The 56,439-nt window shown below is 60.6% G+C and carries 51 protein-coding genes and 1 tRNA gene (1 of these 52 only partly in view); 25 read left to right on the top strand and 27 right to left on the bottom strand.

The features are described from left to right. Positions 1-118: the 3' end of a CatB-related O-acetyltransferase gene (locus tag J5M56_RS19525; protein ID WP_207937571.1), read on the top strand. Its footprint begins 566 nt before the window's first position; only the last 118 of its 684 coding nucleotides appear in the window; the start codon falls outside the window, past its left edge; it ends in the stop codon at positions 116-118. Between the two features lie 68 nt (positions 119-186). On the opposite strand, the gene J5M56_RS19520 is transcribed toward J5M56_RS19525, so the two are convergent. The 5 genes from J5M56_RS19520 to rpsU form a co-directional block, all read right to left on the bottom strand. After that, positions 187-263: transfer RNA gene (locus J5M56_RS19520), tRNA-Ile, on the bottom strand. Between the two features lie 16 nt (positions 264-279). After that, a complete protein-coding gene (locus J5M56_RS19515) occupies positions 280-4,023 on the bottom strand; it encodes a bifunctional diguanylate cyclase/phosphodiesterase (protein WP_186478631.1) in 3,744 nt (1,247 codons plus the stop codon). Positions 4,024-4,141: 118 nt separating this feature from the next. Further along, positions 4,142-5,989, bottom strand: a complete 1,848-nt coding sequence (gene rpoD, locus J5M56_RS19510; protein ID WP_060477455.1) for an RNA polymerase sigma factor RpoD — start codon at positions 5,987-5,989, stop codon at positions 4,142-4,144. Between the two features lie 67 nt (positions 5,990-6,056). Further along, positions 6,057-8,039 carry a DNA primase gene (gene dnaG, locus J5M56_RS19505; RefSeq protein WP_060477456.1) on the bottom strand — a complete coding sequence of 661 codons (1,983 nt, stop codon included), beginning with the start codon at positions 8,037-8,039 and terminating at the stop codon, positions 6,057-6,059. A 283-nt stretch (positions 8,040-8,322) separates the two neighbouring features. Next, complete coding sequence (gene rpsU, locus J5M56_RS19500; RefSeq protein ID WP_003255575.1) at positions 8,323-8,538, bottom strand: 30S ribosomal protein S21; 216 nt, start codon at positions 8,536-8,538, stop codon at positions 8,323-8,325. 204 nt (positions 8,539-8,742) lie between these two features. Between rpsU and tsaD the strand changes: the two genes are divergently transcribed. Further along, a complete protein-coding gene (gene tsaD / locus J5M56_RS19495) occupies positions 8,743-9,768 on the top strand; it encodes a tRNA (adenosine(37)-N6)-threonylcarbamoyltransferase complex transferase subunit TsaD (RefSeq protein ID WP_060477457.1) in 1,026 nt (341 codons plus the stop codon). A gap of 15 nt (positions 9,769-9,783) precedes the next feature. Here tsaD and plsY read toward each other — a convergent pair whose 3' ends face one another. Then, entirely contained in the window at positions 9,784-10,353 is a 570-nt protein-coding gene (gene plsY / locus J5M56_RS19490) for a glycerol-3-phosphate 1-O-acyltransferase PlsY (protein WP_186478633.1), read from the bottom strand. A gap of 74 nt (positions 10,354-10,427) precedes the next feature. On the opposite strand from plsY, the gene folB reads away from it, so the two are divergent. Continuing rightward, positions 10,428-10,784: a dihydroneopterin aldolase gene (gene folB / locus J5M56_RS19485; RefSeq protein WP_186478634.1), complete on the top strand. Its 357-nt coding sequence runs from the start codon at positions 10,428-10,430 to the stop codon at positions 10,782-10,784. Continuing rightward, on the top strand, positions 10,775-11,284 hold the full coding sequence (folK, locus tag J5M56_RS19480) for a 2-amino-4-hydroxy-6-hydroxymethyldihydropteridine diphosphokinase (protein WP_207937570.1): 510 nt from the start codon (positions 10,775-10,777) through the stop codon (positions 11,282-11,284). The genes folB and folK overlap by 10 nt, the downstream gene beginning before the upstream one ends. Positions 11,285-11,332: 48 nt before the next feature. On the opposite strand, the gene J5M56_RS19475 is transcribed toward folK, so the two are convergent. The 11 genes from J5M56_RS19475 to J5M56_RS19425 form a co-directional block, all read right to left on the bottom strand. Next, the gene (locus J5M56_RS19475) at positions 11,333-12,427 is read right to left on the bottom strand and encodes a multifunctional CCA tRNA nucleotidyl transferase/2'3'-cyclic phosphodiesterase/2'nucleotidase/phosphatase (RefSeq protein ID WP_207937569.1); all 1,095 of its coding nucleotides are present in this window, start codon (positions 12,425-12,427) and stop codon (positions 11,333-11,335) included. Positions 12,428-12,481: 54 nt separating this feature from the next. Then, a complete protein-coding gene (locus J5M56_RS19470; protein ID WP_060477462.1) occupies positions 12,482-14,050 on the bottom strand; it encodes a SpoVR family protein in 1,569 nt (522 codons plus the stop codon). After that, entirely contained in the window at positions 14,047-15,318 is a 1,272-nt protein-coding gene (locus tag J5M56_RS19465) for a YeaH/YhbH family protein (RefSeq protein WP_060477463.1), read from the bottom strand. Before J5M56_RS19465 ends, J5M56_RS19470 begins: the two co-directional genes overlap by 4 nt. Before the next feature lie 141 nt (positions 15,319-15,459). Then, positions 15,460-17,382: a PrkA family serine protein kinase gene (locus J5M56_RS19460; protein ID WP_060477464.1), complete on the bottom strand. Its 1,923-nt coding sequence runs from the start codon at positions 17,380-17,382 to the stop codon at positions 15,460-15,462. 283 nt (positions 17,383-17,665) lie between these two features. Continuing rightward, on the bottom strand, positions 17,666-17,995 hold the full coding sequence (gene glpE, locus J5M56_RS19455) for a thiosulfate sulfurtransferase GlpE (RefSeq protein ID WP_186478637.1): 330 nt from the start codon (positions 17,993-17,995) through the stop codon (positions 17,666-17,668). Then, complete coding sequence (locus J5M56_RS19450) at positions 17,992-18,876, bottom strand: symmetrical bis(5'-nucleosyl)-tetraphosphatase (protein ID WP_186478638.1); 885 nt, start codon at positions 18,874-18,876, stop codon at positions 17,992-17,994. The genes glpE and J5M56_RS19450 overlap by 4 nt, the downstream gene beginning before the upstream one ends. Further along, positions 18,876-19,256, bottom strand: a complete 381-nt coding sequence (gene apaG / locus J5M56_RS19445) for a Co2+/Mg2+ efflux protein ApaG (protein ID WP_060477467.1) — start codon at positions 19,254-19,256, stop codon at positions 18,876-18,878. The genes J5M56_RS19450 and apaG overlap by 1 nt, the downstream gene beginning before the upstream one ends. A gap of 134 nt (positions 19,257-19,390) precedes the next feature. Next, entirely contained in the window at positions 19,391-20,191 is an 801-nt protein-coding gene (gene rsmA, locus J5M56_RS19440) for a 16S rRNA (adenine(1518)-N(6)/adenine(1519)-N(6))-dimethyltransferase RsmA (protein WP_060477468.1), read from the bottom strand. Beyond that, positions 20,188-21,177 (bottom strand): 4-hydroxythreonine-4-phosphate dehydrogenase PdxA, encoded by a 990-nt coding sequence (gene pdxA, locus J5M56_RS19435; RefSeq protein WP_186478639.1) that lies wholly within the window; start codon positions 21,175-21,177, stop codon positions 20,188-20,190. Before pdxA ends, rsmA begins: the two co-directional genes overlap by 4 nt. Beyond that, positions 21,174-22,493, bottom strand: a complete 1,320-nt coding sequence (gene surA, locus J5M56_RS19430) for a peptidylprolyl isomerase SurA (protein WP_060477470.1) — start codon at positions 22,491-22,493, stop codon at positions 21,174-21,176. The genes pdxA and surA overlap by 4 nt, the downstream gene beginning before the upstream one ends. Continuing rightward, positions 22,474-25,278: an LPS-assembly protein LptD gene (locus J5M56_RS19425; RefSeq protein ID WP_207937568.1), complete on the bottom strand. Its 2,805-nt coding sequence runs from the start codon at positions 25,276-25,278 to the stop codon at positions 22,474-22,476. The genes surA and J5M56_RS19425 overlap by 20 nt, the downstream gene beginning before the upstream one ends. 130 nt (positions 25,279-25,408) lie before the next feature. Between J5M56_RS19425 and J5M56_RS19420 the strand changes: the two genes are divergently transcribed. Genes J5M56_RS19420 through J5M56_RS19410 form a run of 3 tightly spaced genes read left to right on the top strand, consistent with a single transcriptional unit; the run spans position 25,409 to position 27,862 of the window. After that, on the top strand, positions 25,409-26,428 hold the full coding sequence (locus J5M56_RS19420) for a phosphotransferase (RefSeq protein WP_207937567.1): 1,020 nt from the start codon (positions 25,409-25,411) through the stop codon (positions 26,426-26,428). Then, positions 26,425-27,096, top strand: a complete 672-nt coding sequence (murU, locus tag J5M56_RS19415) for an N-acetylmuramate alpha-1-phosphate uridylyltransferase MurU (protein WP_186478642.1) — start codon at positions 26,425-26,427, stop codon at positions 27,094-27,096. The genes J5M56_RS19420 and murU overlap by 4 nt, the downstream gene beginning before the upstream one ends. Before the next feature lies 1 nt (position 27,097). Then, on the top strand, positions 27,098-27,862 hold the full coding sequence (locus tag J5M56_RS19410) for a TerB family tellurite resistance protein (protein ID WP_186478643.1): 765 nt from the start codon (positions 27,098-27,100) through the stop codon (positions 27,860-27,862). Between the two features lie 27 nt (positions 27,863-27,889). Here J5M56_RS19410 and J5M56_RS19405 read toward each other — a convergent pair whose 3' ends face one another. Further along, positions 27,890-28,891 carry an alpha/beta hydrolase family protein gene (locus tag J5M56_RS19405; protein WP_186478644.1) on the bottom strand — a complete coding sequence of 334 codons (1,002 nt, stop codon included), beginning with the start codon at positions 28,889-28,891 and terminating at the stop codon, positions 27,890-27,892. A 95-nt stretch (positions 28,892-28,986) separates the two neighbouring features. Here J5M56_RS19405 and J5M56_RS19400 point away from each other — a divergent pair, with 95 nt between their 5' ends. The 9 genes from J5M56_RS19400 (at position 28,987) to trpE (ending at position 39,888) form a co-directional block, all read left to right on the top strand. Continuing rightward, positions 28,987-31,374 (top strand): sensor histidine kinase, encoded by a 2,388-nt coding sequence (locus tag J5M56_RS19400; RefSeq protein ID WP_207937566.1) that lies wholly within the window; start codon positions 28,987-28,989, stop codon positions 31,372-31,374. A gap of 10 nt (positions 31,375-31,384) precedes the next feature. Continuing rightward, positions 31,385-32,014, top strand: a complete 630-nt coding sequence (locus tag J5M56_RS19395; RefSeq protein ID WP_060477477.1) for a response regulator transcription factor — start codon at positions 31,385-31,387, stop codon at positions 32,012-32,014. Positions 32,015-32,306: 292 nt separating this feature from the next. Further along, entirely contained in the window at positions 32,307-33,431 is a 1,125-nt protein-coding gene (locus J5M56_RS19390; protein ID WP_060477478.1) for an ABC transporter ATP-binding protein, read from the top strand. Between the two features lie 40 nt (positions 33,432-33,471). Beyond that, a complete protein-coding gene (locus tag J5M56_RS19385) occupies positions 33,472-34,506 on the top strand; it encodes an ABC transporter substrate-binding protein (protein ID WP_207937565.1) in 1,035 nt (344 codons plus the stop codon). A gap of 60 nt (positions 34,507-34,566) precedes the next feature. Beyond that, positions 34,567-35,814, top strand: coding sequence for an ABC transporter permease (locus J5M56_RS19380; protein WP_186478648.1), 1,248 nt, complete (start codon positions 34,567-34,569; stop codon positions 35,812-35,814). An 11-nt stretch (positions 35,815-35,825) separates the two neighbouring features. Continuing rightward, the gene (locus J5M56_RS19375) at positions 35,826-36,653 is read left to right on the top strand and encodes an ABC transporter permease (protein WP_060477481.1); all 828 of its coding nucleotides are present in this window, start codon (positions 35,826-35,828) and stop codon (positions 36,651-36,653) included. A 193-nt stretch (positions 36,654-36,846) separates the two neighbouring features. Then, entirely contained in the window at positions 36,847-37,521 is a 675-nt protein-coding gene (rpe, locus tag J5M56_RS19370; RefSeq protein ID WP_207937564.1) for a ribulose-phosphate 3-epimerase, read from the top strand. After that, positions 37,518-38,336 carry a phosphoglycolate phosphatase gene (locus J5M56_RS19365; protein ID WP_207937563.1) on the top strand — a complete coding sequence of 273 codons (819 nt, stop codon included), beginning with the start codon at positions 37,518-37,520 and terminating at the stop codon, positions 38,334-38,336. The genes rpe and J5M56_RS19365 overlap by 4 nt, the downstream gene beginning before the upstream one ends. Positions 38,337-38,406: 70 nt before the next feature. Continuing rightward, positions 38,407-39,888 carry an anthranilate synthase component I gene (gene trpE / locus J5M56_RS19360; protein ID WP_207937562.1) on the top strand — a complete coding sequence of 494 codons (1,482 nt, stop codon included), beginning with the start codon at positions 38,407-38,409 and terminating at the stop codon, positions 39,886-39,888. A gap of 86 nt (positions 39,889-39,974) precedes the next feature. On the opposite strand, the gene estP is transcribed toward trpE, so the two are convergent. Further along, complete coding sequence (gene estP, locus J5M56_RS19355; protein ID WP_207937561.1) at positions 39,975-41,876, bottom strand: esterase EstP; 1,902 nt, start codon at positions 41,874-41,876, stop codon at positions 39,975-39,977. 374 nt (positions 41,877-42,250) lie between these two features. On the opposite strand from estP, the gene J5M56_RS19350 reads away from it, so the two are divergent. From J5M56_RS19350 to J5M56_RS19335, 4 genes are all read left to right on the top strand, one after another. Continuing rightward, positions 42,251-42,844 (top strand): aminodeoxychorismate/anthranilate synthase component II, encoded by a 594-nt coding sequence (locus tag J5M56_RS19350; RefSeq protein WP_060477485.1) that lies wholly within the window; start codon positions 42,251-42,253, stop codon positions 42,842-42,844. Positions 42,845-42,853: 9 nt separating this feature from the next. Continuing rightward, positions 42,854-43,903, top strand: coding sequence for an anthranilate phosphoribosyltransferase (trpD, locus tag J5M56_RS19345; protein WP_060477486.1), 1,050 nt, complete (start codon positions 42,854-42,856; stop codon positions 43,901-43,903). Beyond that, entirely contained in the window at positions 43,900-44,733 is an 834-nt protein-coding gene (trpC, locus tag J5M56_RS19340; RefSeq protein WP_186478652.1) for an indole-3-glycerol phosphate synthase TrpC, read from the top strand. The genes trpD and trpC overlap by 4 nt, the downstream gene beginning before the upstream one ends. A gap of 66 nt (positions 44,734-44,799) precedes the next feature. Further along, complete coding sequence (locus J5M56_RS19335) at positions 44,800-45,504, top strand: lipoate--protein ligase family protein (RefSeq protein WP_060477488.1); 705 nt, start codon at positions 44,800-44,802, stop codon at positions 45,502-45,504. Here the strand turns inward: J5M56_RS19335 and crp are convergent. Next, on the bottom strand, positions 45,501-46,145 hold the full coding sequence (gene crp, locus J5M56_RS19330; RefSeq protein WP_186478654.1) for a cAMP-activated global transcriptional regulator CRP: 645 nt from the start codon (positions 46,143-46,145) through the stop codon (positions 45,501-45,503). The two genes, J5M56_RS19335 and crp, sit on opposite strands and share 4 nt — an antisense overlap. A 191-nt stretch (positions 46,146-46,336) precedes the next feature. Between crp and J5M56_RS19325 the strand changes: the two genes are divergently transcribed. Next, positions 46,337-46,759: an OsmC family protein gene (locus tag J5M56_RS19325; RefSeq protein WP_016715792.1), complete on the top strand. Its 423-nt coding sequence runs from the start codon at positions 46,337-46,339 to the stop codon at positions 46,757-46,759. A 39-nt stretch (positions 46,760-46,798) separates the two neighbouring features. On the opposite strand, the gene J5M56_RS19320 is transcribed toward J5M56_RS19325, so the two are convergent. The 5 genes from J5M56_RS19320 to hemJ form a co-directional block, all read right to left on the bottom strand. Continuing rightward, complete coding sequence (locus J5M56_RS19320) at positions 46,799-47,839, bottom strand: DUF2157 domain-containing protein (RefSeq protein WP_207937560.1); 1,041 nt, start codon at positions 47,837-47,839, stop codon at positions 46,799-46,801. Between the two features lie 10 nt (positions 47,840-47,849). Continuing rightward, positions 47,850-48,497, bottom strand: coding sequence for a 2-polyprenyl-3-methyl-6-methoxy-1,4-benzoquinone monooxygenase (coq7, locus tag J5M56_RS19315; RefSeq protein ID WP_060477490.1), 648 nt, complete (start codon positions 48,495-48,497; stop codon positions 47,850-47,852). A 66-nt stretch (positions 48,498-48,563) separates the two neighbouring features. Next, positions 48,564-48,902, bottom strand: a complete 339-nt coding sequence (locus J5M56_RS19310) for a histidine triad nucleotide-binding protein (RefSeq protein WP_012316537.1) — start codon at positions 48,900-48,902, stop codon at positions 48,564-48,566. Between the two features lie 63 nt (positions 48,903-48,965). Continuing rightward, positions 48,966-49,748 (bottom strand): SDR family oxidoreductase, encoded by a 783-nt coding sequence (locus J5M56_RS19305; RefSeq protein ID WP_060477491.1) that lies wholly within the window; start codon positions 49,746-49,748, stop codon positions 48,966-48,968. A gap of 94 nt (positions 49,749-49,842) precedes the next feature. Beyond that, positions 49,843-50,268: a protoporphyrinogen oxidase HemJ gene (gene hemJ, locus J5M56_RS19300; protein ID WP_207937559.1), complete on the bottom strand. Its 426-nt coding sequence runs from the start codon at positions 50,266-50,268 to the stop codon at positions 49,843-49,845. Positions 50,269-50,410: 142 nt separating this feature from the next. Between hemJ and argC the strand changes: the two genes are divergently transcribed. Together argC and erpA are read left to right on the top strand one after the other, a co-directional pair. Next, the gene (gene argC / locus J5M56_RS19295; protein ID WP_207937558.1) at positions 50,411-51,445 is read left to right on the top strand and encodes an N-acetyl-gamma-glutamyl-phosphate reductase; all 1,035 of its coding nucleotides are present in this window, start codon (positions 50,411-50,413) and stop codon (positions 51,443-51,445) included. A gap of 145 nt (positions 51,446-51,590) precedes the next feature. After that, positions 51,591-51,941 (top strand): iron-sulfur cluster insertion protein ErpA, encoded by a 351-nt coding sequence (gene erpA / locus J5M56_RS19290; protein ID WP_015268740.1) that lies wholly within the window; start codon positions 51,591-51,593, stop codon positions 51,939-51,941. 55 nt (positions 51,942-51,996) lie between these two features. Here erpA and J5M56_RS19285 read toward each other — a convergent pair whose 3' ends face one another. Further along, positions 51,997-53,088 (bottom strand): anhydro-N-acetylmuramic acid kinase, encoded by a 1,092-nt coding sequence (locus J5M56_RS19285; protein ID WP_186478658.1) that lies wholly within the window; start codon positions 53,086-53,088, stop codon positions 51,997-51,999. 3 nt (positions 53,089-53,091) lie between these two features. Then, positions 53,092-54,510 carry a peptidoglycan DD-metalloendopeptidase family protein gene (locus tag J5M56_RS19280; RefSeq protein WP_186478659.1) on the bottom strand — a complete coding sequence of 473 codons (1,419 nt, stop codon included), beginning with the start codon at positions 54,508-54,510 and terminating at the stop codon, positions 53,092-53,094. A 215-nt stretch (positions 54,511-54,725) separates the two neighbouring features. On the opposite strand from J5M56_RS19280, the gene tyrS reads away from it, so the two are divergent. Next, positions 54,726-55,925, top strand: a complete 1,200-nt coding sequence (tyrS, locus tag J5M56_RS19275; RefSeq protein ID WP_060477496.1) for a tyrosine--tRNA ligase — start codon at positions 54,726-54,728, stop codon at positions 55,923-55,925. Positions 55,926-56,148: 223 nt separating this feature from the next. Beyond that, a partial coding sequence (locus J5M56_RS19270; RefSeq protein WP_207937557.1) for a hypothetical protein occupies positions 56,149-56,439 on the top strand: 291 nt, incomplete at its 3' end.

Genomic DNA, 56,439 nt, shown 5'->3' with positions numbered 1-56,439 from the left:
ACTGAAGGCGCTTCCCTTGGATGATCCGGATGCATGCCTCGAAGCGCTGGAGAGCATTCCAAAGGTAGGTTATCGGAAAATCCAGATTACGCGGCGAGGGTGCCAAGAGCTGGTTTGAATCTTGGGCTGTTCGGGTGCTGCCCCCTGAAAAACCAAAAAGCCGCGCAGAGCGCGGCTTTTTGTATTTGGTGGGCCCACACGGACTCGAACCGTGGACCAAAGGATTATGAGTCCTCTGCTCTAACCAACTGAGCTATAGGCCCTCAGTAAGTGCCGGGATTATAACGAGGGTTTCGATACCGTGCCATCCGAAAGATCGCTTAGTGCTATACGAAGAAAGCTCGCTGCGAATTCATCAGGTGGCAATGGCAGGCTAACGATGTATCCCTGAATCTGCTCGCAGCCTTCAGCGGCAAGGAAACGCTGCTGTGCCTGGTTCTCTACCCCTTCGGCGATTATCGTCAGCTGCATGCTGCGCCCCAGGGCGATGATGGCGCGGGCGATTGCGGCGTCGTGGGGGTCATCCGGCAAGCCACGGATGAACGATTTGTCGATTTTCAGGATGTCCAGCGGCAGGCGCTTGAGGTAGCTGAGCGATGAATAGCCGGTGCCGAAGTCATCGATCGCCAGCTGCACGCCCAATTGCTTGAGTTGATGCAGCACGGCCAGGGCTTCTTCGGCCTGGCTCATGATGAAGTTTTCGGTGATTTCCAGCTGCAGGTCGCCTGCCGTCAGTTGATACACCTTCAGCAGGTGCTCGATACGTTTGGCAAGGTTGGGTTGGCGCAGTTGTGCCCCCGCGAGGTTGATCGACAGGGGGCCAAAGGCCCTGTAGGTCTTCTTCCAACTGTGCATCTGCTGGCACGCCTGCTCCAGCACCCAGTCCCCTAGCTGCAAGATGGTCCCGTTCTCTTCGGCCAGGTGAATGAAGTGCTCAGGCGGTACTTCGCCAAAGGTCGGGTGGCTCCAGCGGATCAACGCTTCGGCGCCCACCAGCGTCTGGGTCTTGAGGCTCAGCTTGGGCTGGAAGCTCAGGCTCATCTCGTTACGCTCGATGGCGCGGCGCAGTTCATGCTCCATGGCGATGCGTTCGCTGGCCTGCACGGTCAGGTCGCAGGTGTAGGCTTCCACACGGTTGCGGCCTTTGGCTTTGGAGCGATACATGGCGGCGTCGGCGTTGCGGATCAAGGTCGCGACGTCGGTGCCGTCCTGCGGATAGAGGCTGGTGCCGATACTGGCGCTGGTGAAAAACTCGTGCTCGCCCGCCTGGAACGGGGCGACGAAGCACGCTAGCAATTTGTTGGCGATAGCCTGGGCATCGGTGGGTTTGTGAAGCCCCGGCAGCAGGATGATGAACTCGTCGCCACCCAGGCGGGCCACGGTGTCGACGTCGCGCACCTGCTCCTTGAGGCGTTGCGCGATGCCTTTTAGCAATAGATCGCCGACCGGGTGGCCGAGGCTGTCGTTGATGTGTTTGAAACGGTCAAGGTCCAAGAACAGCACTGCGCCCTGGCGGTTGGACACTTGTGCGCAGGTCAACGCAGCTTGCAGGCGGTTTTCGAACAGCGCGCGGTTGGGCAGGCCGGTGAGCGGGTCGTGGTGGGCCTGGTAGTCGAGCTTGGCCTGGGCGTGCTTGATGCTGGAAATGTCGGCAAATACCGCGACGAAGTGTGTGATGACATGCTCACTGTTGCGTACGGCGCTGATCGTCAGCCAGCTGGGGTACAGCTCGCCATTTTTGCGCTTGTTGTAGATCTCGCCTTGCCAGTGGCCTTCAGCGGTGAGCTGGTGCCACATGGCGATGTAGAACGCGCTGTCATGCTGGCCTGAGGCAAGCAGGCGCGGGGTCTGGCCAAGGGCTTCGATCTCGCTGTAGCCGGTGATTTCACTGAAGGCGCGGTTGACCGCGCTGATGCGTTGGTCGGTGTCGGTGATCAATACACCTTCGGCAGTGTTTTCGAACACGGTTGCAGCCAGCTGCAGTTTTTCCTGCATCAGGTGGCGCTCGGTGATGTCACGGGCGATGGTCAGCATGCAGTCCACACCACCGATTGGCAGCGGCCTTGCCGATAGCTCGCAAAGGCGGATTTGCCCATCGCTGCGGCGGATGTGGCAACTGAAGTCACGCACGAAGCCATCTCGGCCCAGCTGGCCGATCAAACGCTTGCGCTCATTGAGGTCGACCCAGATCCCGAGATCGAACGAAGTCTGGTCGATCGGTGTGTTGAACTCGTAACCGGTCAGGCGGCAAAAACCTTCGTTGACTTCCAGCAGCAAGCCATCGCTTTGACGCGACAGCAGCAGCCCGTCCGGCGAGGCGTGGAAAGCCTTGGCGAACTTCTCTTCGGAGGTTTGCAGTTGTTGCTGGGTTTGTTTGAGCTGGCTGATATCGCGCACTGCCACCACCAGCGCCAGGCTGCCGTCCAGCTCGAAGGTTTCGGCTGAAGTAAGCCCCGTGAACAACTCGCCGTCGTTGCGCCGGAAGGTCATTTCCACATTGCGGATGCCCCCTTGATGCAGGCGCTCCAGCAGCTTCGGGCCCATACCTTCCTTTGCCCACAAATTGAGCTCGGTGGCGGTGCGGCCGATCACCTGACCCGGGCTTAAGCCAATTTGTTCTTCGAAGGCTTCATTGACTTCCAGCAGCACGCCGTCGCTGTGCCGTGCGATCAACAGGATGTCCGGGCATTGCTCGAACACCGAGGCGAACTTCTGTTGCGACAGCCGCAAAGCATCTTCGGTACGTTTGGTTTCACTGATGTCGATCATCAGGCCACGCATGAGCGGGCGGGGGCCGTGCTCGATCATGCTGACGATGTTGCGCACCCATAGCGGCTGGCCATCGGCGCGCATAACCCGGTAATCAAGGCTATGGTCCCGCCCCGCGGCGGTTTCGCTTTCGCACAAGGCCTGGGCCCAGAGCGCATCGTCAGGGTGCAGAATGCTGCGCCAGAAGCCAGGCTTGAGCCAGTCATGCAGCGGGTAGCCCAGCAGATCTTCGGCGTGGGGTGAAACATAGCTGTAAGTGAAGTCGTTGGCGTCGGCCTCCCAGGCGATGGCCGACAGGCTTTCGATCAGGCCGCGGTAATGATATTCGCTGCTGCGCAGCTCCTGCTCCAGCGCTATGCGCCGGGAAATTTCCGAGCTGAGGCGGCGATTGATGCGAATGACCGCCGCCAGAATGGCAATCAGCAACAACACGGCGGGCAGGCCGTAGAGCAGCGTGTCCTGCCAGAAGCTGCGTTGGTCCACGACGTTGCCCACCCAGCGTTGCTGGATCTCACTGACCTCATCGCTGGACATGTCGGCTATCACTTTGTCGAGGATGCCAATCAGTGCCTGCTGGTCGCGGGGGGCGGCCATTGCCAGCTGGTAACGATAAGGCGTGTCGCCGCTGACATACAGCCCTTCCAGTTTGAGTTGGCGCAGGCTCCAGATGCTCGAGGCGAGATCGCCGACCACGGCGTCGACCGCATCGGTGGCCAAGGCCTGCAGAGCAGAACTCACATTGGGCAAGGCCACCAGGTTAAGGTCTGGGTGATGGGTACGCAGCAGTTCGTGAGGGGCGTAGTTCTCCACAACCGCCACCTTCAGCCCGTACAAGTCTTTGAGCGTGCGTGGCTGCGGGCCTTTCTCGTGGGCCAGGATAACGATGGGGAAGTCGAGGTAGGGGCGGGTGAAAGCCAGGTAACCTTGGCGTTCGGGCGTTGACATGATCCCCGGCAATAGATCGATCCGGCCATCGCGTGCCTGCTGCAGCACCTCGGTCCAGCTAGTGGGTTCGACCGGTTTGAGTGATACCCCAAGACGGTCCTGGATCAAAGCGATGTAGTCGGCGGCCAATCCCTGGTACCGGCCCTCCTGGTCACGAAATTCGAACGGTGGCCAAGAGGCGTCGACGCCCAGCCTCAACTGCGGGTGGGCAGTGAGCCAGGTTTTTTCATCGTCTGTCAGGGTCAGGGCGCCGGCCGCTGTGTTCCACAGCATCAGGAACGACAACAGAATGGCCGGCATCGGCAGCATAGGGGCCTCGCATTCAGGTGGTCTGAAGTCGAGTGTAGCCGGGCATTACGCCTGCCGAGCAACTGAACACAACTATTTGTCGGATAAGAAAAACCCCGGCCTGGGCCGGGGTTCGTCATCACTCGTCGAGGAAGGAGCGCAAGTGCTCGCTGCGAGTCGGGTGGCGCAACTTGCGCAACGCCTTCGCTTCGATCTGACGGATCCGTTCACGGGTCACGTCGAACTGCTTGCCCACCTCTTCGAGGGTGTGGTCAGTGTTCATATCGATACCGAAACGCATGCGCAGCACCTTGGCTTCCCGTGCGGTCAGCCCCGAGAGCACGTCACGGGTCGCTTCCTTGAGGCTTTCGACCGTGGCTACGTCGATTGGGGACTGCATGGTCGAGTCCTCGATGAAGTCGCCCAGGTGCGAATCTTCGTCATCACCGATCGGGGTTTCCATGGAGATCGGCTCTTTGGCGATCTTCAATACCTTACGGATCTTGTCCTCAGGCATTTCCATGCGCTCACCAAGCTCTTCCGGGGTCGGTTCACGGCCCATTTCCTGCAACATCTGGCGGGAAATACGGTTGAGCTTGTTGATCGTCTCGATCATGTGCACCGGAATACGGATGGTGCGCGCCTGGTCGGCGATCGAGCGGGTGATTGCCTGACGGATCCACCACGTGGCGTAGGTCGAGAACTTGTAGCCGCGACGGTATTCGAACTTGTCCACCGCCTTCATCAGGCCGATGTTGCCTTCCTGAATCAGGTCCAGGAACTGCAAGCCACGGTTGGTGTACTTCTTGGCGATGGAGATCACCAGACGCAGGTTCGCCTCGACCATTTCCTTCTTGGCGCGGCGGGCCTTGGCCTCACCGATGGACATGCGACGGTTGATTTCCTTGATTTCGGCAACGGTCAGACCGGTTTCGTTCTCAAGGTCGATCAGCTTCTGCTGGCAGGCGACGATCGCGGCGTCCTTTTCACCCAGGGCGGCAGCCCATTTGGTGCTGCGTTTGGCCAGGTCACCGGACCAGGTCTGGTCGGTTTCGTTGCCTGGGAACAGGCGCAGGAAGTCGGCACGCGGCATACGGGCGTCACGCACACACAGCTGCATGATCGCGCGCTCCTGCTGACGCAGACGGCTCAAGGCATCGCGCACACGCTCGACCAGAACGTCGAACTGCTTAGGCACGAGCTTGATCGGCATGAACAGGTCAGCAAGGGCCTGCAGCGCTTCGATGCTTTCCTTGGCGCTACGGTCGTGCTTTTTCAGGACCTTGGACGTGACCTGAAGCTGGTCGGCAACGGCGCCGAAGCGCTGGGCCGCGATGACAGGGTCAGGACCGCTTTCGGTCTCTTCCTCGTCGTCGCCGTCACTTTCTTCCTCTTCGTCTTCCGATTCTTCCTTGGCGGCAGGCGCCTTGGCACCAGGGACTGGCACCTCGTCGGTCGGCGCGGCGATGTTGTCATCAGGGTCGATATAACCGCTGAGAACGTCTGACAGGCGGCCACCTTCGGCGGTGACGCGGTCGTATTCGCCGAGGATGTAGTCGACAGTGCCCGGGAAATGAGCGATGGCGCCCATGACTTCACGGATGCCTTCCTCGATCCGCTTGGCGATTTCGATTTCGCCTTCGCGGGTCAGCAGCTCGACGGTACCCATTTCACGCATGTACATGCGCACAGGGTCGGTCGTGCGGCCGATATCGGTTTCAACTGCCGCCAACGCAGCAGCGGCTTCTTCGGCCGCTGCTTCGTCGGTGTCGGCTTCCGCCAACAGAAGGGCATCCGCATCCGGAGCACTCTCGAATACGTTGATCCCCATGTCGTTGATCATGCGGATGATGTCTTCCACCTGTTCAGGATCTGAAATATCCTCAGGCAGGTGGTCGTTGACCTCCGCGTAAGTCAGGTAGCCCTGCTCACGACCGCGGGTGATCAACTCTTTGATACGAGACTGCTGTTGCGCTTTTCCGGACATAACACCCTATCCACTGAAGGTCTTGGCGGGCAAAAAACAAGCCGAGGATTATACCCGAGCATGGGCCTCACGCGCCAGATGAGGTCGGCGTTTGTGCGGGAACATTCCGGCTCAGCAAGGCGAGAAGCTGGGATTTTTCCTCGCTGGTCAATTCGCTTTGACGTGATTTCCTGAGCAGTTGTTCCAGGCTGCGCTCGCGTTGGCGGGCGGACAAGCTAGTTATGGTGTCGAAAAACTGTTGTTCAAGGTTGTCAGCCACGATCAACCATTCCTTTTCTGCCAGCGCGCGCAGCAGGCGGCCTTGTTCTGTGCCGTGCCAGCGTGCGATCAGCTGCATTGAGCTTAGCCCAGGATTTTTCTGAGCAGCTTCGATCAATGCTACCAATAGCTGGCTGTACAAATGTTCTTCGTCGGCGAAATGGCTGGCGTCCTCGACCTTGCCGGCCAGCAGCGGGTGGTGCAGCAAGGTGCGAAGGGCCGCCAGGGTCGGCGGTTCGACTGGCGCCGGTACCCGTGGCGGGGCTTCGTCGCGCCGTTGCCAGGGCTTGCCGCCTTTGCGGTTCTTGTCCCAGGGCTTATCGCTCCATGGCTTTTTGCCCCCGCCTTTGTTTGGCTTCCACTCCGGTTCCTGATGAACGGCAGCGTAGTCGGGCAGTGGCATGTCGCCGTAGTCGGGTGTGTAGCTGGCCATGGCATCGTAGTCATAGCCTGGGTCGTAATCGGGCACCGGGCTGGCCGCTGGGGCATGCTGTGCCAGTTGCTCGACCTGCTGCGGGTCGAGGCCGGTGATTTCTTTGAGGCGGTTGCGCATGAGCTGGCGCAGGTTGGCTCCGGGGATCTTTTCGATCAACGGTGCAGCCAAGGTGGCCATGTGTGCCTTGCCTTCCAACGAACGTGGATCGGCTTCGTTGCTCAGTTGCTCGAAAAAGTAATCGGCCAGTGGTTGTGCGTGCTGGTTGATCCGCGCCATGAATGCGTCGGTGCCTTCGGCGCGCACCAGGCTGTCTGGGTCTTCGCCTTCGGGCAGGAACAGAAATCGCGCCCGGCGCCCGTCCTGCAGGGCGGAAAGGGTGGACTCCAGTGCGCGCCAAGCGGCCTTGCGCCCGGCCTGGTCGCCATCGAAGCAGAACAGCACGCTGGGTACTACTCGGAACAGGCGCTTGAGGTGTTCTTCGCTAGTGGCGGTGCCCAGGGTGGCGACAGCATTGCGCAAGCCTTGCTGGGCCAGTGCGATGACGTCCATGTAGCCTTCGACGACGATGATTTCGTCGAGGTTGCGGTTGTGTTTGCGAGCCTCATACAGCCCGTACAGTTCCTGGCCTTTGTGGAATACCGGGGTTTCCGGTGAGTTGAGGTACTTGGGCTTGTCGTCACCCAATACCCGGCCCCCAAAGGCGATGATGCGCCCGCGACTGTCACGGATGGGGAACATTACCCGGTCGCGGAAGCGGTCGTAGCGTTTGCCGCTTTCGGCGTTCTCGATCAGCAGGCCGGCGTCAATCATGACTTTTTGCTGCAGGCTATCGGCGCCCAGGTGCTTGAGCAGGTTGTCCCAGCCCGGTGGTGCGAAACCCAGGCCGAAGTCCCTGGCGATTTCACCGGACAGCCCGCGGCCTTTGAGGTAATCCACTGCTGCCTTGCGGCTTGGGTGGCTGCGCAGGGCCTGGCGGTAGAACTCCGAGGCTGCATCCAGCAGCGGGTACAGCGGCGAGTCGGTTGGCTGGCGCGGTTTGTTGTCGCGACGGCCTTGCTCCCTGGGTACTTCCATGCCAGCAGCACGGGCCAGTTCCTCGACGGCCTGGGGGAAGTCCAGGTTGTCGTGGTCCATGACGAAGCCAAGGGCGTTGCCACCAGCCCCGCAGCCGAAACAGTAATAGAACTGCTTGTCGGGGCTGACCGTGAAGGATGGGGTTTTTTCCTTGTGGAACGGGCAGCAGGCAGAGTAGTTCTTGCCGGTTTTTTTCAGCTGAACGCGTGAACTCACCACGTCGACGATGTCGAGGCGGTTGATCAGGTCGTCGATGAAGCTTTGGGGAATCAGCCCGGCCATGGCAGTCTCGTCATCTGGAACTGGCAAGTCTAAACGCTAACGGGGGCGAGCGATGCTAGGAGAAGTACGAGGGGGTGTGTGCTCGTCGCCAGCCCAGGTTGCCGAGGGCTCGTCAGTCAGGACGTGCACGCCTGGCCGAAGCCAGCTCTGACGCTTTGAAACCTTTTGCCCGCTGCGTGTTGCGGCAGGCTCCTCGAGCTAGCTGCTCAAGGCCAAGCAAACCGCTGCCATCAGCCCGGCGGTGAGCCGGGCAAGGCAGAAGCTCTAGCGTAGAACGCCTGTATTAGTACAGACGAACGGCGCGGCGCTGTTCGCGCTGAACTTTCTTGGCGTGACGCTTAACAGCAGCAGCTGCTTTGCGCTTACGCTCGGCGGTCGGCTTCTCGTAAAACTCGCGGCTACGAACTTCAGCCAGTACACCGGCTTTTTCGCAGGAGCGCTTGAAACGACGCAGAGCTACGTCGAAGGGTTCGTTCTCTTTAACTTTGACGGCTGGCATCCAGGGCTACCTTAATTCATTACCGGGGTAGACGTGCTCCTGGCAAAACAAAGGTGTGCTGGAGAACGTCGGTTTTCAAGGGTTGCGGATGTTAACCCTTAGTACGCCGGAATGCAAAGCCTCTGATCGAAAACCGCTGGTCGGCACCCGGCACGGGGACTATCATGCGCGGCTTCGAATTCAGCCCCTACAAGGGACGAGCCCATGCTAGTACTGGGATTAGAAACATCCTGCGACGAAACCGGCGTCGCATTATACGACAGCGAGCGCGGTTTGTTAGCCGACGCGCTGTTCAGTCAGATCGACCTGCACCGCGTATTTGGTGGCGTGGTACCCGAGCTTGCCTCGCGTGACCATGTCAAACGCATGCTACCGCTCATCCGCCAGGTGCTGGAGGAGGCCGGTTGCGTTGCAACAGATATCGACGCGATCGCCTACACCGCAGGCCCTGGCCTGGTCGGCGCGCTGCTGGTCGGCGCATCGTGCGCCCAGGCCCTGGCCTTCGCCTGGGATATCCCGGCGATTGGCGTGCATCATATGGAAGGCCATTTACTGGCACCGATGCTGGAGCAGAACCCGCCCCAGTTTCCGTTCGTCGCTTTGCTGGTTTCCGGGGGCCATACCCAGTTGGTGCGGGTAGATGGCATCGGCCAGTACGCCTTGTTGGGCGAGAGCCTGGACGATGCTGCTGGTGAAGCCTTCGACAAGACCGCCAAGCTGATCGGCCTCAACTACCCAGGCGGCCCGGAGATCGCCCGCCTGGCACAGCAGGGTGTGCCGGGGCGCTTTGTGTTCCCGCGGCCAATGACCGACCGACCGGGCCTTGAGTTCAGCTTCAGCGGCCTCAAGACCTTCGCTCTGAATACTTGGCAGCAGTGCAAGAGCGCTGGTGACGACAGCGAGCAAACTCGTTGCGACGTATCCCTGGCATTCCAGCAGGCGGTGGTGGAGACTCTGACCATCAAGTGCAAGCGCGCACTTAAGCAAACTGGCCTCAAGCGCCTGGTGATCGCAGGCGGTGTGAGTGCCAACAAAGCATTGCGTGCCTCGCTGGAAGAGATGCTGGCAGGTCTGAAGGGCAATGTTTACTACGCGCGACCGCAGTTCTGTACCGATAACGGCGCGATGATTGCCTACGCCGGTTGTCAGCGCCTGCTCGCCGGCCAGCAGCAGGACCTGGCGATCAGCGTGCAAGCGCGCTGGCCGATGGAGCAGTTGCCACCTTTGTGAATGCCTACGGGGGCGTCAGAAATGCCTTTCGCGCCCGGCAAACAAGTCGCGCAAATTGCTGCGGTGGCGCCAGACGATCATCACTGTCAGAACGGCGATCGGCAGGAGTGCCTCTGGTTCGCGCCAAGCCAGCAATGGCAGGGTCAGCGGGGTAGCAACCAGAGCCGCCAGGGAGCTTGTGCGGGTGAGGTAGAAGGTCAGAAGCCAAGCGCCGACGGCAAGTAACGCCGCTGGAAAATACAGTGCCGTGAGCATGCCGGCCGCGGTGGCGACACCTTTACCTCCGCGAAACCGAAAATACAGTGGGAACAGGTGACCGAGCACTGCGCAAACGCCGATCCATGCCTGCTCCTGCAGGCCAAGGCCGGCAGCGCGGGCGAGCAGAACCGGTAACAAGCCCTTGCACAGGTCGCCCAGCAGGGTCAGGATCGCCATTTTACGGCCCGCCAGGCGTAGCATGTTGGTGGCGCCAGCATTGCCCGATCCGCTGGAACGCGGGTCCGGGCTGCCTGAAAGGCGGCTTAGGAGGATGGCGAAGGACAGCGAGCCAAGCAGGTAGGCGAGCAGCGCCAGTAACCAAAACATGCTAACTATTCCGGGCGAGGACGCCCTGATTCTAACGGCGCCCGTCGCCCTTGTCGTGCTGTGGAGAGAAGTGCTTGGACAGAGTGTTCATCGAAGGCCTGGAAGTCGATACCGTCATTGGTGCCTATGACTGGGAACGGGATATCCGCCAGTGCCTGCGCCTGGACCTTAGTTTCGCCTGGGACAACCGCCCTGCGGCAGCCGGTGATGACCTGAACCTGGCGCTGGACTACGCCAGTGTTTCGGCGCGTGTGCAGGCGTTCGCCGAGCAGGCGCGCTTCGAGCTGGTGGAAACCTTCGCCGAACGGCTGGTGGCGACGCTGATGGAAGAATTCAACATTCCCTGGGTGCGACTGAAGCTGACCAAGCCGGGCGCCGTTCCAGCGGCCCGCGGCGGTGTTGGCGTGGAGATCGAGCGCGGATGTCTCTGAGCACGGTTTACCTGGGCCTTGGCAGCAATACCGATCGCTACCAGCACTTGTGCGCGGGGCTCGATGCATTGGCCGCCATTCTCAGTGATCTGCGTTGTTCACCAGCCTTCGAGAGCCAGGCGGTAGGCATCAAGAGTGGGCCGTTCATCAACTTCGTCGTCACCGGCAAGACCGATCTGCCGCTGCTGGAGCTGGACCGCCGGCTCAAGTTCATCGAGGCGGACAACGGCCGCTATGCGCCAGAGCGCAAGGGCTTGCCCCTGGATATCGATGTGCTCATGTACGACGACCTGCACGGCACATTCGACGGGCTGGTGTTGCCGAGGGCGGAGATTCTGAAAAACGCTTTTGTGCTGTGGCCATTGTCGCTGTTGGCACCGGACTTGGTGCACCCTGGGGCAGGGAAGTGCATGTCGCAGTTATGGCAGGAAGCGCAGATCGACCAAGTGCTGGCGCCTGTCGCCTTCGAGTGGCGTGGGTTGCAGCTGACCGCATTGTAAGTATGTGCCGGCCTCTTCGCGCCTTTAGCGGAGAAGAGGCCGGCAGGTTCAGTCGCCTTTGTATGCCTCTAGCGCTGTAAGCCGTGCATCCTTGAGCGCCTCGCCCAAGCCTTGGCCGGTTAGCCCCGATCGCATCAGGGCCTGTGCATCAACCGTCCGGGCTGCCGTCGCTGCCCCGCGTAAGTAAGCAGCCTGTGGATAACCTACCGATACGGCCATCTGGCACGCTGCAAGAAAATCCTCGAACCGCTGCGGCCGCCGATAGACGTCGAATTTTTGCAGCATTTCCAGCAGTTTTGCCGGCGCCAGTTGCAATGCGTCGTCGGCCAATGGTGCCCATTCAGCCACCAGCAGAGCCAGTTCCTGACACTCGCGCGGCACCTTGAAGCGCTGATTGAGCGCTTTGATGGCAGCCGGCTCCAGGGCTCGCAGCAAGCAGGCCCATCGCACCGCCAGTGGCTGCTGGTGCTGAGCCGCTCGCTGCAGCGCCATTGTTGTATCCGCGCCATACTCAAGCTCGGGCATCAGCTCCCTCAGGGCCCCGCAACTGTGTAATACCTGAATGAAGACTTGAGGCTGGCTTTCCATCAGCGCCCGCTCTATTTCTTTCCAGCTACGCTCGGCTGTCAGCGCCTGCAACTCGCCCGACTCGGCGATCTGGCGCATCAGCGCCAATGTCTCATCGGCAACTTGAAAACCCAAGGGCGCGTAGCGGGCGGCAAAGCGGGCAACCCGAAGCACGCGCAAGGGGTCTTCGGCGAACGCAGCAGAAACGTGCCGCAAGATGCGTTGCTCAAGGTCTGCCTGGCCGTGATACGGGTCGTAGACTGTGCCGTGCTCATCCTCGGCCATCGCGTTGATGGTCAGGTCGCGGCGGATCAGATCTTGTTCCAGTGTTACGTCAGGGCTTGCGTGAAAGGTGAACCCGCCATAGCCGCGCCCGCTTTTGCGTTCGGTGCGTGCCAGTGCGTATTCCTCTCCCGTGGTTGGATGCAGGAAAACCGGAAAGTCAGCACCCACCGGGCGATAGCCCTTGGCGTGCATTTCTTCTGCCGTAGCGCCTACCACCAGCCAGTCGATATCGCTGACCGGGCGCCCGAGCAAGCGGTCGCGTACTGCTCCGCCGACTTTGTAGATGTGCATGTGCAGCCTCCATAACTGCCAACAGGATACCCCGTTGGCAGTTATGGCGGTGCATCAGAGGTGGTGAACCACGGCAAGGTCCATGCGCCCATAGTCACCGCTATCGGCGTGCTCACCTCGCGGCGGCATGTGGTGAGTCTTGATCACTTTGTCACCCTGGACTGTCTCCAGGTGGATATCAAAGCCCCACAGCCGGTGCAGATGCTTGAGCACTTCCTCGGTCGAGTCGCCCAGAGGTTTACGGTTGTGCTGCTGGTGACGCAGCGTGAGCGAGCGGTCGCCACGACGGTCGATGCTCCAGATCTGCACGTTGGGTTCGCGGTTGCCAAGGTTGTATTGGGCGGCCAACTGCTCACGGATGATGCGGTAGCCTGCTTCGTCATGGATGGCAGGCACCAGTAGGTCATCACGCTGATCGTCGTCGAGGATGCTGAACAGCTTCAAATCGCGCATCACCTTGGGTGACAGGTACTGCAGGATGAAGCTCTCGTCCTTGAAACTGCTCATGGCGAACTTAAGGGTTGAAAGCCAGTCACTGCCGGCAATGTCGGGGAACCAGTGGCGATCCTCGTCGGTTGGGTTTTCGCACATGCGGCGAATGTCAGTGTACATGGCAAAGCCCAGCGCATAGGGGTTGATGCCGCTGTAGTACGGGCTGTCGAAGCCAGGCTGGAACACCACACTGGTATGCGACTGCAGAAACTCCATCATGAAGCCTTCGGTGATGAGGCCTTCGTCATACAGGTCGTTCATCAGCGTGTAATGCCAGAAAGTTGCCCAGCCTTCGTTCATGACTTGCGTCTGGCGCTGGGGGTAGAAGTACTGAGCGATCTTGCGCACGATGCGCACCACTTCGCGCTGCCAGGGTTCGAGCAGTGGGGCGTTCTTCTCGATGAAGTAGAGAATGTTTTCCTGGGGCTCGGAGGGGAAGCGCGCATCGTCGCGCTCGCCGCCCTTTTCCGCGCTTTTGGGGATCGTGCGCCACAGGTCATTGATCTGCCGCTGCAGGTGTTCTTCACGGTCTTTCTGGCGCCGGCGCTCCTCTTCGGCAGAGATGGGATAGGGGCGTTTATAGCGGTCCACGCCATAGTTCATTAGCGCGTGGCAGGAGTCGATGAGGTCTTCCACAGCATCGATGCCGTGACGTTCTTCGCATTGGGCGATGTACTGCTTGGCGAACACCAGGTAGTCGATGATCGATGTGGCATCCGTCCAGGTGCGGAACAGGTAGTTGCCTTTGAAGAAGCTGTTGTGCCCATAGCAGGCGTGGGCGATTACCAGTGCCTGCATGCACATGGTGTTTTCTTCCATCAAGTACGCGATGCACGGGTCGGAATTGATCACGATCTCGTACGCCAGGCCCATTTGCCCGCGGCTATAGGACTTTTCTGTACTGAGGAATTGCTTGCCGTAGGACCAATGGTGATAACCCAGAGGCATGCCGACGGAAGCATAGGCATCCATCATCTGCTCTGCGGTGATCACCTCGATTTGGTTGGGATAGGTGTCCAGGGCGTATCTAGCGGCCAGCCGGCTGATTTCACGGTCGTAGGTCTGGATCAGCTCGAACGTCCATTCGGAGCCGGTGGAAATGGGTTGGCGTCTCTGTGCTCTGGCGGTCATGTGGCTAACCTGCGCTGAAAGAGTTCACGGAAGACCGGATAGATATCACCGGCCGATACCAACTGCTGCTGGGCGAAGGTGTCTGGGAAGGCCTCACCGATTCGCTCGTACTCGTACCACAACGCCTGGTGCTCACGCGGGGTGATCTCGACGTAAGTGTAGTACTGCACATGCGGCATGATCTGCTTGGTCAGGATTTCACGACAGATCGGCGAGTCGTCGTTCCAGTTGTCACCGTCGGAGGCCTGAGCGGCGTAGATGTTCCAGTCGGCGGCTGGGTACCGTTCGGCCATGATCTCCTGCATCATTTTCAGCGCACTGGAAACGATGGTGCCGCCGGTTTCGCGGGAGTAGAAAAATTCTTCCTCGTCGACTTCACGCGCGCTTGTGTGATGGCGAATGAACACTACTTCGATGCGGTCATAGTTTCGCTTCAGGAACAGATACAGCAGTATGAAAAAGCGCTTGGCGATGTCTTTGGTGGCCTGGGTCATCGAACCAGATACGTCCATCAGGCAGAACATCACCGCCTTGGAACTGGGGTTGGGCTGTTTGACCAGCAGGTTGTACTTGAGGTCGAACGTATCGAGGAAGGGCAGGCGGTTGATGCGTGCCTTGAGCCGTTCGATCTCCTGTTCGACTTCCTGGATGTCGGTGAAATTGTCGGGTTCCTCGACTTTTAGCCGGTCTAGCTCCTTCTGTGCTTCTCGCAGCAACCCACGGCTGCTGCCTGTCAGGGCGATACGTCGGGCATGTGCCGAGCGCAGAGTGCGCACGATGTTGATACGCGAAGGATTGCCTTCGTTAGCGATACCGGCACGCACGGTCTTGTAGGTGTCGGCACCGGTCAAGTGGCGTTTGACCAGGTTGGGCAGTTCCAAGTCCTCGAACATGAATTCGAGGAATTCTTCCTGAGTAATCTGGAAAACGAAGTCATCCATGCCCTCGCCGGAATTGCCGGCCTTGCCGCGGCCGCCACCACCCCCACCGCCTTGGGGCCTCGGAATATGTTCGCCAGCGGTGAATTCCTTATTGCCTGGATGGACGATGGTCTGCTTGCCACCACGGCCGTGGTGCAGCACCGGTTCATCGATGTCGCGTCCAGGAATGCTGATCTGCTCACCGTGCTCCATGTCCATGATGGAACGGCGGCTTACGGCCTCTTCAACGGCCTTCTTGATGTGTTCACGGTACCGCCGCAGGAAGCGCTGGCGGTTGACCGTACTCTTGTTCTTGCCGTTCAGGCGTCGGTCGATAACGTAGCTCATGGTCCCTCCGGTAGCTGGGAGCAGCTGCAAGCCACAAGCTTCAGGCTGCAGGAAAGTGCAGCCACCGCTGCTGCAAGCTAGAGCGCCGGGCTTGCGCTCGGCGCTGGTTAGCTTGCTGCATGCGGCTTGTAGCTTGCCGCTTTATTGCGATTTTCTGACCCGCAGGTACCATTCCGACAGCAGGCGCACCTGCTTGTCGGTGTAGCCACGCTCCACCATCCGCGTGACGAAGTCGTTGTGTTTCTGTTGGTCCTCCTTGCTGGCCTTGGCATTGAAGCTGATGACCGGCAGCAGGTCTTCGGTGTTGGAGAACATTTTCTTCTCGATCACCACCCGCAGCTTCTCGTAGCTGAGCCAGCTGGGGTTCTTGCCATTGTTGTTGGCGCGGGCACGCAGTACGAAGTTGACGATTTCGTTGCGGAAGTCCTTCGGATTGCTGATGCCTGCGGGTTTTTCGATCTTTTCCAGCTCTTCGTTCAGGGCAATGCGGTTGAGAATTTCGCCGGTTTCCGGGTCGCGGTATTCCTGGTCCTGAATCCAGAAGTCGGCATACAGCACATAGCGATCGAAGATGTTCTGCCCGTATTCGCTGTAGGACTCCAGATAAGCGGTCTGGATTTCCTTGCCGATGAACTCGATGTAGCGCGGTGCCAGGTATTCCTTCAGGTAGCGCAGGTAGCGCTCACGCACCTCGGCCGGGAACTGTTCCTGCTCGATCTGCTGCTCCAGCACATACAGCAGGTGAACAGGGTTGGCCGCAACTTCGTGTGGGTCGAAGTTGAACACTTTGGAGAGGATCTTGAAGGCGAAGCGGGTAGACAGACCGTTCATGCCTTCATCGACGCCTGCTGCGTCACGGTACTCCTGGATCGACTTGGCTTTAGGGTCGGTGTCCTTGAGATTCTCGCCGTCGTATACCCGCATCTTCGAGTAGATGTTGGAGTTCTCAGGCTCCTTGAGCCGCGACAGTACGGTGAACTGAGCGAGCATCTTGAGGGTGTCCGGCGCGCAATGGGCCTTGGAAAGCGAGCTGTTGATCAAGAGCTTGTCGTAGATCTTGATCTCGTCGCTAACCCGCAGGCAGTACGGCACCTTGACGATGTAGATCCGGTCGATGAACGCTTCGTTGTTCTTGTTGTTGCGGAAAGTGTGCCACTCCGATTCGTTCGAGTGAGCGAGCAGTATCCCGGTATAGGGGATCGCGCCAAGGCCTTCGGTACTGTTGTAGTTACCTTCCTGGGTCGCGGTCAGCAACGGGTGCAGCACCTTGATCGGTGCCTTGAACATCTCGACGAATTCCATAAGGCCCTGGTTGGCCCGGCACAGGGCGCCCGAGTAGCTATAGGCGTCCGCGTCGTTCTGCGGGAATTCCTCGAGCTTGCGGATATCCACCTTGCCCACCAGCGCGGAGATGTCCTGGTTGTTCTCGTCGCCTGGCTCGGTCTTGGCGATGGCGATCTGATTGAGGATGGAGGGGTATAGCTTGACCACCTTGAATTTGGTGATGTCGCCGCCGAATTCCTGCAGGCGTTTGGTAGCCCACGGCGACATGATGGTATTGAGGTAGCGACGGGAGATCCCGTATTCCTCCTCAAGGATGGCCCCGTCTTCGGTAGGGTTGAACAGGCCCAGGGGCGATTCGAATACTGGCGAGCCCTTGATCGCGTAGAAGGGCACCTTTTCCATCAGTTGCTTGAGCTTTTCGGCCAGCGACGACTTACCGCCGCCTACCGGGCCCAGCAGATAGAGGATCTGCTTCTTCTCTTCCAGGCCTTGGGCGGCGTGGCGGAAGTAGGACACGATCTGATCGATGCACTCTTCCATGCCATGGAAGTCGGCGAAGGCCGGGTAACGGCGAATCACCTTATTGGAGAAGATTCGCGACAGCCTAGAGTTGGTAGAGGTGTCGATCAGCTCTGGCTCACCGATGGCCAGCAACAGCCGTTCGGCCGCCGATGCGTAGGCACTGCGATCCTCTTTGCACAGCTCGAGGTACTCCTGCAGCGAGAGTTCTTCCTGGCGCGTGGACTCGAAACGTTGTTGGAAGTGGCTAAAAATACTCATGACGTCACCTCGCTCGATACGTTGAGACGACGCCGGATCAGTCAGCTGATGCTGGCATGCAACCGGGTTCGCCGGTTGCTGTGTACCCCCCAGAACACCCTGAAACGCTACCGATGACCCGCACGCCGGTGTACCGGCTCTCCCCTTTTTTGGATGGCCTGCGCTTAAGGATAGTTGGTTATGCGCAAGGTCAAGGGCGCGAGATCGAGAAGTTGCGTACGACCGTTCGTCAGGTGGGCTGCTAGCCCACGTGCGGCGCGGGCTGCAGTGAAAATGAAAAAATTTATTCGGCAGCGCCCTGGGCGGTTTCGGCGGGGTAGGTGGTACGCCATAGCTCGAAGCCGCCGTCGACGCTGTAGACCTCGGAGAAGCCCTGGCCGACCAGATAGGCGGCAGCGCTCTGACTGGAGTTGCCGTGGTAGCAAACCACCAGCGTCGGGGCGTCGAGGTCGGCATTGCGGATGAAGTCTGCAACCGAATGGTTATCCAGGTGCCGGGCACCTGTGATATGGCCGGCGGCGAAGGCTTGCGGGTCGCGAATGTCGACGACGACCGCACCTTGCGCGCGCAAGGCCAGGGCCTGCTCGGGAGGGATGCGTTTGAATTCGCTCATGGGTACGGCTCTCTTGGGGGTTGATCGTTCAGTGTAGTGGGCGGCGCCGACTGGCGGGCGTTGCCGTCGTCAGTGCAGTCGCAGCGGTGGTATTGCCCAGTGTCGACATTGTATAGGGTCATGGCGCCGCCCCATACGCAGCCAGTGTCCAGAGCAATGATGCCAGGCTCGTCGACCTGGCCCTGCAGCGCAGCCCAGTGGCCGAAAATGATCTTCACATGACGCGAGCGGCGCTCTTTGTGCGCGAACCATGGCTTGTAGCCTTTGGGCGCAGTGGCCAAACCTTCTTTGCTTTTGAGGTCCAGCTTGCCGCCGGCAGTGCAGAAGCGCATACGGGTAAGGTAATTGGTGATCACCCGCAGCCGCTCCACGCCGGCCAGGCTCTTGCTCCACTTGCTGGGCTCGTTGCCATACATGCCATCCAGATACAGCGGCAGGCGGTTGTCGTCGCGCAGCACCTGCTCGACTTCATGGGCCCGTTCCAGGGCCTGGCCCAGTGTCCACTGTGGTGGTATGCCGGCATGGACCAGGGCGATACCCCGCGGCTCGTCGTAATGCAGCAGTTTCTGCTGGCGCAGCCAGTCGAACAGCCGGTCGGCATCTGGCGCTTCGATGATCTCGCGCAAGGTGTCGTTTTTCTTCAAGCGCTCGACATTGCGCCAAGCGGCCAGCAGGTGCAGGTCATGGTTGCCCAGCACGCACACCAGTGACTGACGGATCGAGTAAAGATAGCGCAGGGTTTCGAGCGACTCGGGGCCGCGGTTCACCAAGTCGCCGACCAGCCACAGACGATCTACCGCCGGATTGAAGTCGACCCGTGCAAGCAGGCACTTGAGCGGCTCCAGGCAACCTTGCAGGTCGCCCACGGCATACGTGGCCATCAGTGCAGCGCCCCAGGAACGGCTAGGCGGAAGGGCGCGATGGGCGCTTCGAAGCGTTTACCGTCCGCGGCGAACATTTCGTAGCTGCCCTGCATGGTACCAACGCGCGTGCTGATCACTGCGCCGCTGCTGTAGGTATGGCTCTGGCCGGGTTCGATGGTCGGCTGCTGGCCAACGACACCGGCGCCGCGTACCTCCTCGACTTCACCGTCACCGTTGGTGATCAGCCAATGCCGTGACAGCAGCTTGGCTTTGACCGAGCCGTTGTTCTGCACGGTAATGGTGTAGGCGAAGGCAAAGCGACTGCTTTCGGGGTCGGATTGATCTTTCAGGTAACGGGTCACGACGCTGACGTCGATTTGATAGCGAGGGTCGGACATGCAAAGGCCTTGGGGAACTGACGCAATAATGCAGTCTAGGCCATTGATAGGGGGGAGGGCCAGCGGTGCTGGGCTTTGACAACTGGGGCCGACGTCCTTGCGAGCTTGCCTGGCAAAGACGTCGGTGCAGGCGGTTAGCCTTGTTGGGCTGCCAGCTGGTCGGCCAGGCGCACGAATGCTGCCAGGTCAAGCTGCTCGGGGCGCAGGCTGCCGTCCACGCCCGCAGCCTCGATGGCTGCACTGTCGAGCAGGCCTTTGAGGGTATTGCGCAGGGTCTTGCGGCGCTGGTTGAACGCTTCGCGCACTACCTGCTCCAGTAGGCGTGCATCCTTGGCCGGGTGTGGCAGCACTTCGTGCGGGACCAGGCGCACGATCGCCGAGTCCACCTTCGGCGGTGGATTGAAAGCACCGGGGCCAACATTGAACAAGTGTTCCACGCGGCAGTGGTACTGCACCATGATCGACAAGCGGCCCCAATCGCCACCGCCAGGGCCGGCAGCCATGCGCTCGACCACTTCTTTTTGCAACATGAAGTGCATGTCGCGGATGAGCCCGGCATGGCTGAGCAAGTGGAAGATCAGTGGGGTTGAGATGTTGTAGGGCAGGTTCCCGACCACCTTCAGGCTGCGCGACGGAACGCCCAGCTGGTTGAAGTCGAATTTCAGGGCGTCGCCCTGATGCAAGCGGAAGTTGTCACGGCCGGCGAACTTGTGTTGCAGGATAGGTACCAGGTCCTTGTCCAGCTCCACCACGTCCAGCTGCGCGCCACTGCCGAGCAGGCCTTCGGTCAGAGCACCCTGGCCCGGGCCGATTTCCAGCAGGTGTTCGCCAGCCTTGGCGTTGATGGCCCGCAGAATGCGGTCGATGATACCCGCGTCGTGCAGGAAGTTTTGCCCGAAGCGCTTGCGCGCCCGGTGTTGGTATTGCTCGTTCATGGTCGGTTCTCGGCCATCTGGTAGGCGGTTTCCAGGGCGACTCGCAGGCTGCCGGTGTCGACCTTGCCGCTTCCGGCCAGGTCCAGGGCGGTGCCGTGGTCCACCGACGTGCGGATGATCGGCAGGCCCAGGGTCACGTTGACGGCAGCACCAAAGCCTTTGTACTTGAGTACGGGCAGGCCCTGGTCATGGTACATCGCCAGCACCGCGTCGCAGTGCTCCAGATATTTGGGGGTAAACAGGGTATCGGCCGGCAGCGGGCCGCGCAGGTCCATGCCTTCGGTACGCAAGCGGGCCAGTGTTGGCTCGATGATGTCGATTTCTTCGCGGCCAAGATGGCCGCCTTCCCCAGCATGCGGGTTGAGGCCGCAAACCAGGATGCGTGGGTTGGCGATGCCGAACTTGTCACGCATGTCGGCGTGCAGGATACGGGTGACCCGCTCCACACGCTCGGCGGTAATGGCATCGGCGATATCGCGCAGCGGCAGGTGAGTGGTCACCAAGGCAACGCGCAAACCGCGAGTTGCCAGCATCATCACAACCTGAGCGGTGTGCGTCAGGTCGGCGAGGAATTCGGTGTGGCCCGAAAAGGGGATACCGCTTTCGTTGATGATGCCTTTGTGCACCGGTGCGGTGATCATTCCGGCGAATTGCCCGTCGAGGCACGCTTGGCCGGCACGGGTCAGTGTTTCCAGTACGAATGACGCGTTGGCGCCGTTCAGCTGACCTGGCACCACCTTGGCGGCCAAAGGGGTGTCCCACACATAGAGGCTGCCTGCAGGTGCGGGCTGCTCGGGCCATTGGCCCGGCATTACCGGTAGCAGGCTGACAGCCAGCCCCAGCTGCGCGGCCCGCTCGGCGAGCAGGTCACGGCTGGTGATGGCAATCAGGGGGTGGGGCTGGGCCTCGGCGGCGAGCAGCAGGCACAGGTCAGGGCCTATGCCGGCTGGTTCACCGGGAGTGACGGCGAAGCGCAGAGGCTTCACTGTGCAGCCTGGTCGGCGCCAGGCAGTTTGATTTCAACGTAGGCTTCATCGCGGATCTGGCGCAGCCAAGTCTGCAGCTCTTCGTCGTACTTGCGGTTGCGCAACACATTCATGGCTTGCTGCTCGCGTGCCTGTTCAGTGCTGTCGGTAGCGCGGCGGCCCAGCACTTCCAGGACATGCCAGCCGTACTGGGTCTTGAACGGTTTGGTCACTACGCCTTGCTGGGCGTTGGCCATCTGCTCGCGGAACTCCGGTACCAGGCTGTTCGGGTCTACCCAGTTGAGGTCGCCGCCGTTGAGCGCCGAACCTGGGTCTTCCGAGAAGCTCTTGGCCAGTTCGGCGAAGTCTTCGCCGTTCTGGATGCGCTCGTACAGACGCTCGGCCAGTTGCTTGGTAGCCGCTTCGCTGCGAATTTCACTCGGCTTGATCAGGATGTGGCGCACATGCACTTCGTCACGCAGCACGTTCTCGCCACCGCCACGCTTCTCTTCCAGCTTCAGCAGGATGAAACCGTTAGGAATACGGATAGGCTGGGTAATGTCGCCCACAGCCATGCTGCTGAGCATCTTGGCGAAGTCCGGTGGCAACTGCGCAGCTTTGCGCCAGCCCATTTCTCCGCCTTCCAAGGCGTTTTCGCTGGCCGAGTTGGCAATAGCGAGCTGGCCGAAGTCAGCACCCTGGCGCAGTTGCTGGTACAGGTCACCCACTTTGCGTGCGGCTTTCTGGATGTCGTCAGAGTTGGCGGCTTCCGGGGTCGGGATGAGGATGTTGGCCAGGCGATACTCTTCCGACATCTGCATCTTGCCCATGTCTGAATTGAGGAAGTTCTTCACTTCCTGCTCGGAAACCTGGATACGCTCGGCAACGCGGCGCTGGCGCACGCGGCTGATGATCATCTCGCGCTTGACCTGCTCACGGGCGTCGTCGAACGACAGACCGTCATGGGCCAGGGCGGCGCGGAACTGCTCCAGGGACATGCCATTGCGCTGGGCGATGGTGGCGATGGCCTGGTTCAGTTCTTCGTCGGTGATGCGGATGCCGGAGCGTTCGCCGATCTGCAATTGCAGGTTCTCGACGATCAGGCGTTCCAGTACCTGCTGCTGCAGCGCGCCGGACGGCGGCACGCCGCCGCCGCGCTTGGCGATGGTCTGCTGCACCTCGTGGACGCGCTGGTCCAGTTGGCTTTGCATAACCACGTCGTTGTCGACGATGGCCACCACGCGGTCCAGAGGTTGTACCGCGGCATGTACCGCGCCACTCAGCAATGCAGCGCCCAGCAACACTGGGCGCAGTCGATCAATAAGCTTGGTCTTCACGTGTACGGTAACCTTGAATGCCTTGGTCGAGGAACGATTCGACTTTATTGCCTACTACACCACCGAGGCCTTTCAGCACGATCTGCAGGAAGATGCCGTGGTCACCCTTTTCATTTTGCGGGGTAGCCTGGCTGAAGTCGTCGTAGTCGATCCAGTAACGGTTGATCAGGCGCAGCTTCCAGCAGCAGTTGTCGTACTCGAAACCACCCATGGCTTCCAGGGTGCGGTTGCGGTTGTAGTCATGCTGCCAGCGGGCGATGACGCTCCATTGCGGCACGATCGGCCAGATGACCGAGAAGTCGTGCTGCTGGATCTTGTAGTAGTCCTTGATGTAGTTCGGATCGCCTGGGGTGCCGTAGTCGCCGCCGTCCACTTTCCAGGTACCGGTGGTGGAGTCATAGGCGATGGTGTCGTTGCGGTAGCGATAACCGACGTTAACCACCTTGTTCGGGTTGTCCTCAGGCTGGTAATGGAACATCGCGCTGCCCGAGCGGGTGCTGTGGCTATCCGGGTCCCAGTTGAAGTCCGAATTGAAGCGCCAGTCGCGGTTGAAGTAGTAGTTGTACACCAGGGCGTACGGCGATACATCGGATTGAGCGCCCTTACGGTTGCGATAGTCGATGCCTGGCAGCTGGACCTTGCGGTCCTTGAAGTAGTAAGCCTGGCCGATGCTGAAGTTCTGACGCTCGAAGCCGTTGTCTTCGATCCAGCGGGTGGTCACGCCCAGCGACAATTTGTTCTCGTCACCGATGCGATCGGTGCCGGAGAAGCGGTTATCGCGGAACAGCGAGTCGTAGCTGAATAGCGTTTCGCTGGTGTCGAACAGCGGGATGTCCTTCTGGTCCTTGTATGGGACGTAGAGGTAGAACAGACGCGGTTCGAGTGTCTGGCGATAGTTGGTGCCAAACAGCGAAGTGTTGCGGTCAAAGTACAGGCCACTGTCGATAGAGGCGATCGGAATGTCACGGCTCACGCTGCTGTTATAGCTGCCATACGCAGAGTCCGCTGATTGAGCAATCGCTTGTGCTTTGCCCTGGCTGTCCAGGTCAAGGTCATACTGGGTGTAAGCGTATTTCAGCTTTGGCGTGAAATAGCCGTAGCTCGCTTGCATCGGCAGGCTGATCGAAGGAGCCACATTCAGGCGAGTACCGTTGGCCCGTGCAATGCCAGTGATGTTCTGGTCCAGCCGACGTCCATCGGTGCCAGCGGTGATGTCCAGGTTGCCGTCCTTGTCGTACACCGTGCCATTTTTCAAATCGCGGTCGAAGCGAACGGCCTCGGTCTCGTAGCCCAGGTTCAAGCCGCCTGGGTGGAACGGTAGTGCGCCGTCAAAAGTAATCTGCGGCAGCTTGTCGTACGGAGTGATCTGCGACAAGGTCGCCATTTCGTACGCTTGCGCATTTAGGCGAGCAGTGTAAGTGTCGCCACGCCAGGTCAGGGCACCTTGCTGGTTGACCACATCGCGGCTCTTGACGCCAATCTGATCGGTTTCAAGATCCTGGAAGTAGAACGGGTCGCTGATGTCGGTGTAGTCGACTTCAGTCATCAGGCGCTCGTCCAGGCCACCTTTGTGCTGCCAGTTGATCATCCAGCGGTCTTTCTTGTAGTCCGTCTGTAGCTTGCGGTCGTCGCTCTCATCACTGAGGAACGCCCCACCGAACTGGCCTTCGCTGGACTTGGTCAGGTAGCGGAACTCGCCTTCCATCAGCAAGCCGCGCTTGGTCATGTAGCGCGGGTACAACGTGGCGTCATAGTTCGGCGCCAGGTTGAAGTAGTACGGCGTGACCAGCATGAAGCCGGTGTCGCTGGTGCTGCTGAACGATGGCGGCAGGAAGCCGGACTGACGACGGTCGTCGATCGGGAAGTAGATGTACGGTGTGTAGAGCACCGGAAAATCTTTGACCCGCAGGGTGACGTTGGTCGCAGTACCGAAACCGGTCGCCGGGTTCAGGGTGATGTTGTTGCCTTTGAGCTGCCAGGCGTTGCTGCCTGGTTCGCACGTGGTGTACGTACCGTCCTTGAGGCGGATGATGGCGTTTTCGCCACGCTTGGCGTACAGGGCATTGCCGCGGATGTGCGACTTGTGCATCACGTATTCGGCGTTGTCGACCTGGGCTTCACCGGTGTCGAGCTGGATCTGTGCCTGGTCACCGACGACCAGCGAGCCATTGTCGCGAATCTTGACGTTGCCCTTGAGCTCGCCACGGTTCTCGGCCTGGTACAGGTTGGCCTCGTCGGCTTCTGCCTGCATGCTGCCCTGGCGCATGACCACGTCGCCAGCGAGGGTAGCGATTTGCTGCTCCTGCTGGTACTTGGACACCTTGGCGTTGATGTAGGTTGGCGACTCGTCCTTGGGCGTGGTGTCAGCCATGCCGGGGCGAATGGGCTCGATGTATGCACCGCCGCAGTACGGGCCGGTTTCGGCCAGCTGGGCTGCAGTGAGCTTATCGCGGGGTACCCAGTCGAGGTGGCTGTAGTCTTCGCTGCGCGACTTCAGACCACGGCCCTTGGCCTCGGTGACCAGCATCGGCTTGTCGGCGCTCTGGGCTTCGACCGGCTCGGCTTCAGTACCGGCCGTAAGCGCGGCACCGTCATGCACCGGACGCGGAGGCAGATTGCTGACTGGGGTCTTGGGCTTGCAGTCCCAACCACCGGAGGCGGACACTTGGCAGTCGAACTGCTCGGCTGCCACCACATAAGAGGTGGCCAGAGGTTGCATGGCCAGCAGACCGCCGGTTACCAGCAACGGAAACTTTCTACGAAACGCGGGGGATTTCAATGCCATCTTATTAGTCCGGGCTTCCTGCGTGCCATCTGCCCGCGTGTGGGGCCGCACGCCTCTCGATGGTCTGAAAAAGATGCTGGATAATAAAGCATGACCCGCTTGACGGCTAGGGCCGTCGGAGACCCTTGTAATGCCTGATCACGATGTACGCCTGCAACAACTGACTGTCTGGCTCCATGAGCAGCTCGATCGACTCTTTCGCGACAACGCCTGGGGCGATGTGCCCGAGGGCAGCCTGGCCGCCGCCAGCAGTGATGCCAGCTTCCGCCGCTACTTCCGTTGGCAGGGGGCCGGGCGCAGCTTCGTGATCATGGACGCGCCCCCACCTCAGGAAAATTGCCGACCGTTCGTCGCCATCGACCATTTGCTGGCAGGCGCCGGGGTGCATGTGCCGCAAATCCATGCCCAGGACCTGGAACGTGGCTTCCTGTTGCTGGGGGATCTGGGCCACCAGACCTACCTGGACATCATCCAACAGGACAACGCCGATGCGCTGTTCGCCGATGCCATTGACGCGCTCTTGGCTTTCCAGCGCCTGCCAATGGATGCGCCGCTGCCCCATTACGATGACGCCTTGCTGCGCCGCGAAGTCGAACTGTTCCCCGAGTGGTATGTGGGACGGGAGCTGGGCCTTGCCTTCACCGCCGCACAGCAGGCCACCTGGCAGCGCGTCAGCCAGTTGCTGATCGACAGCGCCCTGGCCCAGCCCAAAGTGCTGGTGCACCGTGACTACATGCCGCGCAACCTGATGCAAAGTAGCCCCAACCCAGGCGTGCTGGACTTTCAGGATGCTGTCTACGGCCCGGTCACCTACGACATCACCTGTCTGTTCAAGGACGCGTTCCTCAGCTGGCCGCAAGCACAGGTCCAGGGCTGGCTGCGTCGCTACTGGGACCAGGCGCGAGCCGCTGGCATCCCAGTGCAGCCGGTATTCGAAGAGTTCCAGCGCGCCAGCGACCTGATGGGCGTGCAGCGCCACCTCAAGGTCATCGGGATCTTCGCGCGCATTTGCCACCGTGACGGAAAACCTCGTTATCTGGCCGACGTTCCGCGATTCTTCGCCTATATAGAAGAAGTGGTCAGCCGTCGCCCTGAGCTCGCCGAGCTGGGCCGCCTGATCGGCGAGTTGCAAGCCGGAGCGCGTGCATGAAGGCAATGATTCTTGCAGCAGGTAAAGGCGAGCGCATGCGCCCGCTCACCCTGCATACCCCCAAACCGCTGGTGCCGGTCGCGGGTCAGCCGTTGATCGAGTACCACCTGCGTGCGCTGGCAGCAGCCGGTTTTACCGACGTGGTGATCAACCACGCCTGGCTTGGCCAGCAGATCGAAGACCATCTTGGCGATGGTAGCCGTTTCAGCCTGCGCATCCGTTATTCGCCCGAAGGCGAGCCGCTGGAGACCGGCGGTGGGATCTTCAAGGCTTTGCCGATGCTGGGCGATGAGCCCTTTGCGCTGATCAATGGCGATGTCTGGACCGATTACGATCTTGCTCGCCTGCGCGCACCGTTGCCGGGGCTTGCGCATCTGGTGTTGGTCGATAACCCTGGGCACCACGGGCGGGGCGACTTCCGCCTAAGCGCCGGCCGGGTGATCGATGGCGACGACGCCCCTGGTACGCTTACCTTCAGCGGCCTCTCGGTATTGCATCCGGCTTTGTTCGAAGGCTGCCAGGCCGGTGCCTTCAAGCTGGCGCCATTGCTGCGCCGGGCCATGACCGAAGCCAAGGTGACTGGCGAGCACTACCGCGGCCATTGGGTGGATGTCGGCACTCTGGAGCGTTTGGCCGAGGCCGAGCGCTTGATCAGCGAGCGCGCCTGAGATGTGGTGGCCAGGCACGCTGATCGGATTGGGCGCAGGTTTTGCGGTTGCCAGCATTCCCGGTGCATTGCTGGGAGCTTTGTTGGGCCAGGCGATGGACCGACGCCTGCGTTTGCAGGGTTGGGACGACATGCGCGAGCGCCTTGGCGGTCGCTCGCCACTGCAGGATGACGAATTGCTGTTCGTATTGCTTGGGCGGTTGGCCAAGAGCGATGGCCGTGTGGCCGAGCAGCACATCCAGCAGGCTCGCCAGGAAATGGTCCGCCTCGACATGCCCGAAGCTGCTCGTTTGCGGGCCATTGCCGCGTTCAACCGGGGCAAGGCGGGCAAAGACCGGCTGGCAGGCCACCTGCGTCGTATCCGTATGCAGCCCCATGCCGCCGAGGGCACGCTGCGCGCTTGCTGGCGTATGGCATGGGCTGATGGCAAGGCCGGTCGGCACGAGCGCGAGCTGCTGCTGGAATGGGGGCACAAGTTGGGCCTCAGCCGCCGCCAGGTTCAAGCGATGTCGCTGGAATACGAACCGCGCAAGGCGCAGGTTGCAAGTGGGGTGATGAATTACGCGTCCGCCCTGCGCTTGCTGGGCGTGGAGGCCGACACCGAAGCCGATCAGGTCAAGCAGGCCTACCGACGCCTGGTCAGCAAGCATCACCCAGACAAGCTGGCGGGGAGTGGCGCAAGCGAGGCGCAGGTGCGCGAGGCGACCGAGCGCACTCGCGAGCTGCACCAGGCCTATGCCATCGTGCGCAAGCGGCGCGGTTTCTAGCAGCAGGGCGCCTAGCGCGCCTTGACGTCACTGCTGTTGTGGGCTCAGCCAGCCCCTCACGCGGCGGAACACCTGCTCCTGCTCACCCTCCTGGTTGGCCGACATGGCAATCAGCGACAGCTGTTTGTACTGGCTGTCCTTCTGCCGCTTACTGGCCTGAAGGCGAAGCGCTGCGGCATTGCGGTCGGCAGTGCGGGTGGCGAAATAAAGGTCGGCGGTGGGCACTTTGAGGGTCGGCGTCAGGCTTTGCAGGTCATGTTCGACCCGTGCTGGCGTCTGTGCAGCGATCATCACCAATTTGTGTACTTGCGGAGGTTGCTTTTCGCTCAGGTAGCGCGCGGCCCAGTAAGCACCGCTGCCGTGGCCGATCAGCACGATGCTGCGCGAATTGTGCTGCTGGGCAAACGCCACGGCTGCGTCCAAGCGGGCAAAGATGCGTTCGGCATCGGCTGCGTCATTCTGGTCGCTGGCTTGCACGGCGTCGGTGCTTTCTGCGGTATCGACATCGGCAGCGGTGGCTTGCGCGACGTTGGCGTTGGCGTCGGCAGGTGTGTCCTTGGCCGGCGCGCTTTCGCCGGGCTTGTTGTCAGGCTCTGACGCTGGTTTGGCATCGACTCGCGCTTGCGGCGCCTCGGCCAGCAGATCGGGCAAGCTTACGCTCAGGCTGTGCCAGCCGGCATCAGGGAACTTGCGCCGCAGCGGGCCGACGGCGTTGGGCCAATCGGCATTCTCACCTGCGCCAGGCACGATGATCACGGCACCCTTGGGGTCGCTGTCATTGGCCGGCTTCCAGAGCGCTAGAAAGTTGTCTGCCCCGGCTTGCAAGGTCTGCTGTTCGGCTTTGGGTACTTGCCGCTCCAGGGCCAGTGCATCTTCTTGGCTGCGTTCGAGCAGGGGTGGGCGTGTGACGGGGGCAGCGCCGGCCTGGGCAGCGGTTTCTGGTTTGGCGGCATCGCCAGCCACGGCGCCAAATGGCAGGAGTGAGGCCAGGCAGCACATTGCCAGTGTCGTGCGATAAAGTGTGATCATGAATCAACCCAAGGCCAGAATGATTCCGGCAGCCTAATAGTATTTGCCCGCGACGGCCACGCCCCATGGCCGCCCTTACCCAGATGAGCGTATTGATGAAGCGATTGCGTCGCCTGTTGGTTATCGGCGTGTTGTGCCTGCCCTTGATCGCTCTGGCACTGCCGCCAGCGGCGCCGACTGTGGTGCTGGAGCCTGCTCAGCAGCAATGGCTCGACAGCCATCGCAGCTTGCGGGTGGGCCTGGTATTGCAGGCGCCGTATGCGCAATTCGATCACCGTCTGCAGCAGCTTTACGGCGCCAACGTCGAGTTGGTTGCCCAACTGGGCCAGGCGCTAGGCCTGGACCTGACCTGGCGTAACTTTACTGACCAGGCCAGCCTTGAACATGCCCTGCAGGCCGGTGAAATCGACTTTGCGCCCGGCTTGATGCAAACACCGGCCAGCCTGCGCCTATGGCTGTTCAGTGACCCCTACATGCGGGTTCCACAGCTGGTGGTGGGGCCGCGCACCGGCGCGATGGCCGTGGAGCTGGAAAAACTCGACGGGCAAACCCGCGTTGCGGTACGCATGCCCAGTGCCCTGGCCGATTACCTGCGCGGCAACTACAGCAACCTAAACCTACAGGGCGTACCGAGTGAGCGCGAGGCTTTGCAACTGGTGGTCGCAGGCCAGGCCGGTTATGCGGTGCTCGATGAAGCCCAGTTGAGTCGGTTGTCTCGCGAAAGCGAGTTCGCCGAGTTGGTGGTGGTAGGTGATATCGGCTTGCCGCAGTTACTTCGGGTAGGCTCGCGGCGCGACTGGCCGGTGCTGGCCGATGTGCTTGAGCGGGGCTTACAGGCCATCCCGGCCAAGTCACTTGAGCAAATGCACCAGCGCTGGTTGCAGCCCAAGTACCCTCGTTTGAGCGAATCACCTGGGTTCTGGCAGAACCTGGCATTGCTGTTCGGCCTGTTGCTGCTATGCGCCGTGGCCACAGTGGTGTGGCAGCGCCGCCAGCAACGGCAACTGGAGCGCGGCTTGCTGGCGGCGCGGGAAAACCTGGCTGAACGTCAGGGGCGCGAGCAGGCGCTGCGCCTTAGCCAGTTCTCCATCGATCAAAGCACTGTAGGCATTCTTTGGGTCAACTGGGACAGCCACGTGCGCTATGCCAACCAGGCAGCCGAAAATATGCTCGGCTACGCCGAGGCCCAGTTGCTGGAGCGGCCACTGATAGATTTCGAGCCTAACCTGAACATGGACCGTTGGCTCGAGCTCTGGAAGGGCGCCCGTGCCGGCGCAGACGAAACACGGCGTTTCGAGACGCACTGCCGGCGGGCCGATGGCAGCCTGCTGCCGGTGGAGCTGTCGCTGAGCTTCCTGCGCTTTCGCGATGCCGAATACCTGGTGGTGTATCTGGCCGATGTGACTGAACGCCATCGCGCCCTGGCAGCGCTGCGTGAAAGTGAGGCGCGGCTTAAAGGCATCGCGGGCAACGTGCCAGGCCTGGTGTTCCGCCTTGAGCCGGCGCCAGCGCAAGGGGAGCCGGAATTTCCCTACATCAGCGAGGGCAGCGAGGCCCTGGTCGGCTACACCCCCGCGCAAATCCAGCACCCGCAGATGGGGCTGCGCAACCTGGTTCACCCTGACGACCGGGCCGATTACCACCAGGTTCAGGATCTAGCCATTGCCGGTGATCAGGACTGGTCGTGGCAGGGGCGTATCCTCACTCGCCATGGCGAGCAGCGCTGGGCCGACATCAAGGCCAGCGCCCGCCGTTTGCCCAACGGGCGGGTGGCGTGGGACGGCATCGTCTGGGACATCACCCAAGGCAAACGCGCCGAGCTGGCGCTGGCCAGCTCCCAGGAGCAGTTGCGCGAGTTGTCGGCGCACCTTGAGAGTGTGCGCGAAGAAGAGAAGGCGCGGATTGCCCGTGAGGTGCATGACGAGCTGGGGCAGATGCTGACAGTACTCAAACTGGAAGTGTCGATGTGCGAACTGGCCTTCGCCGAGCTCGACCCGGCGCTGCATGAGCGCTTGGGTAGTATGAAGCGCCTGATCGGGCAACTGTTCCAGTTGGTGCGCGATGTCGCCACCGCCCTGCGCCCGCCGATCCTCGACGCTGGCATCGCTTCGGCCATCGAATGGCAGGCGCGGCGCTTCGAGGCGCGTACGCACATACCTTGCCTGGTGCAGGTACCGGATAATCTGCCGGCATTGAGCGATGCCAAGGCCACGGGGTTGTTCCGCATTCTGCAGGAGGCGCTGACCAATGTGATGCGCCACGCCAAGGCGCATAGCGTGGAGATCGAGCTGATACGTGAGAATGCGCAACTGCGCATGACGGTCAGTGACGATGGCAGTGGGTTCTGTTGCGATCAGCCCAGGCCCGCATCGTTCGGCCTGGTCGGCATGCGAGAGCGTGTGTTGATGCTCGGTGGCACCATGGTGCTGGACAGTGAGCCCGGCGAAGGCACCCGCCTGAGCGTGGCCATACCTTTGGAATAGGAGAGTGAGCGTGATTCGAGTGCTGGTGGCCGAGGACCACACCATTGTCCGTGAGGGCATCAAACAGCTGATCGGCCTGGCCAAGGACATGCAAGTGGTAGGGGAGGCGGGCAATGGTGAGCAGTTGCTCGAAGCCCTGCGCCACAGCCCCTGCGAAGTGGTACTGCTGGATATTTCCATGCCGGGGGTCAGCGGCCTGGAGGCGATCCCGCGCATCCGTGCCCTGCACGATGCCCCGGCGATTCTGATGTTGTCGATGCACGATGAAGCACAGATGGCAGCACGCGCGCTAAAGGCTGGCGCCGCCGGGTATGCGACCAAGGACAGTGACCCGGCCTTGTTGTTGACCGCGATCCGGCGGGTTGCCAGCGGTGGGCGCTACATCGACCCGGCGCTGGCCGATCGTATGGTCTTCGAAGTGGGGCTGACCGAAACCCGCCCGCTGCACACGCTGCTGTCGGAACGAGAGTTCTCGGTATTCGAGCGCCTGGCCCACGGCGCCAATGTCAACGACATCGCCCAGCAGTTGGCGCTGTCGAGCAAAACCATAAGCACCCATAAAGCCAGGTTGATGCAGAAGCTCAAGGTCAATTCGCTGGCGGAGCTGGTGAAGTACGCCATGGAGCACAAACTGGTCTGACTGTTCTGATCGCGACAGCTGCCCCCTGTATGGCGTGGCCAACCTTGCAGTGGGCCGATTTACTCGCAAGGCGCCTGGCCTGCCTTCTGCGGGGCTTTGGCTGGCCCGATCACGGGCGAGCTCGCTTGCATAGCGATTCATGGCTGTGCTGAAAGCGCCGCTCTTGTAGGGCAATCCCTACAGCGAATCTTCCATGTGGATGATGGCATTCTCTCAGCGCAGCCGATTTTCCAGCGTTCGCGGCTCATCTAATCTTTTGCCTACGCAGTCATTCCAACAAGAAGGTGCAGGCATGAGCGAGGCGAACTCGAACGCTGCTACCAGCGAGACGCTGGTCAGTTTCCGTGGTGTGCAAAAGAGCTACGACGGCGAATCGCTGATCGTCAAAAACCTCAACCTGGACATTCGCAAAGGTGAGTTCCTCACCCTGCTTGGCCCTTCCGGCTCGGGCAAGACCACCAGCCTTATGATGCTGGCCGGCTTCGAAACCCCCACCGCCGGTGAAATTCAGTTGGCCGGGCGGTCGATCAACAATGTGCCACCGCACAAGCGCGACATCGGCATGGTGTTCCAGAACTACGCACTGTTCCCGCACATGACCGTGGCTGAGAACTTGGCGTTTCCACTGACCGTGCGCGGCCTGAGCAAAACCGATATCAGCGAGCGGGTCAAACGTGTGCTGAACATGGTACAGCTCGATGCATTCGCCAAGCGCTACCCCGGCCAGCTGTCGGGCGGCCAGCAGCAGCGCGTCGCGCTGGCGCGGGCTTTGGTGTTCGAGCCTCAGCTGGTGCTGATGGACGAGCCGCTGGGTGCCCTGGACAAACAACTGCGTGAACACATGCAGATGGAGATCAAGCACATTCATCAGCGCCTGGGCGTGACCGTGGTCTATGTGACCCACGATCAGGGTGAAGCACTGACCATGTCCGACCGTGTGGCGGTGTTCCACCAGGGCGAGATCCAGCAGATCGCTGACCCCCGCACACTGTATGAGCAACCCAGCAATACCTTCGTTGCCAACTTCATCGGCGAAAACAACCGCATCAACGGCACCCTGGTGTCCCGGGACGGTAACCGCTGCCAGGTGCAACTGGCCCGTGGTGAGAAGGTCGAGGCACTGGCAGTGAACGTGGGCCAGGCCGGTGAGCCAGTGACCCTGTCCATTCGTCCCGAGCGGGTGCGTCTCAACGGGCACAGCGAAAACTGCGTCAACCGCTTCTCCGGCCGGGTGGCTGAGTTCATTTACCTGGGCGACCACGTGCGGGTGCGCCTGGAGGTCTGTGGCAAAGCTGACTTCTTCGTCAAGCAGCCAATCGCCGAACTCGACCCGGCGCTGGCCGTGGGCGATGTGGTACCGCTGGGCTGGGAGGTGGAGCACGCCCGCGCGCTCGATCCGATTGCCGAAGCCCACTGATCGATTGCTTCACCAACCCTGTACTGTGGAGAGAATAATAATGCGCAAGCAGTTGAAACTGACCGCCCTGGCCCTCGGCCTGTGCGCCGCTGGCCAAAGCATGGCGGCGGATCTGACCGTGGTTTCCTTCGGCGGTGCCAACAAGGCGGCCCAGGTCAAGGCGTTCTACGAGCCATGGGAGAAGGCCGGCAAGGGCAAGATCGTTGCGGGCGAGTACAACGGTGAAATGGCCAAGGTCAAAGCCATGGTCGATACCAACAGTGTGTCGTGGAACCTGGTGGAGGTAGAGTCGCCGGAGCTGGCCCGCGGCTGCGATGAAGGCATGTTCGAAGAGCTCGACCCTGCGCTGTTCGGCAACGAGTCCGACTATGTGAAGGGCGCAATCCAGCCATGCGGCGTGGGCTTCTTCGTCTGGTCGACGGTGCTGGCCTATAACGCCGACAAACTCAAGACCGCACCTACCAGCTGGGCAGACTTCTGGGACACCAAGAAATTCCCGGGTAAGCGTGGCCTGCGCAAAGGGGCCAAGTACACCCTCGAGTTCGCCCTTATGGCAGACGGCGTTGCGCCCAAAGACGTGTACCAGGTGCTGGGCACCAAACAAGGTGTGGACCGCGCCTTCAAGAAACTCGACGAACTCAAACCAAGCATTCAATGGTGGGAAGCCGGTGCCCAGCCACCGCAGTACCTTGCCTCCGGTGACGTGGTCATGAGTTCGGCTTACAACGGCCGCATCGCTGCGGTGCAGAAAGAAAGTAACCTCAAGGTGGTGTGGAACGGTGGCATCTACGACTTCGACGCCTGGGCGATCCCCAAAGGCGCCAAGAATGCCGACGAAGCGAAGAAGTTCATCGCCTACACCTTGCAGCCTGAGCAGCAGAAGATCTACTCCGAGAACATCGCCTACGGCCCGGCCAACTCCAAAGCCGTACCACTGCTGGCCGAAGCGGTGAAGAAGGATATGCCGACCACGCCTGAGAACATTGCCAACCAGGTGCAGATCGACGTGGCCTTCTGGGCTGACAACAGCGAGCAGCTGGAGCAACGCTTCAACGCCTGGGCGGCTAAGAAGTAACAACCCGGGAAGCGGGGCCGCTTGGCGGCCCCAATTTCAGCCTGTATCGCGGAGTTCGCCATGGCCATTGCAGTGCCCCTCAACGAAGGCGCAGGTCCAAATCTTAAACAGCGCCTCAAACGTGCCGAGCGGGTCAACCGCTGGAAAGCGCAGGCGTTGATCGCGCCGCTGGCGCTGTTTCTTCTGTTGGTGTTTCTGGTGCCGATCGCCGCGCTGCTGTACAAGAGCGTCGGCAACCCGGAGGTAGTCGGCGGCTTGCCGCGCACCGTCGAGTTGATCAGCCAGTGGGACGGCAAGAGCCTGCCAGGCGAAGACGTCTACAAGGCGCTGAGCCAGGACCTGGCCGAATCGCGCAAGAACCAAACGTTGGGCGACCTTTCCAAACGCCTGAACATGGAGTTGGCCGGTTACCGCAGCCTGCTGGCCAAAACTGCACGGGCAATGCCGTTTAAGGCCGAGCCTGCTTCTTATAAGGATGCCCTGCAGGCGCTGGACGAGCGCTGGGGCGATCCTGCTTACTGGCAGGCGATCCGCCGCAACACCAGCTCGGTGACCCCGTTCTACCTGCTGGCCTCGGTGGACCACCGCATCGATGATCTCGGCGAGCTGGCCAAGACCACGCCGGACCAAGCGATCTACCTGGACATCTTCGCCCGCACCCTGTGGATGGGTGTGGTGATCACCGCCATCTGCCTGGTGCTGGCCTACCCGCTGGCCTACCTGCTGGCCAACCTGCCGACGCGGCAAAGCAACCTGCTGATGATTCTGGTGCTGCTACCGTTCTGGACTTCGATCCTCGTGCGAGTGGCTGCGTGGATCGTGTTGCTGCAGTCCGGAGGCCTGATCAACAGTGCTCTGATGGCGATCGGCATCATCGACCAACCGCTGGAACTGGTGTTCAACCGCACCGGGGTCTACATCTCGATGGTGCACATCCTGCTGCCGTTCATGATCCTGCCGCTGTACAGCGTCATGAAGGGGATCTCGCCCAGCTACATGCGCGCGGCGATTTCCCTTGGCTGCCACCCGTTTGCGAGCTTCTGGCGGGTGTATTTCCCGCAGACATACGCGGGGGTGGGCGCCGGTTGCCTGTTGGTGTTCATTCTGGCCATCGGCTATTACATCACCCCGGCCCTGCTCGGCAGCCCCAACGACCAGATGGTCAGTTACTTCGTCGCCTTCTACACCAACACCAGCATCAACTGGGGCATGGCTACCGCGCTAGGCGGGCTGTTGCTGCTGGCGACCGTGCTGCTGTACCTGATCTATAGCTGGCTGGTCGGCGCCAGCCGCCTGCGCCTGAGCTGAGGAGCCTTGAGATGCTGAGCCCCTACATGTCGCCCGTCGAACGGGTTTGGTTCTACACCCTGCGCATCCTTTGCGGCTTGATACTGCTTTTCCTGGTGCTGCCGGTGCTGGTGATCGTGCCGCTTTCGTTCAACAGCGGCAGCTTTCTGGTGTATCCGCTGCAGGGCTTTTCGCTGCAGTGGTATCACGACTTCTTCGCCTCGGCCGAGTGGATGCGTGCGCTGAAGAACAGCATCATCGTCGCGCCAGCGGCCACCGTACTAGCGATGGTGTTCGGCACCCTGGCCTCGATTGGTCTGACCCGTGGCGATTTCCCGGGCAAGTCGCTGGTGATGGCGCTGGTTATTTCGCCCATGGTGGTGCCGGTGGTAATCATCGGTGTGGCCAGTTACCTGTTCTTTGCGCCGCTGGGCCTGGGCAACAGCTTTACCTCGTTGATTCTGGTGCATGCGGTGTTGGGCGTACCTTTCGTCATCATCACCGTGTCGGCAACCTTGCAGGGCTTCAACTACAACTTGGTACGCGCTGCGGCCAGCCTGGGTGCCTCGCCGCTGTTGACCTTCCGTCGGGTGACCTTGCCGCTGATTGCCCCGGGTGTGATTTCAGGCGCGCTGTTCGCCTTCGCCACTTCCTTCGATGAAGTGGTGGTGACGCTGTTCCTCGCCGGGCCTGAGCAGGCGACTTTGCCACGGCAAATGTTCAGTGGCATTCGCGAAAACCTCAGCCCGACCATTGCAGCGGCGGCGACCCTGCTGATCGCCTTCTCGGTGGTGCTGTTGCTGACGCTGGAGTGGCTGCGCGGGCGCAGCGAGAAGCTCAGGACCCAGCAGCCTGCCTGATCAGGTTACCCCGTGAACCGGCCTTTTCGCGGCTAAGCCGCTCTCACCGAGCCTGCGCAGGCAGTGAGACGCACTGAAAACCGTGGAAGCGGCTTTCGCCGCAAAGAGGCCGGTTCAGGTTGATGCTAATCAGCCTTCAACTGCTTCCCTGAGTTACAATGCGTGCCACCGTGATTCTGCCAACAGGTGCGCCATGCAGCCCTACGCTATTGCCCCCTCCATACTCTCTGCCGATTTCGCCCGTCTTGGCGAGGACGTCGACAAGGTATTGGCTGCGGGTGCCGACATCGTTCACTTCGATGTCATGGACAACCATTACGTCCCCAACCTGACCATCGGCCCGATGGTGTGCTCCGCGCTGCGCAAATACGGCGTGGCCGCACCGATCGACGTACACCTGATGGTAAGCCCGGTCGACCGTATCATCGGCGACTTCATCGAAGCCGGTGCCACCTACATCACTTTCCATCCGGAAGCCTCGCAGCACATCGACCGCTCGCTGCAGTTGATCAAGGATGGCGGATGCAAGGCCGGCCTGGTGTTCAACCCGGCCACCAGCCTGGATGCCTTGAAGTACGTGATGGACAAGGTCGACATGGTACTGCTGATGAGCGTGAACCCAGGCTTTGGCGGGCAGAAGTTCATCCCAGGCACCCTCGACAAGCTGCGCGAAGCCCGCGCCTTGATCGACGCCAGTGGCCGCGACATCCGCCTGGAAATCGACGGTGGCGTCAACGTCAACAACATCCGTGAAATCGCTGCCGCTGGCGCGGATACCTTCGTGGCGGGCTCGGCGATCTTCAACGCGCCGGACTACCAGGAAGTCATCGCCAAGATGCGCGCCGAACTGGCTCAGGCCCGCCCATGAGCGGCTTCGAGCAGCTGTTCCCGGGGGCGCTGCCCAGGCTGGTGATGTTTGATCTGGACGGCACCCTGATCGACTCGGTACCTGACCTGGCCGCTGCCGTGGACCGCATGCTGCTCGAACTTGGGCGCCCACCGGCAGGCCTGGAGGCAGTACGCCACTGGGTCGGCAATGGCGCCCAGGTGCTGGTGCGCCGTGCCCTGGCAGGCGGCATCGAGCACGATACCGTGGATGATGCTTTGGCCGAAAAAGGCCTGGCGTTGTTCATGGAGGCCTATGCCCAAAGCCATGAGCTCACCGTGCTTTATCCGGGTGTGAAGGATACTTTGCGCTGGCTACACAAGCAGGGCGTCGAGATGGCGCTGATTACCAATAAGCCGGAGCGATTCGTCGCGCCGTTGCTCGACCAGATGAAAATCGGCCGGTATTTCCGCTGGATCATTGGCGGCGATACGCTGCCGCAGAAAAAGCCCGACCCGGCGGCGCTGCTGTTCGTCATGCAAATGGCCGGCGTCAGCCCCCAGCAGTCGTTGTTCGTCGGTGACTCGCGCAGCGATGTGCAGGCGGCCAAGGCGGCAGGCGTGCAATCGGTGGGCCTGACCTACGGCTACAACCACGGCCGGCCGATCACCGAAGAATCCCCCAGCCTGGTAGTCGACGACCTTCGCGCATTGCTGCCCGGTTGCGCAGACCCGGCCACTGGGATAACGTTGGCGGACGTTCAAGCCTCCCAAGACAGAGAGTCCCCCGTGGCGGTCACTGGCAAATTCTGGATGAAAGTCATCAAGGCCCTGGCCCGTTGGCGCTGGCGCGCCTGACTCCTGCCCGCCGGCGCCTGCCGGCCCGTCCGCTTGCCCGACCCTATTGCTGCTTGCCACGAGGCTACCCATGACCCGCGAAGAATTTCTGCGCCTGGCCGCTACCGGCTACAACCGCATCCCTTTGGCCTGTGAAACCCTGGCCGACTTCGACACACCGCTGTCGATCTATCTGAAACTGGCCGATCAACCCAACTCCTATCTGCTCGAGTCTGTGCAGGGCGGCGAGAAGTGGGGCCGTTACTCGATGATTGGCCTGCCGTCGCGCACCGTGTTGCGCGTGCATGGCTATCACGTGAGCATTCTGCATGATGGCGTAGAGATCGAAAGCCATGACGTCGAAGACCCGCTGGCCTTCGTCGAGCGCTTCAAGGAGCGGTACAAGGTCGCCGACATTGCTGGGCTGCCACGTTTCAATGGCGGCCTGGTTGGCTATTTCGGCTACGACTGTGTCAGGTATGTGGAAAAACGCCTCGGTGCAAGCCCCAACCCAGATCCGTTGGGCGTGCCGGACATCCTGTTGATGGTTTCCGATGCGGTGGTGGTATTCGATAACCTAGCGGGCAAGATGCACGCCATCGTGTTGGTCGACCCTGCCCAGGAGCAGGCCTTCGAGCAAGGGCAGGCCCGCCTGCAAGGCTTGCTGGAGAAACTGCGTCAGCCCATCACCCCACGCCGGGGCCTGGACCTCAGTGGCCCGATGGCAGCCGAGCCTGAGTTCCGCTCAAGCTATACCCGCGACGATTATGAAAATGCGGTAGGGCGAATCAAGGAATATATTCTGGCGGGTGACTGCATGCAGGTAGTGCCATCCCAGCGCATGTCGATCGATTTCAAGGCTGCACCGATCGACCTCTACCGTGCCCTGCGTTGCTTCAACCCGACGCCTTATATGTACTTCTTCAACTTCGGCGACTTCCATGTGGTTGGCAGCTCGCCGGAAGTGCTGGTGCGCGTGGAAGACAATCTGGTGACGGTGCGGCCGATTGCCGGGACTCGCCCGCGCGGCGCGACCGAGGAGGCCGACCGGGCGCTGGAAGACGATTTGCTCTCGGATGACAAGGAAATCGCCGAGCACTTGATGCTGATCGACCTCGGCCGTAACGACGTTGGCCGAGTGTCCTCCACTGGTAGCGTGCGGCTGACCGAGAAAATGGTCATCGAGCGTTATTCGAACGTGATGCACATCGTTTCCAACGTAACAGGCCACTTGCGCGAGGGCCTGACCGCGATGGACGCGTTACGGGCGATCTTGCCGGCAGGGACGTTGTCGGGTGCGCCGAAGATCCGCGCAATGGAGATCATCGACGAGCTGGAGCCGGTCAAGCGCGGCGTCTACGGTGGTGCGGTGGGTTACTTCGCCTGGAACGGCAACATGGATACCGCGATTGCCATCCGTACCGCAGTCATCAAAGATGGGGAGCTGCATGTGCAGGCGGGTGGCGGTATCGTCGCCGACTCGGTGCCCGCGCTGGAGTGGGAAGAAACCATCAATAAGCGCCGTGCCATGTTCCGCGCAGTGGCCTTGGCCGAACAGACCTCTGCTAAGTAACAGGTGCCCGCTCCACAGGCGATTGCCGTACTCGACAATTGTGCTGCCTGTAGGAGCGGGTTCACCCATGACTGGGTCGCGCCTCTCTAGAAATCGACGCTGACACTCAGGTTCACACCTTGTTGCCTGAGCTCGTCGCTCTTGCGCCAGTTGTAGTTACCTTGCAGGTGCACCCCCGCCACCAGTTCATGGCTCACCCCCAGGCTCGCCCGGGTCAGGTCGCTGTGGGGCGTATAACCTGTCAGCGTGAAGTTATTGCCCGGCAATGTCGTCAGGTGCAGGGTCACATCCTGCTGGTCATCCTCAAACTCGTGCTCTTGCGCCACCTCGGCGAACAGCTTGGTGCTCGGCATTACCTGTACACTGCCCAACAGCCCAAGCCCCAGGCGCCGTGATGTACGGTCTTGGTCATCGACGCCCAGCGCTGTCGAGCGGCCACTCTTTTCGTCATAGCCATCAACCTTCACGTGCGCGTAGTCGCCGCTGATGAAGGGGGCCAATTGCCAGCGGCTGCCGTCGGCCGCCAGGTTGTAGCCTAGGCGCGCAGTAACGGCCCAGGCTTGGCCATCGGTGTCACCTTTTTCACTACGGTCGTTGATGCCCAGCGCGAAGGTCCGCTTGAGGTCACGATAGTCCAATTGGCCGGCACTGAGTGCAGCATCGGCCCACCAGCGGTTCTGGCTGAACTGGGCGAAGGCACTGGCCAGATAGCTGTCGAGTTTGTAGTCCGAGTCCTGTTCACCGGCTTCCAGCTTCTGCCGGTATACGCCGCCGGCAAGACCGACGCGCCAGGCATCGTTAAGCCGGTAGCTGCCGCCAAGAGTCAGGTTGTAGCCACGCCCGTCCGCGCTGGCAGCGCCGGGCTGCGCGTCAAAGTCCAAGTGCTGGGCGCCCGTGCTGACGAAAGCCTGCCATTGGCCGACAGCCTGCCATGGTGATTGCCATTGATTGCGCAGTTCATCCTGATGTGCGCGCAGGCTGGCATGTGCCATCTCTGGCAGCAGGGTCAGTTCCCATGGCGCGGATATGATCGAGTAGGCGTAGTCTGCGATCAGTTGCTGCCCGGCGATGGTCGGGTGCACCGAGTCGTTGAACAACAGCTTGCTCGGGTCAGGTAGGGTGCCGTTGGCTCCATAGAGTGGGTTTTCCACACAGCCGTTACCGCTGTAACAGGTGGCGATGAGGTTTTGATCGGCCGCCAAGCCGAACTGCGCCGGGCTGGCTACCGCTTCGCTGAGAAGCACCGGGATGTTGAGCGGGATGATCTCGGCGTCGATACGGCCCAGCTGGCTGACCAACGACTGGTTGAACACGCCGGACAGCTGCGAGAGTGCAGTCTGCTGTGGTGTGCCGCTGAAGTTTGGCGTCTGCCCCAGGTCTGGCAGCATCCACACCATGATGTAGCGGGCGCCGCCCTGTTGTAGCGCTTGGGCGCTTGAGGCCAGGCGAGCACCGGCCGCAGCGGCATCGGCAGGGCTGTTGACCAGGCCCTGGAGGAAGTCATTGCCGCCACCGGCAAGGTAATACAGAGCATTTGGATCGGCGCTCAAGCCGTTGGCCAGGTAGCCAGGCCGATCGCGCAGCGATGTTCCCGCGCCAATTTGGCCGGGTGGTATGACAGCCCTGGATGTAGTCGTGATCGAGTCGAGGATCTGCTGGGTGGTATAGCCGCCAACTGCCCAGTTGTTGCCGTCGGGCAGGCCAAGGGCCTGGTGGCTCAGCGAGGTCGACGGCCCGAGCTCGGCTGCGCTCAGGCCCAGCTTGCCACCGAGAATCATCGGCGATACCGGAGCGTATTGGCCATCGGCATCACGGTTGGTGAAGCGCATGCCCAAAGTGCCACCGGTCAGGTCAGGAAACTGCCCCGCATCATTGAGGCTGTCACCGAACACTACCAGGGTCGAGTAGGGGGATGGCCCCGCCAGGGCTTGGCTGCAGGCCAGGGCTAGGGTGGCGAGGGCAAAGCCCAGCAAAGGTGCTTTTCGCATCGTTGAACATCCTTTTCATTGTTTTTATGTGAACTAGCTGCTTGACCTTAGCAAATCGCCGGGCATGCCTCCCAAGTCGATTGGTTTCACCGTGTTTACGGGCATATTGCGCCCGCCGTCCCGGTAGGCTACTGTGCGTGCAAGTATGAGCGAGACCTATTCTGTGTTGATCGTCAGCAAACTCTTGATGCGCGTTATCAAGGCCCACGCCCGTTGGCGTTGGCGCGCCTGACTTTATCTCCTGCCGGCCCGTCCGGCCCGCCCCCGTTTGCCTTCCTTATTGTTTAGTGACTGCCCTTGTGGCCAATCCGCGCCCGCAGTTGCTGTAGGAAGGTTCGTTATCTGAAGTCAGTAGATTCAAGAGGTTTAGCCCGATGTTACTGATGATCGACAATTACGACTCATTCACTTACAACGTCGTTCAGTACCTTGGCGAGCTCGGTGCCGAGGTCAAGGTCATTCGCAATGACGAAATGACCATCGCCGAAATCGAAGCGCTCAACCCTGAGCGCATCGTCGTGTCGCCAGGGCCATGCACTCCAAGCGAAGCCGGCGTATCCATCGATGCCATCCTGCATTTCGCTGGCAAGCTGCCGATCCTGGGGGTATGCCTTGGCCACCAGTCCATCGGCCAAGCTTTCGGCGGTGATGTAGTGCGTGCCCGCCAGGTCATGCATGGCAAGACCAGCCCTGTACACCATCGCGATCTCGGCGTATTCGCCCAGCTCAACAACCCCCTCACGGTCACCCGTTACCATTCGCTGGTAGTCAAGCGCGAGACCCTGCCCGATTGCCTGGAAATCACCGCATGGACTGCCCATGATGACGGTTCGGTCGACGAGATCATGGGCCTGCGCCACAAGACCCTGAACATCGAAGGGGTGCAGTTCCACCCCGAATCCATCCTCACCGAGCAGGGCCACGAGCTGTTCGCCAACTTCCTCAAGCAGACCGGCGGCCACCGCTAAGGATCGACCATGGATATCAAGAGCGCGTTGAGCCGCATCGTCGGCCACCTGGACCTGAGCACCGATGAAATGCGCGACGTCATGCGCCAGATCATGACCGGCCAGTGCAGCGAGGCGCAGATAGGCGCCTTCCTGATGGGCATGCGCATGAAGAGCGAGAGCATCGATGAGATCGTCGGCGCCGTGTCGGTGATGCGCGAGCTGGCCGACAAAGTCGAGCTGAAAAGCCTCGATGGCGTCGTCGACATCGTCGGGACTGGCGGTGACGGGGCCAACATTTTCAATGTTTCCACCGCATCGTCGTTCGTGCTCGCCGCTGCAGGTTGCACCGTAGCCAAGCATGGCAACCGCGCCGTTTCGGGCAAGAGCGGCAGCGCCGACCTGCTGGAAGCCGCTGGCATATACCTGAACCTTACGCCGACCCAGGTTGCCCGTTGCATCGACAGCTTGGGCATAGGCTTCATGTTCGCCCAAAGCCACCACACCGCCATGAAGCATGCTGCAGGCCCGCGTCGCGATCTGGGGCTGCGCACCCTGTTCAATATGCTCGGCCCGCTTACGAATCCGGCCGGTGTGAAGCATCAGGTGGTTGGCGTGTTCACGCAGGCATTGTGCCGCCCGCTGGCCGAGGTGCTTCAGCGCCTGGGCAGCAAGCATGTGCTGGTGGTGCACTCCAAGGATGGCCTGGACGAATTCAGCCTGGCAGCGCCCACCTTCGTTGCCGAACTCAAGAACGATCAAATCACCGAGTATTGGGTCGAACCCGAAGACCTCGGTATGAAAAGCCAGAGTTTGCATGGCTTGGCGGTGGAAACCCCGCAGGCCTCCCTGGAGCTGATCCGTGATGCTCTAGGTCGGCGCAAGACCGAAAATGGCCAGAAGGCGGCCGAAATGATTGTACTCAACGCCGGCGCGGCGCTTTACGCCGCTGACCATGCCATGAGCCTGAAAAGTGGCGTGGAGCTGGCCCACGACGTTCTGCATACCGGGCTGGCCTGGGAGAAGCTGCAGGAGCTGGGTGCCTTTACTGCAGTATTTAAGGTGGAGAACGAAGCATGAGTGTGCCGACGGTGCTGGAAAGGATCATTGCCCGCAAATTCCAGGAAGTCGCCGAGCGTAGCGCCCGGGTCAGCCTTGCCGAACTTGAAGGGCTGGCCAAAGCCGCTGATGCTCCACGTGGTTTTGCTGCAGCGCTGATTGCACAGGCCAAACGCAAGCAAGCGGCGGTGATTGCAGAGATCAAGAAGGCTTCACCCAGTAAAGGCGTGATACGTGAGGATTTTGTGCCGGCAGACTGTGCCGTCAGTTACGAGAAGGGCGGCGCGACCTGCTTGTCGGTGCTGACCGACGTGGATTACTTCCAAGGCGCGGACGAGTACCTGCAACAGGCTCGCGCAGCTGTTTCACTGCCAGTCATCCGCAAGGATTTCATGGTCGATCCGTACCAGATCGTCGAGGCACGCGCCTTGGGCGCGGACTGCGTGCTGTTGATCGTGTCGGCGCTGGATGACGTGAAAATGGCCGAACTGGCTTCGGTGGCCAAGGATGTTGGCCTTGACGTGCTGGTGGAAGTCCATGATGGCGATGAACTCGAGCGCGCGTTGAAGACCCTCGACACACCGCTGGTCGGGGTCAACAACCGCAACTTGCATACCTTCGAGGTCAGCCTGGAAACCACCCTCGATTTGCTGCCTCGGATCCCACGTGACCGTTTGGCAATCACCGAGAGCGGTATCCTCAACCGCGCCGATGTCGAATTGATGGAGATCAACGACGTCTACTCCTTCCTGGTCGGTGAGGCCTTCATGCGCGCCCCGAACCCAGGGCTGGAGCTGCAGCGGTTGTTTTTCCCGGATCAGGTGAAGAAGACCGTTCAGCCTTTGGACTGATCGACACCAAGCCGGCTTCGTGCCGGCTTTTTCATGCCTGCCAAAAACCCTAGCAAAGGTGGATCAATGACCGATCAACCCCTGGCGCTCACCGTCGAGCAAGGGCTGCATGCCGAGCAAGAGCTGCTGGCCGCGGTTTGCCGTGGCGAACGCGATGCCGGCGTGCTGTTCTGGCGCCCCACTGACCACGCCTTGGTCATGCCCCGGCGCATGAGCCGGCTGGACAATTTCGAAGCAGCCTGTGCGGAGCTGGCTATCGCCGGTTGGCCGGTGCTGTTGCGCGAAACCGGGGGCGAGCCTGTGCCCCAGTCGCATGCCACGGTGAACGTGGCACTGGTTTACGTGGCCCCGCGCAGCGAAGGCGACCATGGCCGTATCGAAAACGCCTATGAGCGCCTGTGCCTGCCGTTGTGCGAGGTGCTGCGTGAGTGGGGGGGCGTCGCGTCGGTGGGGGAGATCGACGGCGCCTTTTGCGATGGCCGCTACAACGTCAACCTCAATGGCCGCAAGCTGGTCGGCACGGCCCAGCGCTGGCGCCAGGGCATGGGCGGCAAACGCCCGGTGGTACTGGTGCATGGTGCACTGCTGCTAGACAACCAGCGCGAGTCGATGGTCGCGGCGGTCAATCGTTTCAATGAATGTTGCAATCTGCAGCAGCGCTGCCGCGCCGATAGCCATATCGCTCTGCACGAAGTAGCTCCCCAGGCGCCCTGGTTCGAGCGCCTGTCGGTGGCCTACCAAGAGGTGCTGGCTGCACTGCCCAAGGATTAACGGGTACCGTAGACCACCATGGTCTTACCCTTGACCTGCACGAGGCTGCGTTCCTCAAGGTCCTTGAGCACGCGGCCGACCATTTCCCGAGAGCAGCCGACGATGCGGCCAATCTCCTGACGGGTGATTTTGATCTGCATGCCGTCGGGGTGAGTCATGGCATCCGGTTGCTTGCACAAATCCAGCAGGCAGCGGGCTACCCGGCCGGTGACATCGAAGAAAGCCAGGTCGCCGACCTTGCGGGTAGTGTTGCGCAGGCGCTGGGCCATCTGACTGCCCAGGGCGTAAAGAATCTCCGGGTCGAGGCGGGCGAGTTCGCGAAATTTGTCATAGCTGATCTCGGCCACTTCACATTCGGTCTTGGCGCGCACCCATGCGCTACGTTGCTGCCCACCACCTGTTGGCTCGAACAGCCCCAACTCACCGAAAAAATCGCCATTATTGAGGTAGGCGATGATCATCTCGTGCCCTTCGTCATCTTCAATCAGAATGGTTACCGAGCCTTTGATGATGAAGGACAGGGTTTCGGCATGGTCACCGGCGCAGATGATGTTGCTTTTGGCGGTGTACCGCCGGCGCTGGCAGTGAATCAGCAGCTTGTCGATGTTCTTGATCTTGGCGGGTAGGGCGGAGGCAACCATCACGAAATCCTGTTCGATGCGAGGCATAGGCGCTTGTTTGACCTTGACCAACGCGACGCGCCAGTCAATTGGCGCCAGCTTATCAGACAGTGCCGGAATATTTGGCACTAAAGCGAATCGCATTGAGCTTTTCCGACAGGCATACAAAGCTTAAGCTGGCACCCTTTTGCGAAATCCAGGAGTACGGACAGATGAAGGCACGCATCCAGTGGGCCGGTGAAGCGATGTTCCTCGGTGAGTCGGGCAGCGGCCACGTCGTGGTGATGGACGGGCCTCCGGAGGCCGGTGGTCGCAACCTGGGCGTACGGCCAATGGAAATGCTCTTGCTAGGCCTTGGTGGCTGCAGCAGTTTCGATGTGGTCAGTATTCTGAAGAAGTCACGCCAGGCTGTGGAAAGCTGCGAAGCGTTTCTGGAAGCGGAGCGCGCCAGTGAAGACCCTAAAGTGTTCACCAAGATCCATATGAATTTCGTGGTCAAAGGCCGCGCCTTGAAAGAAGCGCAAGTCAAGCGGGCTGTGGAGCTGTCGGCCGAGAAGTATTGCTCGGCCTCGATCATGCTCGAGCGTGCCGGCGTTGAAATCACCCACGGTTACGAAATCGTAGAGCTGGGCTGAGAGTTGGAAATCAGGGCTGCATCGCAGCCCTGGCGCTGGTCAGTCTCGCAAGGCCGGCAGGGCATTGAGCAACCATTGTGGCAGGCAGTCCCTAGCCGCCTGGCTCAGTTGCTCTCGCTTTTTCTGATATCCGACTCCCAAGCCGATCAAGCCCAGGCCGATAAGGGTAAGCACGATTGGGAACATCAAAGACTCGGCAAATACTTCGTAAGACAGATACCCAAGGTAAGCTGCTACGCCCATCGCCCCGAACACCATGAAGACAGGCCGGCGTAACAACACGGCTACGGCCATCAAACCTAGATTTATGAGGCAGTAAAGCGCTTTGCCCAGTTCGCTGTCGCTTTCCATCATCGTCAGCCCACCCCAGAACGCTGCCAGGCCAGCCAAATAGCCCCAATGGGCGTAGTCCTGGCGAGTTCGCCCGTCGACCACCAGGCAGACCAGTAGCATGGCGAGCCCGAACCAAAGTGATACGGTGCGCCTTTGCTCCCACGAAAACGCCGAGCCGTGAACCCATTCGCTAAGGTCCATCGACATGAACCACAGAGCAACGGCAATGGGCATCACCACGAACGGGTAGGGCACCAGGCGTAACATCAGTAGCCCAGCGATCACGGTCGCCGCCTCCATCACCAGCCACCCGCCCTGTACGTAGGTGTAGTACTGGTGGTAATCCCCTTGAGCGTCATCCAGTGGCCACCAGCCGATCAACCGCTCGATGGCGAACACCGCCAACGGCACGATGCTGACGGCAACGGCAGCCAGAACCCCGGCGGCAACGGTTTGCGCACGGCTCTGCAGCCTCAGGGCGAGCAACGTGAGGACCGCGACATAGAGCGCGGCGATAGCCAGCAATGCGCCGTCACCGATCGACAGCCAGGCTTCGGTGAGCAGCCAGCCCATCGCGCCCATGATCAACAGTGCGCCGAAATAAAAAGCGACATGGGCTAGCTGGAAGCTACCCTGGGCGCAGGGCTGCTGGCGCAAGAACACCAGCAGGGCCTGGTCCTGGCCAGGCTGGAGAATGCCTGCCTGTACGGCGCGCGCCAGATCCTTGGCGTCGATACGTTCCATCATCTGTGCGCCTTTAGATGCGGTAGGTACTTTTGGTCATGACTTTCGCCAGCAGGCTCATGCCAAACCGTACAGGCCTGGGGAAACGATAGCCGCCTGCTTCCAGCGCAGTTTCAGCGTGCTGTTCTTCATCTGCCCGCATTTGCTCGAGGATGGCGCGTGATTTTTCGTCCTGTTCGGGCAACTGCTCCAGGTGTTCGTCCAGGTGCTTGCACACTTGGTGTTCGGTAGCAGCGACAAAACCCAGGCTGACCTTGTCGCTGACCAAGCCGGCGAGGGCACCGATGCCGAACGACATTCCATAGAACAACGGGTTGAGCACGCTCGGGTGGCTGCCCAACTGACGGATGCGTTGTTCGCACCAGGCCAGGTGGTCGACTTCTTCCTCGGCCGCCTGTTCCATCGCTTTGCGTACCTGCGGCAGTTTGGCGGTCAGGGCTTGGCCCTGATACAACGCCTGAGCGCAGACTTCACCTGTGTGGTTGATGCGCATGAGGCCGGCGATGTGGCGAGTCTGGTCGTCATCGAGCTGGGTATCCGGTTGGATGATCGCTGGCGACGGGCGGGAGGGTTGGCCGCTGAAGGGCAGCAAGGTGCGCATGGCGGTATCGGCCTGCAGCAACAAGCGGTCGAGCGGCGAGTAGTGACGTTCGGTGGCCATCGGGCACCTCCGCTGAAGTGATGCCCGACAGTTTACCTCAATAGTCCGGATGGGGCTTGCCTTGGGTCAGCCCGGTGGCCAATGCATCTGGCGCTGACCCAGTACATGCATATGGATGTGGTAGACGGTTTGACCGCCTTGCTCGTTGCAGTTCATGACCACACGAAAACCGTCTTCGCAGCCCAGCTCTTTTGCCAGGCGCTGGGCAGTGAACAGGATATGACCGGCCAGGCCTTTGTCTTCTTCGGTCAAGTCGTTGAGGGTGCGGATGTGCTTTTTCGGGATAACCAGAAAATGCACTGGCGCCTGCGGCGCGATGTCGTGGAACGCCAGAACCTGGTCGTCCTCGTAAATGATCTTGGCCGGGATTTCCCGGTTGATGATCTTGATGAATAAATCGTCCACAGCACGTTCTCCATGGTGAGTGTCGGGCCGAGTGTACTCAGCCGCAGGCCACTCGCCCAGTGGCTATTCCACGCCGACCGGGCAGTATCGGCGGTGAATGAAGCCGGCCAGCTTGCGGGTCAACCAGCGTGGCAGCAGGCGTGTAGTGAATGCCAGCCAGCGGTTACGAAGCACCGGCATGATCACTGCACGGTTTCGAGCCAAGGCACGCACGGTATACAGCGCCACCTCTTCCGGGCTCAGGCAACCGCTGTGGTTTTCAAGCCGGGGGATGGGGCGTCGCGCTGAGCGCACTGGGCCGGGGCACAGGACCGATACCTTGATGCCGGCTGGCTTGAGCTCCTCGCGCAGGGCTTCGCTGAAATGCATGACATAGGCCTTACTGGCAGCGTAAGTGGCCATGGCTGGGCCAGGCGCCACTGCCGCCAAGCCCGCGACGTTGAGAATCTGCCCTCCACCTTGCACGGCCATCAGGTTGCCGATGGCATGGCACAGGCGGCTTAGCGCAAGGACATTGACCTCGAGCAGATCTTGCTCATCGGCCCACTCGTGGGCCAGGAATGGCCCATAGGTGCGTTGCCCTGCGCAATTGACCAGCAGGTCGATGCGTCGCTCACCTTCTTCCAGTTCCAGCACAAACCCTGACAGGCGCAGGGGCTGGCTGAGGTCGCAGGCGCGCAGCAGCACTTCGACGCCGAAGCGCTGGGCCAGCTCCAGTGCAACGGGCTCCAGGGTTTCGCGATGGCGTGCCACCAGTATCAAGCTGCGCCCACGCCTCGCCAGGGCTTCCGCCAGGGCCAGGCCCAGCCCGCTGGAAGCTCCGGTGATCATGGCGTAACGGGTCATGCAAGGCTCCTGGGGCGCAAATGGGCGCCTAGTGTACAGCCTGGCTGGGCGAGTTGTTGCCTTTTGCTACAAGGCATGGGACGCCGGTTTGGCGTCAGAAGGGCTTGACTACAACCAGTATTACGATGGCTAGCAGGAGCAGCACGGGCACTTCGTTGAACCAGCGATAGTAAACGTGGCTGCGGGTGTTGTTGCCGGCAGCGAAGCGTTTGCGCTGCGCCCCGCAGATGTGATGGTAGCCGGTCAGTACAAGCACCAAGGTGAGCTTTGCGTGCAGCCAGCCCTGACTCAGCCATCCGGGGCTGAGGTAAAGCATCCAGACGCCGAAGACATAAGTTGCGATCATTGCCGGGTTCATGATGCCGCGGTACAGCTTGCGCTCCATGGTGATGAAGCGTTCCTGGCTGATCTGGTCCTGGCTCTGGGCGTGGTAGACGAACAATCTGGGCAAGTAGAACAAGCCGGCGAACCAGCAGACCACGCTGACGATATGCAGCGCTTTGATCCATAGGTAAAGCATGGAGTAAGTTCCTTGAGCTAATCACGGTCGTCAGATAGTAGAGCCCAGAGGGCCAAAGGGGCACCCCAAGAGTTGTTACAGGCGCTTCGCGCCCCTATTATCGTGCGCTTTCCAGACGGCTCGTTGAGAAGGGGCAAGCGTTATGATCAAGGTCGGTATCGTCGGCGGCACGGGTTACACCGGCGTCGAACTGTTGCGTCTGCTGGCGCAGCACCCACAGGCCGAGGTGGCGGTCATCACTTCGCGCTCCGAGGCGGGGGTGGCGGTAGCCGACATGTATCCGAACCTGCGCGGCCACTATGATGGCCTGGCGTTCAGCGTGCCCGACAGTAAAGCCCTTGGGGCGTGCGACGTGGTGTTCTTTGCCACCCCGCACGGTGTTGCCCATGCACTGGCTGGCGAGTTGCTTGCCGCCGGGACTAAGGTCATCGACCTCTCTGCAGACTTCCGCCTGCAAGACGCAGCCGAGTGGGGCAAATGGTATGGTCAGCCTCATGGGGCACCGGAGCTTCTCAAGGATGCCGTCTACGGTCTGCCAGAGGTCAACCGCGAGAAGATTCGCCAGGCCCGTCTGATTGCCGTGCCGGGTTGCTATCCGACGGCCACCCAGCTCGGCTTCCTGCCGTTGCTCGAGGCTGGCTTGGCCGACCCTTCCCGCCTGATTGCCGACTGCAAGTCGGGGGTTAGCGGTGCTGGCCGTGGTGCTGCGGTCGGCTCGCTGTTCTGCGAGGCTGGCGAAAGCATGAAGGCTTACGCGGTCAAAGGTCACCGTCACCTGCCCGAAATCAGCCAGGGCCTGCGCCTGGCCGCAGGCACCGATATCGGCCTGACCTTCGTGCCGCACCTGACGCCAATGATCCGTGGCATTCACGCGACGCTCTATGCAAATGTGGTGGATGCGTCGGTCGACCTTCAGGCTTTGTTCGAGAAGCGTTACGCCGATGAGCCGTTCGTCGACGTGATGCCGGCTGGGAGTCACCCTGAAACCCGCAGCGTGCGAGGCGCCAACGTCTGCCGCATTGCCGTTCATCGCCCGCAGGGTGGCGACCTTGTGGTGGTATTGTCGGTCATCGATAACTTGGTCAAAGGTGCTTCGGGCCAGGCAGTACAGAACCTCAACATTCTCTTTGGGCTGGATGAGCGCATGGGCCTGTCTCATGCAGGCTTGCTGCCGTAAGCGTTCGCTGATCAACAGGCCCGCCGAGTGCGGGCCTTTTCGTATGTCACGACTAAAGCCGCACAATTCTTGACCAATTTTCTCGGAGAAGCGGATAATGCGCTTCATCGAGTTTTATGGCGGTTACTGCGCCGGGAGAATCAACATGAGCGTCGAAACCTTCACCCCCACGGCTTTGGAGTTCACCCACGGTGCCGCGCAGAAGGTGAAGAATCTAGTTTCCGAAGAAGGCAATGATCGCCTCAAACTGCGTGTTTTCGTCACTGGCGGTGGCTGCTCGGGCTTCCAGTACGGCTTCACCTTCGATGAGGACGTTGCCGAGGACGACACCATCGTCGAGCGCGAAGGCGTTTCGCTGGTGGTCGACCCGATGAGTTTCCAGTACCTGGCCGGGGCCGAAGTGGACTACCAGGAGGGTCTGGAGGGTTCTCGTTTCGTGATCAAGAACCCGAATGCCGCGACTACTTGCGGTTGCGGTTCTTCATTCTCTATCTAAAACAGATCCAATGAAAACGCCGCGCATTTGCGCGGCGTTTTGCGTTTTGCCTCGTCTACCTGGGATAGATCGCCCCGAGTACTCGCAGCCCTTTGGCCGCCGTCACGCTGGGACGATTGGCAGCAATACCCTCCAAGCAGCAGTGGGCCAGCCAGGCAAAGGCCATCGCCTCGACCCAGTCCGGGTCAACGCCATGGGCGCCGGTGCTGCTGACCTGAGCCTGAGGCAGCAGTTGGGCAAGCCGCGCCATCAAGGCGCCATTGCGAGCACCTCCGCCACACACCAGCAGCGCCTGAGTGTCCTGCTGGGCGTTCTGCAGCGCTTCGATGATGCTGCGCGCAGTCAGTTCCAGCAACGTGGCCTGGACATCTTCTTCGCGGTAAGCGGGCAAACGTGCCAGATGACCATCCAGCCATGGTAGGTTGAATACTTCGCGGCCGGTGCTTTTGGGGCCGCTACCGGCGAAGAATGGGTCACTCAGCAGGCTGGCCAGCAAGTCGTGCTTCACCTGACCGCTGGCAGCCCATGCACCGTCAGCGTCATAGGTGTGACCACGTTTGCGCTCTATCCAGGCGTCCAGCAGCACGTTGCCGGGCCCGCAGTCGAACCCTTGCACGGGTGTGTCGCGCTCGATAAGGCTCAGGTTGCTGAAGCCGCCGACATTGAGCACTGCCAGACGCTGCCCCAAGTGACCGAACAGGGTTTCATGGAAGGCCGGTACCAATGGCGCACCTTGGCCGCCAGCAGCAACATCTCGCCGACGGAAGTCGGCAACCACGCTAATGCCAGTCAATTCGGCAAGAAGCGCCGGGTTGCCAATTTGCACGGTGAAGCCGCGGGAGGGTTCATGACGTATGGTTTGCCCGTGGCTGCCAATGGCACGGATGGCGTTGGCTTGCAGCCCCTGCTGGTCGAGCAGTTGCCGTATGCCTTCAGCTGCCAGGCTAGCCCAGCGGTTCTCAGCCACAGCGGCGCGGGCGATCTCGTCGGGGCCACTGCTACACAGGTTCAGCAGCGCCTGACGTAGATCGGGCGGCATCGGTAGATAGCATGTGGCAAGCAGATCCACTCGCTTGCCTGATTCGATTAAAGCGATGTCCAGCCCATCGAGGCTGGTACCGGACATCACTCCAAGGTACAGAGCCATGGCTCAGCGCTTGTTCGCCGCGAGCATGGTGGCCTTTTCCTGGTCCATGCGGGCGATCAGCGGTTGGCTTTGTTGCAGGAACCGCTGGCGTTCGTTCTTGGCGATCGGGTCAGCCATTGGCACCTTCTGGCTCAGCGGGTCTACGTGTACGCCGTTGACCTGGAATTCGTAGTGCAAGTGGGGGCCGGTCGACAGGCCGGTAGTGCCGATGTAGCCGATGATCTGGCCCTGTTTGACGTTACTGCCGGTCTTGATGCCTTTGGCGAAGCCCTGCATGTGCCCGTAAAGGGTTTTGTAGCTATTACCGTGGGCAATGATCACAGTGTTGCCGTAACCGCCACGGCGGCCAGCCAATTCGATGCGTCCATCACCCGCTGCCTTGATCGGCGTGCCGCGTGGCGCTGCATAGTCGACACCCTTGTGTGCGCGGATCTTGTTGAGGATCGGATGCTTGCGGCCAGCGGAGAAGCGCGAGCTGATACGGGCAAAGTCGACAGGGGTACGGATGAACGCCTTGCGCAGGCTATTGCCGTCTGCGGTGTAGTAGCTGGTATTGCCCTGTTTGTTGGTGTAGCGCACGGCGGTGTAAGTCTTGCCGCGGTTGGTGAAGCGTGCGGACAGGATATTGCCGGTGCCGACAACCTTACCGTCCATGACCTTCTGTTCATAGACCACGTCGAACTCATCGCCAGGGCGAATGTCCTGGGCGAAGTCGATGTCGTAACCCAGTACCTTGGCCAGATCCATGGTCATGCTGTGGGAAAGACCGGCGCGTTGAGCCGATGCCGACAGCGAGCTTTTGATCACTCCATGGGCATAAGCGGAGCGAACCACCGGCTTGCTGATTTCGCGATCGAACGAGTAACCCTTGGCAGTCTTGGTAAGGCGAATGGTTTCAAGGTTGCTGACCTTGCTGTGCAGGCTCGTCAATTGGCCATCTTTGTCGAGTTCGAACTGCAGTACTTGGCCATGCTTGAGCTGGCTGAATTGCTTGGCCTGCTTGTTGCTGGCCAGCAGATCGTGCACCGCGTTGGCTGGCAATCCCACCTTGGCAAAGAGGGTCGACAGGGTGTCGCCACGCGCTACTGTCACCTCGCGGTGGCCGGGCACCTTGGCTTCGGCGGCTTTATCAGTGGCAGGCGCTTGCTGTGCAGCTTGTTCGGTATCGGAGGCAGCACCGTCGATCTGGGCGAAGGGCGAATCCTGGTCACCCTGAGCCTGTACCAGCGGTGCTGCGTTGGATTCGTCCTTCAGTTGATCGGCAGGGCTTTCCAGTTCCAGGCTCAGGGTCGTTTTCTTGGCTTCGACTTCGCTGGATGGGAATACAAGGAGGGCCAGGCTGAGCAGGGCGGCGATGCCGCTGGCGGCCAACAGATGGCTTTTCGGATAAAGCGGGGGCGCTTTAGGCGTTTCGTTGGTCATAGATAGGGTAACTTTGAGGAAAAATGAATATGGAAAAGATGAATGACATGATGAAGATGAAATAACTGTATAAAATATAACCAAATCCATCTTCGCGCAAGGGCGCGTAGACGCTGTGACACCTCGGTCGGGTCACAATTCATTTCCAAACTTGTAATTGGTGGCCGATCTTGTATGGTTGGCTCCTTTTGAATCTGAGCCTTGCGGGTCTTTCTATGAAGTCGGTTGAAGAGCAGCTGGCGCTTATCAAGCGCGGCGCGGAAGAGGTGTTGGTCGAGTCGGAACTGGTCGAGAAGCTCAAGCGCGGCCAGCCTCTGCGTATCAAGGCAGGCTTCGACCCAACTGCGCCTGACCTGCATCTGGGGCACACGGTGCTGATCAACAAGCTGCGTCAGTTCCAGGAGCTTGGCCACCAGGTGATTTTTCTGATTGGTGACTTCACCGGCATGATCGGTGATCCAAGCGGGAAGAGTGCCACGCGTCCGCCGCTGACCCGCGAGCAGGTGCTGGACAACGCCGAAACCTACAAGCAGCAGGTGTTCAAGATTCTCGACCCAGCCAAGACCGAGGTTGCTTTCAACTCCACCTGGATGGACAAGCTTACACCTGCCGACTTCATTCGTCTGGCCTCGCAGTACACCGTCGCGCGCATGCTCGAGCGTGATGACTTCGACAAGCGTTACACCACCAACCAGCCCATTGCCATTCACGAGTTCCTTTACCCGCTGGTGCAGGGCTATGATTCGGTGGCGCTCAAGGCAGATGTGGAGCTGGGCGGTACCGACCAAAAATTCAATCTGCTGATGGGGCGCGAACTGCAGCGTGCCTATGGGCAGGAAGCGCAAAACATCGTCACCATGCCTCTGCTCGAAGGCCTCGATGGCGTGAAGAAGATGTCCAAGTCGCTGGGCAACTATGTCGGCATTCAAGAAGCGCCCGGTGTCATGTACAGCAAGCTGGTGTCGATCCCGGACACGCTGATGTGGCGTTATTTCGAGCTGCTTAGCTTCCGTTCGATGGAAGAGATCGAGCAGTTCCGGGCTGATGTTGCCAATGGCGCGAACCCGCGTGACATCAAGATCAAGCTGGCCGAAGAAATCGTCGCTCGCTTCCATGGCGAAGAGGCAGCAGCCAATGCACACCGTGCTGCGGGCAACCGGATGAAGGATGGTGAGCTGCCTGAGGATCTGCCTGAAATCGAAGTGGCTGCAGCTGAGGATCTGCCGATCGCGGCCGTTCTGAATCGAGCCGGCCTGGTGAAAAACTCGGCGCAGGCTCGCGACTTGCTCAGTGGTGGTGCTGTCAAGGTCGATGGTGCGGTGGTCGACAAGGATTTCATGTTTGTCCTTGGTGCGACTCATGTGTGTCAGGCGGGCAAGAAGTCGTTTGGCCGGGTAACCTTGAAGGCTGAGTGATTGCCACGCGGCGTAGCTATATATAGAAGCGGGGAGGCCAGTAGGCCTCCCCGCTTCGTTTTATTGAAGGTTATTGAAATTAAAGGTTGACGGGCTTTCGAATCCCCTTATAATGCGCCCCACTTCCAGCGACATCGGAACGAAAAACTCCTTGAGATTCAACGAGTTAATGAGTTCGGGCGAGATTGGAAGCGCTTCGGTCGACTGATCGATAGCGGTGGAGATGAAGGTTGACAGCGGTTTTAAACGCTGTATGATTCGCCTCCCGCTACGAGAGATCGCGGCGAGTCAAGTGTTTGAAGCTAAACGAGTTTCTCGCAAAAAACTTCAAAATAAACGCTTGACAGTAAATGAGGAAAGCGTAGAATGCGCGCCTCGGTTGAGACAAAACGCTCTTAACCAAACGCTCTTTAACAAATCGAATCAAGCAATTCGTGTGGGTGCTTGTGAGTACGGACTGATAGTCACAAAGATTATCAGCATCACAAGTGGCCATGCGAGAAATCACATAGTC

The organism is Pseudomonas sp. 51_B, assembly GCF_017491595.1.
Classification (GTDB): Bacteria; Pseudomonadota; Gammaproteobacteria; order Pseudomonadales; family Pseudomonadaceae; genus Aquipseudomonas; species Aquipseudomonas promysalinigenes.
Note: the sequence above shows the minus strand (reverse complement) of the source record. Positions and strands in the feature narration are given on the sequence as shown.

Excerpts from the sequence above, each read along its gene's own strand:
- J5M56_RS19515 (WP_186478631.1), bottom strand. The coding sequence starts at position 4,023 with ATGCTGCCGATGCCGGCCATTCTGTTGTCGTTCCTGATGCTGTGGAAC.
- rpoD (WP_060477455.1), bottom strand. The coding sequence starts at position 5,989 with ATGTCCGGAAAAGCGCAACAGCAGTCTCGTATCAAAGAGTTGATCACC.
- dnaG (WP_060477456.1), bottom strand. The coding sequence starts at position 8,039 with ATGGCCGGGCTGATTCCCCAAAGCTTCATCGACGACCTGATCAACCGC.
- rpsU (WP_003255575.1), bottom strand. The coding sequence starts at position 8,538 with ATGCCAGCCGTCAAAGTTAAAGAGAACGAACCCTTCGACGTAGCTCTG.
- tsaD (WP_060477457.1), top strand. The coding sequence starts at position 8,743 with ATGCTAGTACTGGGATTAGAAACATCCTGCGACGAAACCGGCGTCGCA.
- plsY (WP_186478633.1), bottom strand. The coding sequence starts at position 10,353 with ATGTTTTGGTTACTGGCGCTGCTCGCCTACCTGCTTGGCTCGCTGTCC.
- folK (WP_207937570.1), top strand. The coding sequence starts at position 10,775 with ATGTCTCTGAGCACGGTTTACCTGGGCCTTGGCAGCAATACCGATCGC.
- J5M56_RS19475 (WP_207937569.1), bottom strand. The coding sequence starts at position 12,427 with ATGCACATCTACAAAGTCGGCGGAGCAGTACGCGACCGCTTGCTCGGG.
- J5M56_RS19470 (WP_060477462.1), bottom strand. The coding sequence starts at position 14,050 with ATGACCGCCAGAGCACAGAGACGCCAACCCATTTCCACCGGCTCCGAA.
- J5M56_RS19465 (WP_060477463.1), bottom strand. The coding sequence starts at position 15,318 with ATGAGCTACGTTATCGACCGACGCCTGAACGGCAAGAACAAGAGTACG.
- J5M56_RS19460 (WP_060477464.1), bottom strand. The coding sequence starts at position 17,382 with ATGAGTATTTTTAGCCACTTCCAACAACGTTTCGAGTCCACGCGCCAG.
- glpE (WP_186478637.1), bottom strand. The coding sequence starts at position 17,995 with ATGAGCGAATTCAAACGCATCCCTCCCGAGCAGGCCCTGGCCTTGCGC.
- J5M56_RS19450 (WP_186478638.1), bottom strand. The coding sequence starts at position 18,876 with ATGGCCACGTATGCCGTGGGCGACCTGCAAGGTTGCCTGGAGCCGCTC.
- apaG (WP_060477467.1), bottom strand. The coding sequence starts at position 19,256 with ATGTCCGACCCTCGCTATCAAATCGACGTCAGCGTCGTGACCCGTTAC.
- rsmA (WP_060477468.1), bottom strand. The coding sequence starts at position 20,191 with ATGAACGAGCAATACCAACACCGGGCGCGCAAGCGCTTCGGGCAAAAC.
- J5M56_RS19425 (WP_207937568.1), bottom strand. The coding sequence starts at position 25,278 with ATGGCATTGAAATCCCCCGCGTTTCGTAGAAAGTTTCCGTTGCTGGTA.
- J5M56_RS19420 (WP_207937567.1), top strand. The coding sequence starts at position 25,409 with ATGCCTGATCACGATGTACGCCTGCAACAACTGACTGTCTGGCTCCAT.
- murU (WP_186478642.1), top strand. The coding sequence starts at position 26,425 with ATGAAGGCAATGATTCTTGCAGCAGGTAAAGGCGAGCGCATGCGCCCG.
- J5M56_RS19410 (WP_186478643.1), top strand. The coding sequence starts at position 27,098 with ATGTGGTGGCCAGGCACGCTGATCGGATTGGGCGCAGGTTTTGCGGTT.
- J5M56_RS19405 (WP_186478644.1), bottom strand. The coding sequence starts at position 28,891 with ATGATCACACTTTATCGCACGACACTGGCAATGTGCTGCCTGGCCTCA.
- J5M56_RS19400 (WP_207937566.1), top strand. The coding sequence starts at position 28,987 with ATGAAGCGATTGCGTCGCCTGTTGGTTATCGGCGTGTTGTGCCTGCCC.
- J5M56_RS19390 (WP_060477478.1), top strand. The coding sequence starts at position 32,307 with ATGAGCGAGGCGAACTCGAACGCTGCTACCAGCGAGACGCTGGTCAGT.
- J5M56_RS19385 (WP_207937565.1), top strand. The coding sequence starts at position 33,472 with ATGCGCAAGCAGTTGAAACTGACCGCCCTGGCCCTCGGCCTGTGCGCC.
- J5M56_RS19380 (WP_186478648.1), top strand. The coding sequence starts at position 34,567 with ATGGCCATTGCAGTGCCCCTCAACGAAGGCGCAGGTCCAAATCTTAAA.
- J5M56_RS19375 (WP_060477481.1), top strand. The coding sequence starts at position 35,826 with ATGCTGAGCCCCTACATGTCGCCCGTCGAACGGGTTTGGTTCTACACC.
- rpe (WP_207937564.1), top strand. The coding sequence starts at position 36,847 with ATGCAGCCCTACGCTATTGCCCCCTCCATACTCTCTGCCGATTTCGCC.
- J5M56_RS19365 (WP_207937563.1), top strand. The coding sequence starts at position 37,518 with ATGAGCGGCTTCGAGCAGCTGTTCCCGGGGGCGCTGCCCAGGCTGGTG.
- trpE (WP_207937562.1), top strand. The coding sequence starts at position 38,407 with ATGACCCGCGAAGAATTTCTGCGCCTGGCCGCTACCGGCTACAACCGC.
- estP (WP_207937561.1), bottom strand. The coding sequence starts at position 41,876 with ATGCGAAAAGCACCTTTGCTGGGCTTTGCCCTCGCCACCCTAGCCCTG.
- J5M56_RS19350 (WP_060477485.1), top strand. The coding sequence starts at position 42,251 with ATGTTACTGATGATCGACAATTACGACTCATTCACTTACAACGTCGTT.
- trpD (WP_060477486.1), top strand. The coding sequence starts at position 42,854 with ATGGATATCAAGAGCGCGTTGAGCCGCATCGTCGGCCACCTGGACCTG.
- trpC (WP_186478652.1), top strand. The coding sequence starts at position 43,900 with ATGAGTGTGCCGACGGTGCTGGAAAGGATCATTGCCCGCAAATTCCAG.
- J5M56_RS19335 (WP_060477488.1), top strand. The coding sequence starts at position 44,800 with ATGACCGATCAACCCCTGGCGCTCACCGTCGAGCAAGGGCTGCATGCC.
- crp (WP_186478654.1), bottom strand. The coding sequence starts at position 46,145 with ATGGTTGCCTCCGCCCTACCCGCCAAGATCAAGAACATCGACAAGCTG.
- J5M56_RS19325 (WP_016715792.1), top strand. The coding sequence starts at position 46,337 with ATGAAGGCACGCATCCAGTGGGCCGGTGAAGCGATGTTCCTCGGTGAG.
- J5M56_RS19320 (WP_207937560.1), bottom strand. The coding sequence starts at position 47,839 with ATGATGGAACGTATCGACGCCAAGGATCTGGCGCGCGCCGTACAGGCA.
- coq7 (WP_060477490.1), bottom strand. The coding sequence starts at position 48,497 with ATGGCCACCGAACGTCACTACTCGCCGCTCGACCGCTTGTTGCTGCAG.
- J5M56_RS19305 (WP_060477491.1), bottom strand. The coding sequence starts at position 49,748 with ATGACCCGTTACGCCATGATCACCGGAGCTTCCAGCGGGCTGGGCCTG.
- hemJ (WP_207937559.1), bottom strand. The coding sequence starts at position 50,268 with ATGCTTTACCTATGGATCAAAGCGCTGCATATCGTCAGCGTGGTCTGC.
- argC (WP_207937558.1), top strand. The coding sequence starts at position 50,411 with ATGATCAAGGTCGGTATCGTCGGCGGCACGGGTTACACCGGCGTCGAA.
- erpA (WP_015268740.1), top strand. The coding sequence starts at position 51,591 with ATGAGCGTCGAAACCTTCACCCCCACGGCTTTGGAGTTCACCCACGGT.
- J5M56_RS19285 (WP_186478658.1), bottom strand. The coding sequence starts at position 53,088 with ATGGCTCTGTACCTTGGAGTGATGTCCGGTACCAGCCTCGATGGGCTG.
- J5M56_RS19280 (WP_186478659.1), bottom strand. The coding sequence starts at position 54,510 with ATGACCAACGAAACGCCTAAAGCGCCCCCGCTTTATCCGAAAAGCCAT.
- tyrS (WP_060477496.1), top strand. The coding sequence starts at position 54,726 with ATGAAGTCGGTTGAAGAGCAGCTGGCGCTTATCAAGCGCGGCGCGGAA.